Here is a 57,671-nt window from a genome sequence, read left to right as displayed (position 1 = left end):
TTTGGGCATCGGTTGGGCTAATACTCATGTCTTACTCCTAATAAATCAATAAACAGTCAATGTCTGTAGTATAGCAAATTTTGCCACAAAAATACCAAAAGCCATCATTTATCATGCTGATAACTGATAGTTTTTTCACGATTATTTTTAAATCTTGATCTATTTATCATAAAAATCAATATAGGTATAAAAAAATCAAATATAATCTAGATTTTTGATCAAAAAAAGTATAACATAGCCAGGGTCGGATATTCGCCTTGATGAATTTGCAAGATTTTGCCTTGTGAACAGCTAAATAAATCCCGACGCCATTGACCGATACGGCACATAATAATGACTGTACAAGCCCATCGATCGCACTAGCCATTTCCCCAAGCTTTGCTTGGCAATTTATAAAAGGATAAGCCATGTCAATGATCAGTACTACCAGCCATTTGGCGACCCCGCATGATTTTTCGGATAACTGTGGTTTTGGTTTGATTGCCCATGTCGAGGGTATGCCAAGCCACGATCTCGTCAAAACTGCCATTCATTCTCTTAGCTGCATGACACACCGTGGTGGTGTCGCTGCCGATGGTCGTACTGGTGACGGCTGCGGTCTTTTGATTGCCAAGCCTGAAGCATTTTTTCAAGCAGTAGCCAAAGAAGCAGGGTTTAAACTGTCTGAAAATTTTGCCGTCGGTACGGTATTTGTCAATCTTGATAAAGACAAAGCTGAACGCAGTATGCAGCTATTTGATGAGTACATCACCGCCGAAGGGCTGGAAGTCGCAGGTTGGCGTGATGTGCCGGTCAATCTAGATATCGTCGGTGATATCGCTCGTGAAAGCCTGCCTGATTTTAAGCAAATCTTTGTCAATGCACCCAATGATCTGCCGCCTGAAGTCTTTAACCGCAAGCTGTTCGTCGCTCGCAAAAAAACCGAAAATGCACTGACAGATGATGAGCTGTTTTATGTCACAGCGCTCAACTGCCAAACTGTGATTTATAAAGGCCTTGTGATGCCTGCTGATTTGCCAAACTTCTTCTTGGACTTACAAGATGAACGCTTGGCATCGCACATCGTCGTCTTCCATCAACGCTTCTCAACCAATACCTTGCCAAAATGGCCACTGGCTCAGCCATTCCGCTATTTGGCACACAATGGTGAATTGAACACCATCACAGGTAACCGCAACTGGTCTGTGGCTCGCACACCGAAGCTTAAGACCGACAAACTGCCTAGCCTACAATCTTTGGCACCGCTTGTGAACACCACAGGTTCTGACTCATCAAGCCTAGACAATATGCTTGAAGTGCTGATGAATGGTGGCATGAGCCTATTTCATGCGATGAGCATCCTTGTACCACCCGCTTGGCAAAATGTCGATAACATGGACATGGATTTGCGTGCATTTTATGAATTTTATTCACAGCACATGGAAGCGTGGGATGGCCCAGCAGGCCTAGTCATCCAAGATGGTCGCTATGCAGTGTGTATGCTTGATCGCAACGGCCTACGCCCATCTCGCTGGGTGACCACCAAAAATGGCTACATCACAGTCGCATCAGAAGTCGGTACATGGGATTATGCCCCCGAGGATGTCACTGGCAAAGGTCGTATCGGCCCAGGTCAGATGCTCGTGATCGACACCCACAGTGGTCAAATCATGGACACCAAGACCATCTCGACCATCCTAAAAAAAGCGCACCCCTACCGCAAATGGCTGCGTGAAAATGCCATGCGTATCCGTGATGTCGAAGCCATCGAAAAAGCCCAAATCAACGATGCCAAAGATGCCGACACACTCGCCACCTTACAAAAAATGTTCCACATCACCAGTGAAGAGCGCGGTGAGATCATCCGCCCTGCTGCCGAAAATGCCCAAGAAGCGGTCGGCTCAATGGGTGATGATACGCCAATGGCAGTGCTATCTCGTCAGATTCGCCATGTGGCAGACTTTTTCCGTCAGCAGTTCGCTCAGGTCACCAACCCGCCAATCGATCCGCTGCGTGAATCGATCGTGATGAGCCTGCAGACTTGCTTGGGTGCTGAGACCAATGTCTTTAAGCCATCGCCAAAAGATGCTCACCGCATCGTGCTATCATCACCGATTCTCTCAGCCAGTAAGATGGCACAGCTTGAAGCCACTCAAGATCCTGCGTTTTTGAGCCATCGCATTGATCTGAACTACGATGAAACGCTGGATTTAAAAACCGCCATCGAAAACATCTGTGATGAAGTCAAAACCGCCATCGAAAAAGGCTACACACTGATTATCCTATCGGATAAAGCCATCAAAAAAGGTAAAGTCCCTGCCAATGCTGTGCTGGTCACAGGTGCGGTGCATCATTATCTGATCAAAGAAGGCCTGCGCGCTGATGCCAACTTAATCATCGAAACTGGTCTTGTGCGTGATCCACACCACGCAGCGGTACTGATTGGCTTTGGTGCAACCTGTATTTATCCATATCTGGCCTATGATGTGATTGATCATTTGGTAGCCACTGGCGAAATCCAAATCGATGCATCGACTGCACGAGCCAATTTCCGTAAGAGTCTAGATAAGGGTCTATTAAAAATCCTATCAAAAATGGGTATCTCAACCATCGTCTCTTATCGTGGTGCTCAGCTGTTTGAAGCGGTCGGCTTATCCGAAGAGATTGTGGATTTGTGCTTTGTCGGTGTGTCAAGCCGTATCAAGGGTGCAACTTTTGATGATCTTGCCAAAGACCAAGCCATCCTTGCCAAAAATGCCTTTAACCGTCGCACACCGATTGACAAAGGCGGCTTGATTAAGTTTGTCTTTGACAAAGAGTATCACGCATTCAACCCTGATGTCGTGCGCGCACTACACGCTGCAGTGCGTTCAGGTGATTATAGCGAATACCAAAAATACGCCGACATCGTCAATAACCGCCCTGTCGCCACCATCCGTGACCTACTTGCACTGAAGACCGATGGTGAGATTAGCCTAGATGAAGTCGAAGGCATTGAGCATATCTTGCCACGCTTTGACTCAGCAGGGATGTCACTGGGTGCATTATCGCCAGAAGCACATGAATCGATTGCCATGGCGATGAATACCATCGGTGGTCGCTCAAACTCAGGCGAAGGCGGTGAAGATCCTGCTCGCTACGGCACGCTTAAGAACTCAAAAATCAAGCAAATCGCTTCAGGTCGCTTTGGTGTCACGCCTGCTTATCTGCGCAGTGCCGAAGTCCTACAGATCAAAATCGCCCAAGGTGCAAAACCTGGTGAAGGTGGTCAGCTACCAGGTGGCAAGGTCAATGGGCTGATTGCTCGCCTACGCTACTCAGTACCAGGGGTGACACTGATTTCACCACCGCCACATCATGACATCTATTCGATCGAAGATTTGGCACAGTTAATTTTTGACTTAAAACAAGTCAATCCAAACGCCCTAGTCTCAGTCAAGCTCGTCTCTCGTCCTGGTGTAGGTACGATTGCCACGGGTGTTGCCAAGGCTTATGCCGATCTCATCACTATCTCAGGCTATGATGGCGGTACCGCAGCATCACCGCTATCATCAATCCACTACGCAGGCTCACCTTGGGAGCTAGGACTTGCCGAGGCGCATCAGTCACTGCGTGTCAATGGTCTGCGTGATAAAGTGCGTATCCAAACAGACGGCGGTCTAAAAACTGGCCTAGATGTGGTCAAGGCTGCCATCTTGGGTGCTGAAAGCTTCGGCTTTGGTACAGCGCCGATGCTGGCTGTCGGCTGTAAATACCTACGCATCTGCCACCTAAACAACTGCCCAACCGGTGTCGCCACTCAGCGTATCGATTTGCGTGAAGAGCATTATATCGGTGAAGTGGATATGCTGATTAACTTCTTTAAATTCGTGGCGATGGAGACGCGTCATTGGATGGCGAAACTGGGTGTGCGTACCCTTGAAGAGCTGGTTGGTCGCACAGACTTACTTGACATTCTAGAAGGCGAAACCAGTAAGCAAAACCATCTGGATTTGACACCGCTACTATACAGCCATCCGCGTGCCGAAGGTGCACCGCATACTTGCCAAGTAGCGAACAATGAGCCATTTGACAAAGGTGTACTGGCTGAGCGTATGGTCAGCGATATGAATATCAATATCAAAAAAGGCTACGGTGGCGAATACAGCTATCGCATCAGCAACTGCGACCGTTCTATCGGTGCTCGTATCTCAGGTGAGATTGCTGCCACTTGGGGCAATACTGGCATGAGCGACAAGCCAATCAAGCTGCACTTGACAGGTACAGCAGGTCAGTCACTGGGCGTATGGAACGCAGGCGGTCTGCATATCGAGCTAGAAGGTGATGCTAATGACTATGTCGGCAAAGGCATGGCGGGCGGCGAAATCGTCATCTACCCACCACGCACCGCCCACATCAAGACCAGCGAATCTGCCATCATCGGCAACACCTGTCTATATGGTGCAACCGGTGGTGCACTGTATGCAGCGGGTACTGCAGGCGAGCGTTTTGCGGTGCGTAACTCAGGCAGTCATGCTGTCGTCGAAGGCACAGGCGATCACTGCTGTGAATACATGACTGGCGGTGTCGTGACTGTACTTGGTCCAACAGGTCTAAACTTCGGTGCTGGTATGACAGGTGGCTTTGCCTATGTGCTTGATACTCAAGGTGATTTCTTTGACCGCTGTAACCATGAGCTCATCGATTTGCACCGCATTTCAAGCGAACAAACCGAAGAACATCGCATCTATCTGCGTAAAATCATCGAAACGCACGTCGAAAAAACGGGCAGCGTCTGGGGTCAGACCATCCTAAGCGACTTTGAACATTATGTTCGTAAGTTCTACTTGGTAAAACCAAAAGCGGCAAATATCGCCACTTTGGTCAAATCTACGATGGCAGACCCACAATAACCCACTTTTTCAGATAGTTGGCGCAGGCAGGCATCCCCACCTGCGCCCCATAGGAGAATAATGATGACAGCTCGTTTACATAATGATTTTCAGTTTTTGGACACACCACGCACCGATCCAAGCAAAAAATCGATCGAAACTCGCAAAACGCAGTTTATCGAAATCTACAAGCCATTTGACCAAAAATCCGCCACCGAACAGGCACATCGCTGCCTAGAATGTGGCAACCCATACTGTGAATGGAAATGCCCTGTGCATAACTACATTCCAAACTGGCTCAAGCTTGCCACCGAAGGCTTGATCGAACAAGCTGCTGAGCTTAGCCACATGACCAACACCTTGCCTGAAGTCTGTGGCCGTGTCTGCCCCCAAGACCGCCTATGCGAAGGTGCTTGTACTCTCAATGACGGCTATGGTGCGGTGACCATCGGTAATATCGAAAAATACATCAACGACACCGCCTTTGAGCGCGGCTGGCGTCCTGATATGAGTAATGTCGTCTGGACGGATAAGCGTGTGGCGGTCATCGGTGCAGGCCCAGCAGGTCTTGGCTGTGCTGATATCTTGGTGCGAAATGGCGTACGCCCTGTGGTCTTTGATAAGCGTCCTGAAATCGGCGGTCTGCTCACTTTCGGCATTCCTGAATTTAAGATGGAAAAAGAGGTGATGGTGCGTCGCCGTGAAATCTTCACCGACATGGGCATCGAGTTTCGCCTAAATACCGAAATCGGCAAAGACATCAGCATCGATGAGCTACTAGAGCAATATGATGCGGTATTTATGGGTATGGGGACTTATACCTATATGCGTGGTGGCTTTGCTGGTGAAGACCTTGATGGCGTGTATGATGCACTGGATTTCTTGATTGGTAATGTCAATCACTGTCACGGCTGGCAAAGCGATGCCGAGCCATTTGTCGATATGCAAGGTAAACACGTCGTCGTACTCGGCGGTGGTGATACCGCCATGGACTGCAACCGCACAAGCATCCGCCAACAAGCCGCATCCGTCACCTGTGCCTATCGTCGTGACGAAGACAGTATGCCAGGCTCAAAGCGTGAAGTGACCAATGCTCGTGAAGAAGGCGTGAATTTCCTATTCAACCGCCAACCTGTCGAAATCGTCGGCAAAGACGGTAAAGTCACTGGCGTCAAAGTCGTCACCACAACACTGGGCGAGCCTGATGCCAATGGTCGCCGTAGTGCGGTGATTGTCGAAGGTTCAGAAGAGATTCTACCTGCTGATGCCGTGGTGCTTGCCTTTGGTTTTCGCCCAAGCCCTGCCGAGTGGTTTACTGACCAAGGCATCGAGATGCACAAAGATGGCCGTGTCATCGCCCCCGAAAAACAGCCTTACAAGTTCCAAACCACCAACCCAAAAATCTTCGCCGGTGGTGATATGGTGCGCGGCTCAGATCTCGTCGTGACTGCGATTTGGGAAGGTCGTGAAGCCGCCAAAGGCATCTTGGATTATCTGGAAGTCTAAGAAATCAGGCATAAACCAAAATAAGCATATCGATAAATATCGGTATGCTTATTTGTTTGCATATCCAAAATGGATAAATCAAATCATCGAATTAATCCAAACACCCACCCCATGACAAGACCAATCAACATCAGCCACCACAGATACTTTGCCCATCGGTTCATCTTGGTGAGCGTAACATCACCCCATTGATGCGCATATCGACCAAGCACGGCATCCACCACCCTACCTGCCAACCATACCACAAGCCCCACTGCCAAAAACTGCCCCCAAGTCATCCACGCGCCCTGTCGGTCAAATCCATAGTGCTGTGCAATCATCTGATTTCCATAGATAAACAAGAGCAGACAGATACCGTTAGGCAAGGCATAAATCCATCGATATTGGGTAAAAAATTGCTTTCGACGCTCTTTGGTGAGTTTCATTGTTATCTCCCTGAATATTTTTCTTGATATTTTAAAATCATAATTAAGTGCATCAAGCACACACCGTGCACCATTGATTAATTATCTTTTTTGATAGGACACGGTATGCACCTACTGGACTAATCATATCAGCCAACAAACACCCACCCCATGACCAACCATCATCAGCCACCACAGATATTTTGCCCATCGGTTCATCTTGGTGAGTGTAACTCCGCCCCACTGATGCTCATATCGACTAAGCATGGCATCCACGACACGATTCGACAGGAATACCACTAGAGCCACCCCCAAAAGCTGCCCCCACACCATCCATGTACTCAGTGAGTCGAGCTCATAGCGCAATCTTATCCGCCACTGCCCATAGAAATACAACATCAGACAAAGACCGCTAGGTAGTGCATACAACCATTTATATTGAGTAAAAAATTGCTTTCGACGCTCTTTGGTGAGTTTCATTGTTATCTCCCTGAATATTTTTCTTGATATTTTATATCAAATAATAATAATTATCAATATCTTTGCGAATTGAGAATGCTTTTAAATCTAAGACATGCTATGCGAAGACTGCACACCGTGCACTGTTGATAGACGGGTTTTTGATGGTGTGTGGTATGTGCCCTGTTGGGCTTTTAATCCAATCCAAACAACCTTTTTAATTCAGCAAAAAAAGGTTTGAGCTCGGAAAAAAGAAATTGAACTACCTTAAATAAAACAAATATAAACACTATACTGAAAAGGTAATACATGAAATTTGGCACCTGAGCCAAACCATAATACTCAATATTTAACATAGCCATAAGCCAAACCCACATAGCAAAAGCCAGCATGAACATTTTAACATGTCGTTTCTGATTATTTATTGGCATTCGCTCACCCCTTTTCTACATACCAAAATGCCGTACCTGCTCAAAAATGTACCAGTACAAAATCGCCATCCATAGCAGTTGGTCTGGATTTCCCAAAGCTTTTGGGTGGCATTGTTGTGATTATAATACAAATCCAAACTTTTGTTCAGATAAATTCAATAATATCAGCCAATATTTTGACATTGCCATGTATTTAGTAAGTCATCACGCCATCGCAAGTCTTGCTGCAAATCCCAGGAAGATCAGCCCTGCACCTGCTTGACCTAGACGATTGAGCCAAGCAAACTGATTTAGCTTTTGACCAATCAAGCCTGAACATTTGGTTAAAATCAGTAAAAACATCAAGCTGCAACATTGAAAAATCATACCCAACGCCAACAAACTGATCATTGGGCTGGTCGTCTCTGTCGCCACAAACTGAATCATCACCGCAGGGAAAAACACCAAGCCTTTGGGGTTTAATAGTGCGATGAGCAGCGCTTTTTTAAACAGCGTGATTGGGCGTGCTGATGCGTGTGCCTGTATCGCTTTAGCTGCATCAGCGGCTGGGTTTGGTGTGGGATTGATGTTTGTATGCTGAGACTTTGGCTTACGACGCTTTAGCAGATTCATCAAAAGACGAGCGCCCAAATAAGTCAAATACACTGCCCCTGCCATCTTGATCGCACCGAATAAAAATGGATAACGGCTAAGTAGCGCCCCTGCACCCAATGCCGATGCCACAATCAGCGTACCATTGCCCAAAAAAGTCCCCATGATGGCAAATCTTGCCTTGGCAAAACCATGTGCCAACGCCGTGCCAAAACAAAACATCGAATTTGGCCCTGGCAAAGCAATCAGCACCAACACCGTCAATACATAAGCCATCAAATCCGTGATACCAAACATCGTCACTCCCCATCCAAATAAATAAGATGCAGGTAGTGTACAAGCTTTATTTTTATAGGTAAAATATATTTAAAAGCTATCATCCATAGGCAAAAACTATGTTTAATTTTCGGCTCATTCGCCACCTATACCTATTCACCATCGTCGCCCAAGAAGGCAGCATCGGTCGTGCCGCCGAGCGACTGGGTATGTCGCAGCCGCCATTGACTGAGCATATCAAGACGCTTGAGAGCAATCTGGGCACTGTGCTATTTCACCGATCCAAATCAGGCGTACAGCTGACCAGTACAGGCCAGCGGATATTGCCCAAAGCACAGCTGTTCGTGCAGCAGATGATGACGCTACAACAAGAAATCGATGATGTGCTAAAAGGCGTCAATCACACCATCCGTGTCGGTGCGATTACCCAGTCGATGACACAGATGCTACCACGACTCATGGATGAATTTGGCAAACGCTATCCTGACACCAAAATCATCGTCCAAGAGATCAATAGTGCAGGGGCAACCGCCCTACTTGCTGATGGTCATATCGATGTGGCACTGGTGCGCGCACCGCTTGATGACCATCAAGCTGTCGGGATTCGTAGCATCCCCATCAAAAATGACACACTGTGTGCCGTCCTACCAAAATCCCATCCGCTCGCCAAGGCAGATACGCTCAAGCTATCGACACTGGCACAAGAAAGCTTTGTGATGCATAAGCGTTCGGTCAGTCCAAAATCCTTTGATGAAGTCATCGGTGCGTGTAAATCCGTCGGCTTTGAGCCAAAAATCTATGCCGAAACCACATCAGCCGTCGCCCAAATCGCCATGGTCAGCTGTAGTGAGCTTGTGGCACTCGTGCCTGAAAGCTTGGCACATTTTGCTGGTGATAGTGGCTTTATCCCCCTGACTGATGATGATGGCAAGCCAATTATCATCACCGCCATCGTGCTACTGTCACGACAGGATGATGCTGCTGTACAGGCATTTTGTCAGATGGTGCTTGATGGCAGGCAAGGTGATTGAGTTGGCACACCAAAAAAAGCGCGTGGTCTGATAATGATCGTGCAGTTATTTGATTGACTGGCCAAGTGATTGTGCTAAACTGTGTCGGTTTTTGTATTAGTAGGTTATTATGCCCCATCATCGCCCCAAACACCCCATCATGCCACACATCGATCAGCAGCTAAGTCAACTGATCCAATTTAATCGCCCTGCGCGTGCTTGGCACATGCCTGTGATGGCAGGCATCGCTGCCAGTCTGCCGATCTTTTTGGCGGCGTCGATCGGCCGATGGCAGGATGGACTGATCGCCTCACTGGGAGCGATGGTGTTTTTGAATTTGCCATATCAAGGTTCGTTTTTATTTCGTATGGTGCAGCTATTGGCTTGCAGTTTTGGCTTTGTGGCGTGTTTTTCTTTGGGATTCATCGCCCAAGTCGTACCTGTAATGACTTTGCCATTGTTGGGCTTTATTGGTTTTTGGGTGGCTATATTTGGGCGCTATTTTCGCTTAGCGCCGCCTGCGGGTGTGTTTATGATCATCAGTGCAGCTTTGGGCATGTTTTTGCCTTCACAGGTGCATCAGATGCCATATTTCATAGGTGTGTTAAGTCTTGGCTGCTTAGTATCTGGAATGATCGCTTGTGTTTATACTCTGGTGCTGATGTACCAACAGCGCGACCATAGCAGCGCGCCATCTTTTGGTTATGCAGATGATATGATCGTCAATAGCAGTATTGTGGCTGTAGCCATCGTGCTTTCGGTGGCCATTGCGTTGATGCTGGATCTGCCACGGCCATACTGGGCTGCAGCAAGCTGCTTTGTGATCATCACTGGCATTAGTTTTCAAAGCATCTGGATTAAGCAGCTACAGCGACTGATCGGCACAGCCTTAGGCATGCTCGTCGCCTGGTGGATATTAAGCTTAAATCTCAGCGCTTGGGGTGTGGGGCTGGCGGTGATGGCTCTGGTGATGATCATTGAGACTTTGGTGGTGCGCAATTATGCCTTGGCGATCGTGTTTGTTACCCCGATGACCTTATTGATCGCCGAAAATGGGCAAATCCTAGAGACTGATCACATGCAGATCATTTTGGCGCGCTTTTGGGATACGCTGATTGGCTGCTTGGTTGGGCTGGTGGGCGGTTTTTTGATTCACAGCCCTCGTCTGCGCCCGAAGCTTAGCGCCATCGATCACAGCATCCGCCGTCGATTACACATCTTATGATCAGCTAGCTTACAGCCGCTTAACCCTTGACTGCCAATTTATGACACATATCCAGCAGCCGATTGGCGTATCCCCATTCGTTATCATACCACGCATAAATCTTAATCAGCTCGCCTGCTGCCATCAGCTGCTGGCCATCAATGATCAATGAATGATCATTACCAATAAAATCACTGGACACCAATGGCTCATCCGTATAATCCATGATGCCTGACAGCTGATGTTGGCTGGCGTCGATCAATGCGCTGCGGATCTCATCAAGGGATTTTGGAGTGCAAAATTGAATCGTCATATCGATGGCTGCCACATTGATGGTCGGTACTCGAATCGAATGGCCATTGATTTTACCGCGCATCGATGGCAGTACGCGTTCGGTGGCGTTGATGCTGCTTGAGGTCGTTGGGATGATGTTATGCCCACTGGCACGCGCCCGACGATAATCACGATGCGCCTGATCCAGTACGCTTTGATCTGCGGTCACAGCATGTATCTCAGTCATCATTACGCTATCGATCCCAAAATCTCGATCCAGCACAGATAATAACGGCACCAAAGCCTGAGTCGTACACGACACGCCTGATATGATCGGCAGATCGCGCGTCAGCTCATCATCATTCACACCGATGACGATGCTGGCATCCACCTCATCAAAAGGCGCAGCGCCGATGATCACCTGATGCGCACCTGCCTCACGATGGCGCATGGCATCAGCATACGAGCGAAACTGACCCGTGCATTCTAGCACCACATCAATATCCAGCGCACGCCAAGGCAGATCATTGGGCGATGGATGATTTAGTAGTAATATATCAAAGGCAGTCTCATTGATTTTGACATGCAATGCCGTGTGCTGATCGTCCTTTTTTAGGCTGACGGCGATGCCATCACACAACCGATCAAACCGCCCATGCGTGCTGTCGTATTTTAATAAATGCAGCAGCATATTAGGATCAGCGATGTCATTGATGGCAACGATTTCGATGGCATCAAACAGCTGTCTGTGACCAAGATAAGCGCGCAGCACATTGCGCCCAATCCGCCCAAAACCATTGATGGCCAGTCGTAAAGGTTTAGTTGGAGTGGCTGTCGGCATCGGATGTCTCATTTGAGTTTTTGGTGTATTGGTCGGTATCAATGAATCCCAGCGCCAAGCGAATTTCGCTAAAGCTGTATTTTTCGCGCAGTTCATCACGGATGGCGGTAAGCTTGATGCCGTCTTGTAATTCGCCTTGGGCATCCAGCGTTTCGATGGCCTGACGAACTTCCTGTAAGACCGCATCCTCTGGGCGATATACCTTGACCGCATCCTCCCCCAAAGTCTTGGCAATGTCAGCGACATGCCCCATGATGGTGGACAGCGCAAGACTGCGTGCAGTCGCGATCTCATCCAAGGACTTATCTTGCTTGATCAGCTCATAGGTCTCATTGACGGTTTGGGTCAGGCCATTGGCGGCGATACGCCCTGCTTTAGCTTTGGTGTCAGACTTTTGTTTTTGGGTCAAGGCGTATTGTTTTTTGGCATCGAGGTATTTTTGATTGATGGCGATTTGTTCAGGATCGCTGATGCCGCCACACGCATCGATGAATGCCTTATGTATCACAGCCAGCATCTCATCATCAAGCTGAGAAAACTGCTCAGCATGCTCATCAGATAAAGCCAAGAGTCGCTGATCAATGCGCTGCACCCACTCATCAAGCAGCAGACTTTTGATATTAAAACCCAATAGCTTTAGGCCATCCAAAGTACGCAGACGCGACAGCGCCACATAGCCCTGACCCATCTCAAAGGTCTTGGACAAATCGATCTCAGCCGCATCCAATGTCATGCCTTGAGATTTATGCACTGTGATCGCCCAAGCCAAGCACAAAGGCACTTGGCCAAAGCTTGCCAACACCGTGCCATCTTTATCCTCAACAGTCCACTCTTCAGGCTCAGCCACCAGCTCACCGCCAGTATTGAGCCGCACCAGTGGATAAGCAAGCTCAGGGATGGCAGCTTGGGCATCTTTGTAGGTTTTGCCTGATGTACCAACAAAACCGATCACCTCGCCCATCGTGCCATTAAACACCCCTAACAGTGGTAAATTCTTGACAAACATGACTTTTGCGCCGATGGCCAAAGTCAGCTCAGTGGGTGCACGCACGCTTTTTGACAATGATTCTTGCAGCGGCTTATCGCCCATCAATGAGGCTTGGTAGGTAATCGGAATGCCGCCGAGCGCTTGCAGCTGCTTTTGGTTGATGGCATCCACATCTAAATTATGCGTATATAAACGCGTGCGATTAAGATCAATCGTATGATCTTGGGTGGCTGTCAAAATATCGATGGCTGCCTGAGTTACTGTCTGGCTGCGTATTTGATTTAAAATGTCGTTCAAAGACAAGCCAAAGCGTGCTTTTTCGTCGCCACCCGTTTGGCGATGCTGCTCGGTCAAATAGCAAATCTGAAAGCGGCACTCAAGCCACGCTTGTGACATAAAGGCATATTTTTCTTTGGCGGTTTCGCCTTTTTCGCCGATCGGTGGCAGCTGAAAAAAGTCGCCCGAAAAAATCACCTGCACCCCACCAAAAGGCAGTTCGCTTTTACGAAAATGCTTCATCACCGCATTGATGGTATCTACCTGCTTGGCATGCAGCATCGATATTTCATCAATGATCAGCACTTTGGTATTTTTGATGCGATCAAGGTATTCGTCGCGCATCGCCAGCTTTTGCAGATTGACTTTATCAATGCTGTTTTGGATACCGATCCCAGACCATGCATGGATGGTCGTGCCATTCATGTGCGTCGAGGCGATGCCTGTGCTGGCAGTCACCGCCACCGCGATGTTTCGGGCGCGCAGATAATCGATGTACTGATTAAGCACATAGGTTTTGCCGGCACCTGCTTGACCTGTCAAAAACACATTTTGACCAGTTTTTAAAATCGCTAAAGCGGTGGCTTGTTCCATTATGGTCACTTGATTAATTTATAATTAAAAATATTTAGAGCAATAAGCCCCAAATCCATCAATAATAGCCACTTAGGCAGACTGGATCAATCCGCCTAAGGCATCAGCACATCACTCGGGCTTAAAGCTGTCTTTTAGCCCAACGATTTGGTTAAATACTGGCAAATCAGCATGATGCTCGATGGCATCAGCGATAAAGTAACTCTCACGCTCAAACTGGAAACGCTCGCCTGCCGCAGCTTTTGCCAAATCAGGCTCAACCACCGCTTGACAGATGGTGAGTGAATTTGGGTTCAGATGCTGCTTGATCCACAGCGTATCGGCATCGGTATCAGCATCGATGATTTCTTTTTCGTGTAAGCTGACATCGCTGATCTCATCATCTTCGAGCAGTAGATGCTCATACAGACGCACCACCGCATCGACACCATGACTGGCTGATACCCAGTGGATGACGCCTTTGACCTTGCGGCCTTCTGGGTTGTTGCCTAGCGTATTTTCATCAATGGTAGCAATCAGCTCAACCACTTGCCCTGCATCATCCACCTTGTGCTCATTGACCTTTAGGACATAGCTATTACGCAGGCGGATTTCAGGATTTTCTGGCGATAGACGCTTGTAGCCTGCTGGTGGCACGACTTCAAAGTCGGTTTGGTCGATATAGATGGTCTTGGTAAATGGAATACGGCGTTCGCCCACTTCCAAGGATGGATGCTTTGGCTGGGTAAGCCATAGTACTTCACCATCAAAGTCAGCCACAGTTTTTGGGTTTTTGAGTTCGTCAAATTTTGCCACCGCTTCATCAAAGTTGGTGATGGTCACCTTCAAGGGACGCAATACCGCCATGCCACGAGCGGTCGTGTCTTCGAGCGATTTACGCACGCTAAACTCAAGCATACGATGATCCACCACGCCATCAGATTTGGTGATGCCCACACGCTCACAAAAATCACGCAAGCCCTCAGGCGTATAGCCACGGCGACGCATACCAGCCACGGTCGGCATACGCGGATCATCCCAACCTGACACCACGCCCATATCCACCAGACGCTTCAGCTTACGCTTACTGGTCAAGGTATGATCGATGTTTAGACGGCTAAATTCGTACTGATTCGGTGGATTATCAAAGCCCACTTTCTCAATCACCCAATCATAAAATGGGCGATGATCTTCAAACTCTAGCGTACACAGCGAGTGCGTAATGCCCTCAAGCGCATCAGACAAAGGATGGGCAAAGTCATACATCGGATAGATGCACCAATCATCACCTGTCTGATGGTGATGAGCATGCATCACTCGATAGATGACAGGGTCACGCATATTCATGTTCGGGTGTGCCATATCAATCTTGGCACGCAGTACCGCACCGCCATCAGGATATTTGCCGTTTTTCATGTCATCAAAACGAGCCAAATTCACTTCCACACTCTCTTCACGCTGCGGTGATGGCTTGCCCACTTCGGTGAATGAGCCACGATTGGCGCGGATTTCATCGATGCTTTGTAGATCGACATAAGCATCACCTTGCTTGATGAGTTGTACCGCCCAAGCGTGCAGCTGGTCAAAGTAGCTCGATGCATAACGCACATCGCCCGCCCAGTCAAAGCCAAGCCATTTGACATCTTCTTTGATGCCATCGACATAGTCTTGTTTTTCGGCGGTTGGGTTGGTGTCGTCAAAGCGTAAGTTGCACGCACCATCAAACTCGCCTGCCACACCGAAGTTTAGGCAAATCGACTTGACATGGCCGATGTGCAAATAGCCATTTGGCTCAGGTGGAAAACGGGTCAAAATGCTCTCATGCTTGCCTGACTGCAGGTCATCACGGATGATGATACGGATAAAATCGTTTTTTTCGGGTAGCTCGTTAGCAGTGGTCATATCTTTGTCCAAATTATTATCAATCAATACAAAATAAACCTTGATACTTTAGCATAATTGGCATGATTTTTCATCTGTTTAATCAGCAATTTCTTGGCGGATTTATCCTTGAAATCCTTTGAAATCGATAAAATCATCCCCATATTTCTCCAACAACTGTGCTATAATAGCCAAAATTTCACTCACTTGATTAGGATTTATTATGGATATGCCCATTGTAGAATTTGACACCACTTATGGTAACATCGTCATCGAGCTAAACGCCGAAAAAGCACCTGTAACAGTCGCCAACTTTATCGACTATGTCGAGTCTGGTCATTATGACGGCTTGATTTTTCACCGTGTGATTGATGGCTTTATGATCCAAGGCGGTGGCATGGATAGCGAAATGAACGAAAAACGCACCGGCACACCAATCAAAAACGAAGCGGACAACGGCCTAAAAAACACTACAGGCACCATCGCCATGGCTCGCACTTCTGATCCACATTCGGCGACAGCACAGTTTTTCATCAATGTGCGTGACAACGATTTTCTAAACTACTCAAGCCCAACGCCACAAGGCTGGGGCTATGCAGTATTCGGTCAAGTTATCGAAGGTATGGATGTTGTGAACCAAATCAAAGGTGTGCCAACTGGTCGCTTTGGCTATCACGCTGATGTACCGACAACACCAATCGTCATCAACAGTGCCAAAGTCGTTAAGAAATAATGCACTCGACTGAGTATTTTTTTACCAAACAGCCGTCTGAGATTCAGGCGGTTTTTGTTAGCGATTTGCACTTGTCAGCACATACACCTCACCTATGCCGTGCATTCATTCGGCTGATTGATGATTTGTGCGTCTTACCCAATCTTGGTAGCCTATATATTTTGGGTGATTGGCTAGATGCGTGGATTGGTGATGATGTGTATTTAAGCTTGGATAAACAAAATCAAGCCAATCACTGGCTGACACCCATTCTTATCAGCCTAAAAAAACTGGCAGATAAACAGGTGCAAATCCTAGTCATGCACGGCAATCGTGATTTTGCCCTGTCCAATAAACTCACCAAACTCTTTGGCGGTGCAATCATCGCAGAGCCTTATTATCTCACGACATCCACGCATCGCATCCGCCTAGAGCATGGCGATGCCCTTTGCACAGATGATGTCAAATACCAGCAATATCGCGCCATCATCCGCCATCCTGTGGTGCGATGGCTGCTGCTGGCTACGCCATTATCTTTTCGCTCAAAGCTTGGTAAAGATATTAAAGATAAATCACACAATGATAAACGCCAAAAGCCTGCTACCATCATGGATGTCAATCATGATGCAGTTCAAAAGGCATTAACAGACTGTGATATATTACTACATGGTCATACCCACCGCCCTGCTGTGCATCTATTGGATAACAAAACTCGGCTAGTGCTTGGTGACTGGCGCTATGATGACAGACAGGTGACGGCAGAAATCGGGCTGCTCATTGGGGATGAAGTTGCATTGGCGAATTTTAGTGTATAAAAAAACACTGCCAATCAGCAGTGTTTTTTTGAGCGTATCGCTTTGATTATTGCTTGGGTAGCCATTTGTTGATGACTTTATCCAAATTGCCCGACAGCTTTTCTAGGTGGAAAAACTGATCCACATAAGCCTTGAAGCGAAAATCATTATTAGGAATCAACCAGCCATTTTCGGCAGGTTTGAGCGGCTTATCAGGATTCACGCCACATAGCACGCCTTTGTGCTCATGCGTCTTGACGATGGCTTCAGCCGCTTCGGTGACAAATACATCCGCACGACCTTCAGCCACTTCATCAAAAATCGTGAGATTTTCAGGATGCATCGTAAGCTTTGCCTTGGTCAAGACAGTGCGAGCAAAGTTCTCATTACTGCCGCCAGGATTGGCTACGATGCGCACCGTTGGCTGATTGATCTGATCAATGGTTTGGTATTTTGAGACATCTTCACAGCGTACAAGTGGCGTCTTGCCATTGGTAAAATATGGTACGCTAAACAAGGCTTGCTGCTGTCGTGGCAAAGTAATCGAAATACCACCGACAGCCAAATCACACTTGCCCGCCGTAAAGTCACTCATCAAATTCGACCAGCTTGTCTTGACCATCACCACTTGAGCACCCATACTTTGGGCAAGCAGCTCAACCAAATCATTGTCCACGCCCTCAAACTTACCCTGATGATCAAAGCTGAACGGCTTATAATCCCCTGGTGAACAGACTCTTAACTGTTTGGTGGCCATTACCTGCGCCAAAGTATCAGGATTGGCGCGAGTAACAGTCGTTGTCACTCCGTTGGCATTTGCTATGACAGGTTGGGCTGATAAGGCGACCGCCAATGCCGTGAACAGGCTGCGTTTTAGCATATCGATTACTCCATGTTTATAAGATCAGTCTTATCCTAACTGATTTTTTGCTATTTTTATAATAAATTAAATTTTTAACAAAGATAACTTTTTTATCATTGTAAAAAAAGCAGGCAAACAGCCCGCTTTATCATTGATAACGATCAATCAAGCAACTTAAAAAAATGCTCGCGATAATGGCGCAGTTCACGAATCGAATCACGAATATCATCCAGTGCCAGATGCGTGCCGCCTTTTTGGTAGCCACTCGCCACATCAGGACGCCAGCGATAGCACAGCTCTTTGATGCTTGAGACATCAAGGTTACGATAGTGGAAATATCGCTCAAGCGCTGGCATTTGGCGAGCCAAAAAGCGACGATCTTGGCAAATGGAGTTACCACACATCGGTGAGATGCCTGCATCCACCCATTTTGATAAAAATTCAATCGTCTGTGCTTCAGCATCTGCCAAAGTCACCTTACTGCGACGCACACGGTCAATCAACCCTGACTGTCCGTGCTGGTTTTTATTCCAGTCATCCATGCCGTTCAACACCACATCACTCACTTTGATGGCGAGCACCGGCCCTTCAGCCAAAATATTCAAATCATCATCGGTGACGATGGTCGCAATCTCAATAATCTCATCATTTTGAGTATCAAGCCCTGTCATCTCAAGGTCAATCCAAATCAAGGCTTTTTTGGCTTTGGCAGAAGGTTTTGGGTGATTGATTTTAATTTTGTCAGTCATATGATTTCCTTTGGTCAATCCATGCATTGTATCACAGCCAAGCACAATCACCAATACAAATCCATCAGCTACCCCAAAGTCGTATGCAACGCCCCAACCCATGCGGCAAGCAAGCCAATTATTACCAAAAAGCAACGCTTGGCGGTCGTTTTATGGCAAAAATTTTGTTATAATTGGTACTTTATCTATTTTGCCAACCACCCATGCCAAAAAAGAAGATCAAAGCCTGGCTGCCGACGCCCGAAAAGCTGCGTGAAAATCGCTTGATAGCGATGTTTGCGCCATTTTTGGCAGATCCACGCCTATGGCAGATGAATCGCAATTCTTTGGGTCGTGCGGTCTATGTTGGTGTCTTGGCGGCGTTTTTTCCTTTGCCAGGGCAAATGCCGCTTGCCATTATCGGTGCATTGATTGCTCGTGCCAATATTCCGATGGCGGTGGCTTTGACTTGGATTACCAATCCTTTGACCGCCATTCCTGTGTTTTGGCTGGCGTATTCGCTTGGCGCGCTCTTGATTGGTGAGCCGCTCATCGGACTGCGGGCGATCGGTATGATTTTGACCGATTTTACTTTATGGATCACCGCCGATGGCATCAACCCACTGCATGCGCATCGTCACATTTTTTCTTGGCAAGCGATGCTCATCGGCTTGATACTCTCTGCGATCATCACAAGCATCGTCTTAGGCTTGGCGTTTCGTCTATTTTGGCATTATCGCACAGTGCGAGATTGGCAATCACGACATGGCTACAACGCCAAAGCCCCCAAATTCAGCCGTCAAAAAGGCCATAAAAAACGCGAACAAGCCATCCTTGATAGCACCAAAGCTGTCAATAAAGACGATAACTTTTCGATTTGATCAAATTTAAATTGCAATTTCATTGATGGTCATTTTACTCCCTGATCACTGTTTTGTCGCTTGATGCAGTTTATACATCAGTATATGAATTTTTTTCATTAGTAATCACGCTGCTTTTACAGTATAATTTTCCGCCAAATACTCTGCAAGTTTTCTCATCATCTGTCGTGCGGACGGGTATTTATTCTGTCAAGCCTAAAAAAGCCACCAGAATCGCACAATTTTTTATATTTTTTATTAAGTGAAATCTTATGAACTACTCAGTATTTACTTCAGAATCTGTCAGTGAAGGTCATCCAGATAAGATGGCTGACCAAATCTCTGATGCCTTGCTTGATGCCATCTTGACCCAAGACAAAGACGCTCGTGTGGCGTGCGAAACCTTGGTAAAAACAGGGGCAGTGGTATTGGCAGGTGAAATCAGCACCCATGCCAACATCGATGTCGAGGGCATCGTGCGTGATACCGTCAATAAAATCGGCTACAATCACTCTGATCTTGGTTTTGATGGCTCAACGTGTGCCGTCATCAATATGATTGGCAAACAATCGCCAGAGATCGCTCAAGGCGTCGATCGCTCACGCCCAGAAGATCAAGGCGCAGGTGACCAAGGTTTGATGTTTGGCTATGCCACGAACGAAACTGATGTGCTGATGCCAGCACCGATTCAGCTTTCGCATCGCCTGATGGAGCGTCAAGCAGAGCTACGCAAAAACGGCACATTGCCATGGCTACGCCCTGATGCCAAAGCACAGCTGACCATGCATTATGATGCCAATCACAAGCCATTTGCAGTTGATGCGGTGGTATTATCTACTCAGCACAGCCCTGAGATCAGTCAAGCTGACCTACACGAAGCAGTGATGGAAGAAATCATCAAAAAAGTCATTCCTGCTGAGCTGCTACACAAAGACACACTGTATCACATCAACCCAACAGGCAAATTCGTCATCGGCGGCCCTGTTGGTGATGCTGGTCTGACAGGTCGCAAAATCATCGTCGATACCTACGGCGGCATGGCTCGTCATGGCGGCGGTGCATTCAGCGGTAAAGATCCATCAAAAGTGGATCGCTCTGCTGCCTATGCTGGCCGCTATGTCGCCAAAAACATCGTCGCAGCAGGCCTAGCTGATCGCTGTGAAGTACAAGTCAGCTATGCCATCGGTGTCGCTGAGCCGACGTCGATTTCGGTGAATACCTTTAATACAGGTAAAATCAGCGATAACGACATCGTAAAACTGATTCGTGCACACTTTGACCTACGCCCTTATGGCATCACACGTATGCTTGATCTACTACAGCCTATGTACGAAATCACCGCAAGCTATGGTCACTTTGGTCGTACCGGCTCAGACAATGCCTTTACTTGGGAGCGTACCGACAAGGCCGAGCTACTACGCAATGCAATTTAATCACTAAGACTTGCTTAGCATAGATAAAAGCCTTAGAATATCAAGTTCTAAGGCTTTTTTTATGGGACAATATCATGAGTGACAAACCAGAATTTAACGAAGAAGAATTTCAAGCGCAGATGAATGCGTTTTTTGAGCGTGCTGATGCCATCATCAACCTTGCCAACAGCCAGCTGAGTCCACAATCACACGCAGGGCAAGTCGCCGCCAGTCTAAACTACGCCGCTGCTCGCTTTGCGGTATCGGCTGCAACCATCGGCTTTGTCAAAGGCAGTGATTTGGCAAAAGAAAAAGATGATATCATCAAATTCTACACCGAAAAATACCAACAAATGCTCGCTGAGAACCTCGAGCAATACATCGAAAACTTTGACAAATACACCACGCTTGCCAAGGCAGACAGCTAAGTCAAGCACGCAGACGAAAGCTGTTCGATATGAACAGCTTTTTTGTTAAGCATAGACTCATCGATTCGCCCATCCAAGCCTAACCCACTTGCCGCAGCAAATCATCGCTTTAATCATCCATACCACGACATTCCAAAGCATCAATTGATTACCATGTCATATCGCAAAACCACCTAGCCTAAGAGGGTTTGTCTTAGCAAATATGGGTTAAAAATAACACCCAAAAAAATTACTTCGACCAGTCATCGATTTTCACTTTAAAATTTTCTAAAACTCGTGTAAGATGCAAAAGACTGTCACACATCAAACATATCAATTATTAATATCATCTTTATGATCTTTTGGGAGCTTTGTCACATGGTCAGCAATCCATCAGCCAAAAATGTCGCACATTTTTTGGATCAAGAAAAAGACTCGCCTCTCATCGCCGATACTGAGCTGTTAAGCCAAGTGCTGCTCGATGTACTCGAAGAACAGACCTCACCGATCGTCGCTGAGACCATCCATCAGCTGATCGAAGGCAGCGATGCAGAGTTAACCATCAAAAAAGCCCTACCTAGACTCAACAGCCGCCAAATCGAAAATCTAATCCGTGCTTGCAGCCTATTCGCCCAAGTGCTTAATATCGCTGAAGACCATCACCATGCACGCCGCCGCCAAATCCACGAACAGCTAGAAAGTACACCCAGCCCATCGAGCTTTGCAGGTGTGCTGCATCAGATCGAAGACAGCGGCATCACCCCAAGCCAGCTGCAGTCACAGCTCAATAAAATCAGCATCAGTGCCGTGATGACCGCCCACCCCACCGAAGTGCAGCGTCAAAGTGTGCTAAAGCTACATCGTCAGATTCGTGGGCTGCTCAGCGATTATCAATACGCTGTCGGCTACCAAAAACAGCAGCTGACCAACCAAATCAAAACTGTGCTATTGTCACTGTGGCAAACCAATGAGACTCGTCCATTTAAGCTGAAAGTGAGTGATGAGATTGTCAATGGTGTGGCGTATTTTGACCTAAGTTTTTTCCAAGCCATTCCAAAACTCTACGCTCGTCTGAGCCATCAGCTCAATGATGCCTATCCACAGACACAGCTGCCTGATGTGATTCGCATTGGTGGCTGGATCGGTGGCGACCGTGATGGCAATCCATTTGTGGATGCTGATACCTTGCGTCATGCGTTCAATCGCCAAAGTGCGGCGCTGTTTTATTATTATCGAGATCAATTAGGCGAGCTATACCAAGAACTACCGCTATCGATTCGCCGTGTCAAGGTCAATGAAGATGTACTACAGATGGCAGAGAACTCCCCTGAGAAGCTGATCTCTCGCGCCGAAGAGCCGTATCGACTAGCAGTAGCACTGATTTCTGCTCGTATCGTGGCGACCAGTAATGGCTTTGGGCTGGATTATGGTTGTCGCTTTGGCAAGGCTGAGCCGTATGAGAGCAGCCAAGCATTTTTGGATGATTTGACCAAATTACATCGATCTTTGAGCGATAATGGCAGTGAGTATCTGGCACAAGGTCGCTTGCAGGATTTGATGCGTGCGGTGAGTGTCTTTGGTTTTTATTTGATGCCACTGGATTTGCGTCAGCACGCACAAGTGCACGCTGAGACGGTGCATGATTTGTTCAAACACGCTGATTTGGAAGATTATCTAAGCTTATCAGAGCCTGCTCGTCAACGTGTACTACTGCGTGAACTTGCTACCGCTCGCCCATTGTACAACCACTATGTACAGTACGATGAGCAGACCACCAAAGAGCTGAATATTTTCTTGGCGGCGGCAGATATCAAACACCGCTATGGCGAAACCGCCATTTCCCAAAGCATCATCTCAAACTGCGAAACCATCAGCGATATGCTGGCTCTAGCGCTGATTATGAAAGAGACTGGGCTGCTACACATCGAAAACGGTACGCCAAAATCACGGCTGAACATCGTGCCACTGTTTGAGACCATCGAAGCACTGCAAAACTGTATCGGCGTGATGGATGAGCTACTGGGCAAGCCGTGGTATCAAAGCCTGCTCAAAAGCCGTGACAATACCCAAGAAATCATGCTTGGCTACTCAGACAGCAACAAAGATGGTGGCTATGTCACCAGTCAGTGGTCACTGTATCAAGCCGAAGAAAAACTGGTGCAAATCTTTGCCAAGCATCAAGTACAGATGCGTCTATTCCACGGTCGTGGCGGTAGTGTCGGCCGTGGTGGTGGCCCATCATTCGAAGCTATTTTGGCACAGCCAGCAGGCTCGGTGGCAGGTCAAATCCGCATCACCGAACAAGGCGAAGTCATCACAGCCAAATATGCCGAAGCCAATAATGCTGAGCATAACCTAGAAGTACTCGTCGCAGCGACACTAAAGGCGACCATGCTGCCAAATGCGACGATGACGCCTGATTTTGAGCTGATGTCTGACCTATCAGACCATGCATTCCGCCATTATCGAGCGTTGATTGAGCATCCTGCGTTTATTGATTATTTCTTACAAACCAGCCCAATCACCGAGATTGCCACCTTGAACATCGGCTCCCGCCCTGCCAGTCGCAAGACATTGGCACGCATTCAGGATCTGCGGGCGATTCCGTGGGTATTCTCATGGATGCAAAACCGCCTAATGCTACCTGCCTGGTATGGCTTTGGTACAGCGATTGAGAAGCTGATCCAAGCTGATGATGGCAATCTTGCCAAGCTAAAAACCCATGCCAAAGACAGTGCCTTTGTATATGCCATGCTGTCAAACATGGAGCAAGTACTTGCCAAGACCGACCTTGGCATCGCCAAGACTTATGTCGAGCTTGCCGAAGACAAGGCATCTGCCCAAGCCATCTATGCGATGATCGAAGCAGAATACACACGCAGTAAAAACGCCCTACTTCAGCTGACCGGTCACGAAGTCTTGCTTGAAAATAACCGCTCACTGGCTCGCTCACTGGCACTGCGCCTACCCTATCTAAATGCACTCAACTGGCTACAGGTACTACTGCTCAAAGAACGCCGCGGTGATGAGTCGCTGGATCGAACGGACGGCTTTGATGATGATCGCCTATTGCAGCTGATTCACCTGACCATCAATGGCGTGGCGCAAGGTTTGCGTAATACCGGCTGAGCCATTCATCGGCGAAACTTATGGTTTCACCTTTTTTATTTTATAAACCAAAAAAAGAGTATCCTATGTGCGAAACTTTATTAGATCACTTATCTACCGATTCAAATGCCACTAACAATAACAAACCCACCGTACCACAGATCAATGATGAACAGCGTACAGCATTGACACTGCTGTGTGATTTAATCAAAATTGACAGCCAAAACGATCATGAAGCCAAAGTCGCTCTGCATTTACAACAATTTTTGGCGTCTTATGGTATCTCATCAAAGCTGGTTGAATTTTGTGAAGGTCGGTCAAGCTTGGTCGCTGAGATTCATCATGGCGATGGTAAGACGCTTGCCATCTCAGGGCATCTGGATGTGGTGAGTGCTGGCGATGTTAGTCTTTGGACGCATCCGCCATTTTCGGCGCACATTGATGACGATGGTGTGCTGTGGGGCCGGGGTGCATCGGATATGAAATCAGGTCTTGCTGCACTGGTAATGGCGATGATTCATCTGAATGAGACCAAAAACTTCACTGGCACAATTCGCCTGATGGCAACCGTCGGCGAAGAAGTTGGCGAATACGGCTCACAGCAGCTGACCAAGCTTGGTTATATGGATGATGTCGATGGCTTACTGATTGCTGAGCCTTGCAATGTCGGCATCATCCATGCCCACAAAGGCTCGCTGAATTATAAAGTCATCGCCAAAGGGATGGCCGCACACTCATCCATGCCTGAGCTTGGCAATAACGCCATCGAGCAGCTGAACGACGCCATGACGCAGATCACTGCCGATATTCGCACCAAGGCTGATGCCATCACTAATCCACTACTTGGCAATACCCTGCATAATATCACGCTCATCCAAGGCGGCACGCAGGTAAATTCCATTCCAGATCATGCCGAATTTGAAGCCAATGCCCGCACGGTGCCTGAGTATGATAACCAAACGGTCATCCATGACATCCAAGCCATTATCGATACATTGAACACCCAAGATGGCTATGAGCTAAGTCTAATCATCACCGCCGATCAGCCGCCTGTATACGCCGCACCAGATTCACCATTGATTCACAGCATCATCAATAGCACCCAAGATCTGCCAAGATTACAAGTGCCTTATCTGCTAGATAGCATGGGTCAAGTACTGAACCAAGACTTAAGCAGCCTTGCCCAAAAGTTCCCCAAGGGACTTGCGCCGATCACAGCATCAGGCACCACCGATGCGGCACAGTTTTTGCGCCATCAAAATGATGTAGATTTAGCGGTTTATGGGCCAGGTATCCCGATGCTGAACCATAAGATTGATGAGCGGATCAATATCGGACAGTATTTTGATTTTATTGATGCATATCAAGCAATCATTGCCAATTATTTAAATAGCAAATCATGATCTTGGTCATGCACATTGATCTGATTGATTTTGCCATCAGATGTGCATATCCATATCAAATCCATATCAAAATGCGACCGATGGCTGTTGCTAATAAAGGGTGTGCTATCTGCACCCCTTGGCAATAGATCAAAATAGCGCTATCAGCTTATCGCTGACTCCAGCCGGGATAATCGCTGCGAATTTTGAGCTCTTCTGTGATGATGCTGGTGCGTTTTTGGCCAGCTTCATCGATGTACTGCGCTGTATAGGTCGTATCGCCTGGATATCTTTGGATGTCAGTGTAGGCGGTGTATTGGATGATGAATTGGCCATGTTGGTCGATGATGGCATATTGGTCTGCAGGATGGCTGGCACCCTCTTCACGATAAATCTGCGCATCCTTGGCATAATTTATCACCGCGGCATGACCATTAAAGAATGCGCGGCTTGACAGATGATCCTTATTGGTATGGCCAAATCTAAAAGGAATCGCCACACGCCCATCGGCAAATAAATACCCTGATCGATAGGTATCATCGCGCGGATCTTTGATCACCGCATAGATCAGGCCATCAGATTCTTCACCCAGATAGTCATAAATGCGAGTATCAAAGCCATATTTGGCTTGGTCGGCAGGCGTGACAGGCTTATTATCAACTGGGATATAAGGTCTTCTAGGGTCTTCGATGTATTTGCGTGCCGAATCAGTACCGATGAGCCATTCAAGTTTTTTAAAATTACTCAGCTGTTTATCGTATGCTTGTTCGGGTGTTAGGTCTGCTGTTGTGGTAGCGCAAGCGCCAAGCAGTGAGGCTGATAGTATCAGTGCCAGAATTTTTGTCATCATTTCATCCTTTTTAATTTGACTTGGTGAGTGCATCCAGATACAGCGGTCGCACAGATGATTGTAGCGCCTGTAGCTCCTTGATGCGGTTGGTGGAGGTCGGATGTGTACTCAAAAATCCGATGCGCAGATCTTGGCTACTTGCCTCCATGGCCTGCATCTTTTGCCATAAGCTGACCGCCGCCTGTGGATCAAAACCTGCACGAGCCATGATCTCAAGACCGATGCGATCCGCCTCAGATTCTTGAGAGCGAGAATGCGGTAACATCAAGCCCAAGGTACCCGCCAAGCCCAAAGCCTGCATACCACTGGTACCCAAACCCAAAGCTGCCGATGCAATGCCCAAAGAGGCACTGGTCGCCGTGCGATGGCTCATCTTTTCACGAGAATGCTCTCTGAGCGCATGTGCCATCTCATGACCCATGATGGCGGCGATCTCAGCATCGCTAAGCGACAGCTTATCAATGATACCACTATAAAAAATGATCTTGGCATTTGGCATCACATAGGCATTGACGGTATCTTCGCTGATGACATGCACTTTCCAAGACCAATTCGCCGCATCGGCTCGTAGCAGCGTGGTCTGTGGAATTAAGCGATCAGCGATGCGTCGGACACGATTAACCTGAGCAGCATTGACATCCAGCACGCCTTGGGTACGCGCCTTGGCCAATGTCTCACGATAATAGGTATCTGCCATACGCTGTAGCTCTGAATTAGAATAGATCATCAGCTGCTTACGATCAGGACTGATGGTGCCAGCTGTGGTGGAGCTAGCACAGCCTGTAATCACTAGCAGTGATGACAGCACAACGCCCATGACTTGATGAGACATATCCCCTCCGATTTTAATGAGTGCATTAAGTATGCAAGACTGTTTTACACTTTTGAATTTGAAAATTATTATAACACAATTATAAATACAGTATATAAAAAAATAAAAAAGCAGAAACTGATGATTTCTGCTTTTGGCTAAGGACTGATGAGCTATACCCATTGACCGCTTTTCATCTCAAGTATCTGATCAGCACGGGCGGCCAGCTGTCTGTCATGCGTCACCATCAGTAGCGCCATGCCGATGGATGATTGTAATTCGGTCAGTAGCTCAAACACCGCGGTGGCATTTTCATCATCCAAATTACCCGTTGGCTCATCTGCCAAGACCAGTGCAGGTTCAGTGACCAAAGCACGAGCGATCGCTACTCTTTGACGCTCACCACCAGACAGCTCGCTTGGGCGATGATGCAGTCGATGACCCAGCCCCACACGCTCAAGCAGTGCATTGGCGCGGCGTTCGGCCTCTTTGATGCTGACATCAGCACGCATCAGTAGGGGCATCGCGACATTTTCGGTGGCATTAAACTCAGCGAGCAGATGGTGAAATTGGTAAATAAACCCCAAGTGCCGATTGCGCAGCTCACCACGACGCGTCTCATTCAGCTGATTTAGGCAAGCGCCTTTTAGCCATACCTCACCTGTAGTCGGCGTATCTAAGCCGCCGAGCAGATGCAGCAGTGTTGATTTGCCCGAGCCGCTACTGCCGACGATGGCGATGCGCTCGCCTGCATGAACGGTGAGATCCAGCCCTGATAGCACGGTGGTTTTGATTTTGCCCTCATCATAGACTTTGCTGATGTTTTTGGCTTGTAAAATGATACTCATCACACACCCCTTATTCGTATCGCAAAGTCTGCGCAGGCTCGATGCGCGATGCTCTGAGCGCAGGATAAATCGTCATCAAAAAGCTCAATAAAAATGATGCTGTGGTAATCATCAGCACATCACTGACTTTCACCTCAGATGGCAAAAAGTCCACTGGATACACACTGCCATCGAATAAGCTCACCCCAAACACGCTACTGATCCCCACCACGATGTCATTGACCGAATACGCCAAAGCCACACCCAGTACGGTACCAACAACAGTGCCGATCACCCCGATGATCATCCCTTGCACCATAAACACTTGCATCACAAGCTTGGGTGATGCACCAAAAGTCTTTAGGATAGCGATGTCAGATTTTTTGTCGGTGACGAGCATCACAAGACTTGAGACGATATTAAACGCTGCCACGACGACGATGAGAAATAGCAACAAGCCAATCATCGCCTTTTCCATTTGGATGGCGCTAAACAGATTGCCATGCGTCGTCGTCCAGTCGCTTGGGTATAAGCGCGCAGGCTCCAGACTCGCTGCATTATTGGCTACTTGAGGCGCCTTAAAGATGTCATCAAGCTTCATGCGCAGACCTTGAGCGCCCTCAGGCAGTCTTAGCATGACACCGGCATCACGCATCTGCACAAAGCCCATCATGCCATCAATCTCGCTGCTGATGTGATACACCCCGACCAAAGTAAAGCGCTTAAATCTCGGAATCACGCCTGCTGCTGATGGCGTCGCCTCAGGCAACACCAAAGTCACCTGATCGCCCAGCTGCAGCCCCATATTCATCGCCATCGACTCGCCCAAGACGATGCCAAATTCCCCCGCTCTTAGCGCATCCAAACTGCCTGCCGTCATATGTTCATCAATGATCGAGACTTGTTTTTCATAGTCAGGTTCGATGCCTGAGATCATGATGCCTGCGACCTGACCTTCGGCGGTGAGCATGCCTTGTAGCTGTATGAATGGCGCCACCGCTTGCACTTCTTTATTTTGATCTTGAATGCTCTTGGCCAATGGCTGCCAGTCAGAGATGATCTCAGTGGAGCTTACTGCCGCCTGAGGCACTGTACCCAAAATCCGTGATTTGATTTCGCGATCAAAGCCATTCATCACCGACAACACCGTGATCAGCACCGCCACGCCGAGCGTCAGACCGATTGTCGAGATGAAAGAAATGAAAGAAATAAAGCCATTTTTACGCTTGGCTTTGGTATATCGCAGTCCGATAAATAATGCCAAAGGACGAAACATAAATTTTATCTCAAGTAAATTCAGCGCTATAGTTTAGCACTATTTACCCCAAATACCAACGAAAATACCAATCAATTTGATGGCAAGATCAGCCACTAGGATCGGTTTTTTATTGGTCAAATCCACATAAAATCTCAGTATTTTATCATCGGCTGCTTGATATTTTCAAACCACATCCCCATCAATGGCTCATCGATTACTTGAGAAACCATCATGAGTCATCAAACTTTACATTACCAATACACCCACGAATTACCGCCTGCCAAGATCGACCTGCCCTGTGACAAAAACGCCAGTCACGGCGATCATTGGGCGATTTTGACCCAAAACATCGGCGAAGATGTGCCGCATTGGCTACAGCAAATGCTCGATCATGCCACCTTGCCCGAAGGTCTATCCGCCCAAGACAGCAGCAATAATGCCAAGCTGTTACTTGGCATGAATCAGCCATGTCACATTAAGCAAATCCTCACCGTCCAAGATGGCACACCCCAAGCGTTCATCAATGCCTTTCCTGCGGTGAATAGCCCTTATGGTCTGACTTGCAGCATTGAGCGCATCATCCGCTGTGACTCGACCTCCGATGCCATCTTGTGCCTAAAGAGCACGGACGGTGCGCTGATCTATGCGTTCGATCAGCTGTATGCCGTCAATCGCGCTGATTATCGTTCGCCAAAGAAATATTTTGTCAATTTCTCAGCTTGGGCATACCACATCGAACCCAGCCGTCAAGATGAGACCATCTTAATCGAAGATCAAGAAGCCATCCGTCATCATCGCGCCTTTAATGACATCGTCGCGAAGCATGATGGCAATATTCCTGATGACATTGATGATCAAATTCGCAATTGGCAGCCCACAGACCATCCTGCTGGCGTGCCATTTGCACCCGTCGAGATCAACTTAGGTCACATGTGCGCTTATCTGTACGGAGAGACTTTCGGTCAAGAAGATGAGGCATGGTGCCAAGGCCAAGTGCTGGGCAAATCTCAGACCGAGTTTTTTGGTCAGAGCATTACTTTGTTTGATGTGGTGATTTTGCGCGAGCCTGATGCTGATCCGTTTGTGGTGCGCATCGCGGCTGTTAGTAATGAACAGACCGAGGCGATCGCGGTCAATGACTATATTCAAGCCAACATCTGGCTGCAAGCTGCAATCTACGCCGCCAACCAAAAATAAGCCATCTGTCATCAACAGATGGCATGGATAATGGATGATTTGGTCATGACCGATTCACGATGGCTGCCGATAGCCATCAAAATCGGCGATCAGATATATCCGTCGCCGTCAGGCAGCAAATTGATTTTGCTGCTTTTTTTAGCCAGTGATCAATCGCTAAAAATGTCCATATTTTTTATGGCGGGGTTTGAATATGTTGAGTGTTATTCTTTTGTCCAACTTAGAGGTTAAGCTAATCAATTAAGAACCCACTGTTCTTCACCGCTTTCATCAGTATATCGATGGACAATGTTATAGGGGCATAGTACTACAAACCACCAATCAACATACTGATTTTCTTCATCAAGCTTATTTATAGCCTCTTCACCTATCCAAACATCTTTTAGCAGTTGGCAAGCCTGTTTAGCATCCATCTTAGCCAATGCCTTATTAATCTCTTTATTGCCGTCATTGGTTATTAAACGACAATAATTATGAACAAGTAGGTATTCTAGCGCAAGAAAAAATGCCGTTTCGTTATCATAAATAATTTCTTCACATGGCTGTATACGTCCCTCGCCAACTACGCAAACAACATCCCAAAGAAAGAAGAGTTCTGAGGCGAAATGTTCATTTATGAAAGTATGAGTAATTAATGCAATCTGTTTCATTCAAACTTCAACTCCAGTTTATTAGCCCTAGTCATCCCAGGTGGCTTTTGAGTCTCGATGGTAAAGTACCTGTCTAACATTATTAGATGCTGCGTAATTTCTCAGCAATACCGCCAAAGATGACAAAAATTTGACCCAGTTGATCGCCAATGCCATCATTGATTAAGACTTGGAAAATGAAGACTTGAAAAATTGATTAAGACTTGGCAAATAACTCATTTATCCATTCACCAATCGCTTTGATCTGCGCAAGGCAGACTTGATGCGCCATCGGATAGGTAGTATGAGTTGGGTTTAGCCCCAAGTTTTGTAGTGTTTCTTTGGCTTTTACGCCCAGTACAGGTGGTACGATGTCATCAAAGTCGCCATGATCGATTTTGACAGCGATGTCTTGGTTGACGCCAACGCTTGGCACTTCGCTGGCTGTCGCAAAATAAGTCGATAAGGCCAGCAGTCCGCCAAGCTTACGAGTATTGGTCAAGACAGTGTGATACGCTACCGCACCCCCTTGTGAGAAGCCTGCAATGATGATGTTCTGGCTTGGTATGCCTGCGCTGATTTGTTCATCGATCAGTTCATTGATGGCAGCAGCAGATGCAGCGATTTGGGTAACATCCACCTTGCGATCAAGCGTCATCTCAAGGATGTCATACCATGCTGGCATAATGTAGCCCCCATTGATTGTCACTGGTATCTGAGGCGCATGCGGAAAAATAAAGCGCACACCCACATCATCTGACAAGCCAAGCTCAGGCACGATCGGCTCAAAATCATGGCCACTTGCCCCAAGGCCATGCAGCCAAATGACAGCATGGGTGATGGGTAGATTTTTTGGGTTGTGTTCGGTGATGACGGTTTTTAGCATGATAAATCCTTTGGTTTTAAATTAACTCAATCTTACGCGCAATACACCAAAAATGCAAGCAAGCCATTGCCGCGCCATCACCCAACTGCAAAAAAAATAACTTTGTAAAATATCGTAACCTATCCCCCATTTATCGACATCGTTTTGTATAATAAGCGATATTTACCAACTCAAAGGATCATTCTATGCAATGGCGTGGACGCAGACAAAGCAGCAATATCGAAGACAGACGCGGCGGCGGTGGCAAAAAAGTCGGCGGTGTCAGTATCATTGGTTTAATCATTGCTTTCGTTCTATGGCAAGTCTTTGGCATCAGCCCAGAGACGACGATGGGCGTAACCCAACAAATTCAGACCCAAACCCAGTCCTCTGCCCCTGCGACCGAGACTGCCGATATGGCCGAGTCTCGTGAATTTGTCGCGACAGTGCTTGCTGATACCGAAGATGTCTGGACGCCGATTTTTGCGCAGGCAGGTCAGCGTTATCAGCCGCCAAGTCTGGTGCTGTTTAGCGGTGCAGTGCAGTCAGCGTGCGGTTCGGCGACTTCTGCCAGTGGGCCATTTTATTGCCCTGCTGATCAAAAAGTGTATTTGGACACGCAGTTTTTCCGTGATATGCGTACGCAAATGAACATCGGTGGCGAACAAAATAGCACCGAGCTGACACGCACCGACCAAGCAGGCGACTTCGCTCAAGCTTATGTCATCGCCCATGAAGTCGGCCATCATGTGCAAACTTTGCTAGGTATCTCACAACAAGTCCGCCAAGCCCAAGCACAGTCCAGCACCGCTGCCGCCAATAACTTATCCGTCCGCCAAGAGCTACAAGCCGACTGCTTCGCTGGCATGTGGGCGCGCCACAATCACGAACGCACGCAGTTTTTGCAGCCAGGTGACATCGAAGAAGCGCTGGATGCCGCCGAAAAAATCGGTGATGATTATCTACAACGCCAAGCGCGCGGTCATGCCGTTCCTGATAGCTTTACACATGGCACGAGCGCTCAGCGCAAACGCTGGTTCTATCGCGGCTTTGAGACAGGTGATGTGAATCAATGCGATACTTTCGCCACGCGTGAACTGTGATCGCACTGCCGCCACAGCCTGATTTAAGGCGGATTTGTTGAATCATGATCAAATATTGGGGTACAATGACGTATCCCAATTTTTTTAAGGATACTTCATGACCGCCTTGCCAAATGAGCTCATCGCCCTACTCACCCAGTATCTCACCGAACGCACCGCACAGCCGATCACCATCGATGCTGATGTACTTGCCTATCGCTGGGTAGGTGGTCTGCATGGCAAGCTTGTACCGATTGATGTCAGCTTCGGGGGTGATTTGGCAGACCTACTGGGTATTGATGTCCAAAAGGATAAGCTGATTACCAATACTGAGCAGTTTTTGCAGGGTTTACCTGCCAATCATGTGCTGATGACAGGTGCTCGTGGTGCAGGTAAATCATCGCTGATTCGTGCGCTACTCAAGGCTTATCACACCCAAGGGCTTCGCATCATCGAAGTGGCACGAGATGAGTTATTACACCTAGACACCATCCGCCATGCCATCAAAACCGCTGCACACAATGGCAATACCAACCGCTATATCATCTACTGCGATGACTTAGCTTTCAACGCCCAAGATGAGAATTATCGCACCCTAAAAAGCGTACTCGATGGCGCACTCGACAGCGAACAAAATAACCTACTCGTCTATGCCACCAGTAACCGCCGTCATCTGCTACCACAGCTGATGAAAGACAATGTCAATATTTATAATGGTCAAACCGATGAAGTCAATCCTTATGAGACCATCGATGAGACAGTGTCGCTATCAGATCGCTTTGGGATTTGGCTGTCGTTTTATCCGATGAATCAAGCACTGTATCTGGACATCGTCAAGCATCTACTTGTCAAGCATGGCATCAATTATGATGACACCATCGAAGCTGAAGCGCTCAAATGGGCAAGCACTCGGGGCGGCCGCTCGGGGCGTGTGGCGTATCAATTTAGCCAACATTGGGCAGGGATGACTGGGCTAAACCAAATGATGGATAACTAATATATGCTATTTGCACCGCCATTTTTTCTGATATTTGTTCTGCTGTTGGTGATGGGTATCGGCGTCTTATTGGCGATTGTCGTTGATATTCGACTGCTTTTGCGTATTAAAAAAACCAAATCACACGGTGATCATTATCAGATAACTCGAGCCGAAAAGCTGTGGCTGATGATCGCAAATATACCAGCTCTGCTAATTTTAATCGGTTTTGGCATCATCGATTATCAGGGTAATCAATCAAAGCAGCGATATCAAATTCAAGACTTATATCGTTATGCAACCTTGAGCAGTGAGAAGCCTTATGGTGACATCACCCTGCCGATCGGCACTCATGTAGAATATGATGTGCCTTATAGCGGTGATGTCCAAAATAACGCCAATGCCAACATTCTATCAGCCAAATTGCCCGCACCCATGCTCATCAATGGCATATCGGTCATCTATATCAATACAAGCTGGCAAATCACTGTCATCAATACCGAACCATTTACACCAAGCGAACTGTTTGTAGATGCATACGATCGCAGTGATTATGATACCATTACCTGCCCTGCATATTCATGGGTAAGATTTGATATCGGCTTTGAGCAAGCACAGAAAAATAAAGGCACACTGACTTTAGATGGTTGGGAATTTGAAAGTTGTGGCAAACCTTATGGCTTTGTGGATAAAGATAGTTATGTCGCCGTGCCTTATTGGAAAGATGGCAAATTGATAAGAAATTGGTAAAAAACCGCCACCGAATGACAGTGGCGGTTTGGTGTAATGTCAGAAAATTAATCTACTTTTTGTAGCATCTTTTTCAACATCGGTGAAATCAGCAAAAATACCACGCCTGCACCAATGCCCAAATAAATCATCATATAATAATAATCAATCGGATTGGCTTCATTAAAATATTCACCAAATAAAATCCCACCAAAAGTCATGCCAATCGACAATGCCAAAAAGTTCAATGCCACCATCTGTGTCTTAAAAAAGTCAGGGGCAATCTTGGTCGCAAATGACAGTGAAATCGGTGAAATGAGCAGCTCCGCCACTGTCATCGCCGCCAGCGAAAACAGATACACCAAAATTGGCATCGCATCGCCTGATTTGAGATAAGGCAAATAAAAGGCAAAGGTAATGGCAGTAATCAGCAGTGATAAGCTGAATTTGACTGGCGTGCTCGGTGATTTATTGCCAAGCTTCGCCCACAGTGCCGACATCACGCCAGCCAAGGCAATCACCCAAAAGCTCTGCATCGATGGCTGCCAGCCCACAGGAAATTCAAAGCCGCCCAGCATACGATCAACTTGGGTATCAAAAAACACCACAAGCAAAGTATAGTTTTGGAAAAATAACGCCCAAAACACACAGATACACACAAACAGCGGAATGTATGCCAAAATGTGGCGTTTTTGGTCACCAGTGACACGGCTATCGCTCAATAGACGAATAAAATAAATCGTCGCAATGACAATCACCGCACCAAACAGCATCATCTTAAAGTTTGACAATGTCAACACATCAGAAACCACTAGTGCCGAGACAGCCACCACACCAATCACAAGACCAATCAGTGCTTTGGTCTTATCTGATGCAGTCAGTGGATTTGGCGGGGTTTTTTGACCCAAATCCTTACGCCCAAAGCTATACAGCACCAAGCCCAATGCCATGCCGACAGCCGCCGCACCAAAGCCATAGTGAAAGCCGACACGACTTTGTAGATAGCCGACCAGTAGTGGGCCCAATAGACCGCCGATATTAATCGCAATATAAAAAATCGAAAAACCAGCATCACGCAGCGAACGGTATTTGTCATTTTCATACAATGAACCAACCATCGCACTCACTGGTGCCTTGACGCCACCAGAACCCAATGCCACGAACACCAAGCCCAAAATCAAGCCCTGTAGCCCTGGCACAATCGCAAGCAAAATATGACCAATCATGATCACGATGCCTGAATAAAATAGCGTTCGCTCTGCACCAAGTACCCGATCGGCAAACCATCCGCCAATCAGCGTTGATAAATACACGCTACCACTATAAGCACCCACGATACCGCCTGCGACGCCTTTATCAATACCCAAGCCACCTTCGGTCAGCGAGTAGTACAGATAAATCATCAAAATTGCTTGCATACCGTAGTATGAGAACCGCTCCCACAGCTCTAGATGAAACAGACTGCCAAGCTGTTTGGGATGTCCAAAAAACTGCTTTTCTTGCATAAAAATCCTTAATGCAGTGCGCGTACTTGGGCTTTATTCATCAGCAAATCGGTTGATGGGATATAGGTATGGTTGATTGATGGTTATAAAAAATTCACATCACAATCAATCAACAATCCAAACGCTACAACGATACAGCTCAATTTGCCCATAACACCCAAGTACCAATAAGATTAAGCCAAACTTAATCCACCAAATTGCAATTATATCGCAAATGAGAATAATTGTGAAATAAATTCCACCAGCCAATAAATCAGCTAAGTTTGTACACCTTTGCTCAAGACTACATCAAGGCTACATCATGGATACAGTACCCTCTTTTGTGGCGGTACTCACCACCATCAAATCACTTGCCAATATCAATTCACCCTCATAACTAGACTCAGCCTCATAGCGTATATGCCCCATGTTTGGCGTGCTATCATCAGGGTCGTCAAACAGCATAAACCGCGCGCTAAAATGCGTCAGCACAAGACAAGGCACACCTGCATCACGAGCAAACTTAGCCACCATCTTGGCACTTGAATGCTTGGGATCAAACACACCTTTGGCAAGTATCTTATCCATCACTGCCTGCGTATAGGTCGCTTCATGCACCAGCATCACGGCACCTTTGACGGCATCAGTCAGCAGGCTTGGCGTATCATTATCACCTGCGATGACGATTTTTTGGGAAGTTTCGTTCAGGTGTAGATAATCAGCCACCAGCACAGTGCGTCCATCCACACTAAGACTTGGCGTATCAGATTTTAAAATACTGCCCCAGTGGCGTGTGGCAATATGATCATGCGAGAGTTTGTTGGTATTTAGCTTTTTTTGGCGGTGGATTTGGGTCAGTCCAAACCCAAAACTATCACAGCGGTGGCTAAGTGGGTGAATATCGATTTCTAAGGATAATTCATCAGACAACTCAAGCACAAGCCCTGTATCTAGCACGCTATGAATATCAATAAAATCAATCTCATAGCTCAAATTCATCTCAGTTAGGCGGATAAATGCATCCAAAAGCTCCCCCAAAGCAGGCGGTGCGATGATCGGTAGCGGACTTGTGCGACCATGCATGGCTAGGCTTGCCAGTAGCCCCATCAAGCCATAGCAATGATCACCATGCATATGAGTAATCAAAATCGCTTGTAGCATACTAGGCTTATGTGGCGTGCGCAATAGCTGATGCTGCGTGGCTTCACCACAGTCGATGAGTATCCACGGTGTTGATTTGCCCGTCTCATGGCTTTTGGCAAGTAGCGATACCGCAAGTCCAGAGACATTGCGACGCAAAGTCGGTACACCGCTTGATGTGCCCAAAAATGTCAATTCAAACATATATTTACTCTTTATTTTCGGTGATGAGATAGCGTACAATAACTGCTGTTATTTTGCATCATTTTTCTTTTGTGCATTTTTGGAATCTTATGACAAAGTCCGCTGTCGCCATCTGGTCACTGGTCGCCATCGCTGCGACGATTCTACTCATCACCACTGGCATTCGCTTGTCATTAGGCTTATTCATTCAGCCGATTACCGCTGAGACGACGGTCAATATCGTACAAATCAGCTTTGCCTTGGCAATGACACAGCTGATGTGGGGTGTATCACAGCCAATCACAGGGGCGATTGCCGATCGCTTCGGTGCAAGATGGGTGCTATTTATTGGTACGCTGGTGTTGATGCTCGGCTGTGCTATGGTGCCGCATCTATTGTCCGCTTGGGGGCTGACTTTGACTTTGGGCGTGCTGATTGCCTTTGGCGCAGGTGCAGGCAGCTTCTCGGTACTTATGGGACAAGTCGCCAATCAAGTACCTGAGCACGCTCGGGGTACGGCATCTGGCATCATCAATGCCGGCTCAAGCTTTGGGCAGTTTTTGTTCGCACCGATGCTACAGCTACTCATCAGCTTACCGCTCATCGGCTGGTCAAAGGCATTTTATGTCTTGGCAGCCATCAGCCTGCTATGCCTGCCTTTGGCATGGTATCTGACACGCCATCAGTCAGCACCCAAAGCCATCGCACCCACTGAACCGACACAGACGCTCTCACAGGCTGTCAAGTCCGCCATGGCTGATCGCAATTATCTATTGATTCACTTGGCATTTTTTACCTGCGGTTTTCATATCGCCTTTTTGGTGACGCATCTGCCAACCGAAGTAACACTGGCAGGGCTTAGCTCATCGGTGGCATCATGGTCACTGGCATTGATTGGGCTATCTAATGTCGTGGGCAGTCTATTTGTCGGATGGTCGGTGGGTCATTGGCGGTGCAAATATATCTTATTTTGGATGTATTTAAGCCGTGTGATTTTGGTGGCGATTTATTTGATGGCACCACAGACTCCGATGACTTTTTATATCTTTGCCATCGGTCTTGGTCTGACTTGGCTTGCGACCGTGCCACCGACTGCAGGGGCGATTGGTAAGCTGTTTGGCGTGCGATATTTGGCAACTTTGTTTGGTCTCACCTTGCTTAGCCATCAAATCGGCGGTTTTCTTGGGGCATATTTTGGCGGACTTGCCATTGATAGCTTTGGCAATTATGCCTATATGTGGTATGCTGATATGGCTTTGGCATTTTTGGCGGCGGTGAGTAATTTACCCATCAAAGAACCCAAAGTTGTGCGTACCACCACCGCTTAAATGAACGATACCATGACCATTCAATTATTCATCTTTTTTGCCATCAGCACCCTACTGGTCTCTGCCACCCCAGGCTCAAATATGCTGTTCGCCTTTCAATGCGGTCTCAACCACGGACTGCGTCGTACACTGTGGGCGATGTCAGGTCTGATGCTTGGACTGATGATATTGCTTGGTGCATCACTGTTTGGCCTAAGCATCATCAGCCGATACCCTGTGGTATTGGACAGCGTCAAGGTTCTGGGTGCAATATATTTGTGCTATCTTGGCGTACAGTCATGGCGAAGTGATGGCGGCAGTTTTGGCAGTGATATCGAGGCAAATGGCTCACAGTGGGCATTGTTTCGCACAGGCATTTGGGTATCGTTATCCAATCCCAAAGCCATCTTGTTTTTTGCGGCATTTTTCCCAAAATTTATCAACTTCTCAGCACCACTACTGCCCCAATATGTAATTTTGGTGATTGGCTTTTATGTCATTGAGACCTTTTGGCAGTTTATGTATGCCATCAGTGGTCAAAAGCTTGCCAACTGGCTAGGACAAGGCAACCGCTTATTATGGCTCAATCGCTTATGCGGTACGGTGTTTATCGCCATTGCTGTGGCGCTTATTTGGGAAGTTGTGGCATAAAAGAAGCCTGCACATACTCATGCAGGCTTCATATTTTATCAAATCGAACAAGTGCTATATTCAGCACCAAACCCATTTGACATAGTAATTCCAGTATATTCATTATTAAAATTACTAAAATCTTTAGTGATAAAATAATCTCTCATAATACCACCACCGGCCGTCCCTGCCGCATCACCCATTTCAAAGACATACAATGGCTCATACCCTGCTTTTTTCCAAACATAAAATTTTTGATAAAGATGAATAAAATCATCTAATTCTTCAGGAATCGTGCAGTTTGATTTAACTTCTTTAAGTTCTTTTTTGTCAAATAACTGGTTAATTTTATAAACATCCTTGCCATTTTCACTTTCACGATACAATTGAGATGAAGAAATATGAATCATTTCAGGCATTGAGCGACTACCATACGCTGTCAGAGTTCCGTATTTAGAAATACTGCCTGTAATTTCATACATGCCGCTATAATTTTTTTTGGGTGTTTTATTTTGCCATTTGACTTTTGGGGTTTTCGCCAAATTCGCCCAAGTCCAGTTTTGATTTTTCTTAAGCGCAAAATGATTAACCTGCGCTGCATATTTTGGTGCCGCCATCGCCATCATTGGCAATGTACACAACGCTACCGTGCATATCAGCTTTTTCATCTCTATCCTCCATAACAAAAGCCTAACTTAATTATATCAAGCTAGGCTTTTGTTTGTAAATCTGTTTTTATAAAATTTAAAACAGATAATTAAGCTGCGTCAAAGTTTTCTTGAGCTTTATCCCAGTTAACAACATTCCAGAATGCTTTGATGTAGTCTGGGCGTTTGTTTTGGTATTTTAGGTAGTAGGCATGCTCCCATACATCCAAACCAATGATTGGCGTACCTTCACAGCCTGCAACTGCTTTACCCATCAATGGGCTGTCTTGGTTGGCAGTTGAAACGACAGCAAGCTTATCGCCTTGCTTAACTAGCCATGCCCAGCCTGAACCAAAACGCGTTTGGGCTGCTTTTTCAAACTCTTCTTTGAATGCGTCTACCGAACCAAAATCACGCTCGATGGCTTCTTTAAGTGAGCCGCCAAGCTCAGTGCCAGTTTTTAGGATTGTCCAAAATAGGCTGTGGTTGGCATGACCGCCAGCGTTATTGCGTACAGCAGTTTGCTTATCGCTTGGGATTTTGTCTAGGTTTGCGATCACTTCTTCGGCTGACTTGTCCGCCCACTCAGTGCCTTCTAGCGCAGCGTTAGCATTATTGACATACGCTTGATGGTGCTTTGAGTGGTGGATTTCCATGGTTTCTTTGTCAAAATGTGGCTCTAGTGCATCGTAGCTGTAGCCTAGCTCAGGTAGAGTAAATGCCATTGCGGTATTCCTTCTTTGTTGATTGTTGATAAATTTGCGAACATTGCCAAATGCCTTGTCCGTACTTTCACTATATAGCCATTAGATGACAATTTCAAGAAAAAACTGCAAAAAAGCCAAAAGAACTTCATCTATCTGCTGTCGGATTGATGGCGGATATGTCATGCCAAGTGATGAATTTTTATGATCAAATAATTGATTTTATTGTATTTTTTAAATTTTATTTGGCTTGATTTTGGCTTTTTTCGTGATATAATTTTTCATTTTATCATGCCGACATCCACCAGACGCCCCCTTGACCATATCGCCATCAGTACGATGGTGGTATGCTGTTTGTTTCTTGGATTGAGCAATGTCGCCATCAAGCTTAGCCACCACGAAATCTCGCCAGTGATGCAGCTGTCGATGCGTTCGCTGTTTGGTTTGCTGATTTTGCTTGGCTTTATGGTGTATCAAAAAGAACTGCGGTTCAATCCCAAGCAAATCAAGCTTGGGCTATTTGTCGGTGCATTGTTCGCCTTTGAGTCACTTTTGGCAGGCGAGTCGCTACGCTATACCAGTGCATCTCGCAGTGTGGTGTTCTTATATACATCGCCCCTATTTTCGGCGTTGTTTTTGCATTTTTTGGTCAAAGATGAGCGGCTATCTTGGGTGCAGTGGCTTGGCATGGGGCTTGCTTTTGGTGGGATTGCGGTGGCGTTTTTGCTGTCATCACAGGCGGATGGCTCGCTACTGGGTGATGGCTTGGCACTGGCGGCGGGCTTGTCGTGGGGCTTGACGACGGTGATTATCCGTATGACAAGCCTAGGTACACTGCCTGCCAAACAGGTGCTTGCCTATCAGCTGTTTGCCATTGGCGTGCTACTGTGGCTATATGCGATAGCGACCGATCAAGCGGTGATGAATTGGCAAACTGCCAGCGTGCTTAGCGTCGGATTTCAAGCGGTGTTTGTGGCGTTTTTGGCGACAGTGGCATGGTTTTGGCTATTGACTCGCTATCGCTCAGCAGATATTGGGGCATTGATTTTGATGACACCGATTTTTGGGGTGGTGCTGGGCGCGTGGATTTTGGGCGATGAGATGACCACAAGCTTTATCATCGGAGCGGTGATGGTGCTGGTTGGGATTGTATTGGTGGGCAAGCGGTCAAAGGCTTAGAGCCTTGGTGATATTGGACAGATATGGATTGATCCCTTATTTGTTGTTATTGCATCAAGATGCAAATGCTGTCATACGCGCGCAGATCTGCTATAATACTTTATCCAATCCCTAAAGACACCATGTCACGGCAGTTCACATGTCACAAATCCAAACTCTGGTAAATCTTATCCATCATTATCAGTCACTGCCCCATCATCGCGATGCATCTATGCGCCAAGCACTTGGGCAGATCCAAGCATGGCAACGCGATCGTATTCATCGCACCCATCGCGCGTTGTTTGATGATCCTAAGACTGCACCACTGGCCAACTATTTGATCCATCGCATTTATGACTACAGCACTTTTGATGCCATCGCAAGCCAGCTACTGACCGCAGGACAAAACGCCCTAAACGGCTCAGGCAAGCTTGAAAAACTGGTGCCAAAAAATGCACTTGCCACAGGACTATTGAGCATCCGTGCTGCCATCACAGCCATTGAGCTGGATCTGGCCTTGGCTGAGCATTATTTGGCTCACCATCCAGATGCCATCATCGATGAGGCATTGATGATTCAGATGTATCAAGCGGTCAACGCCAAAGACCAACGCATCGCTCAGATTCATCAGGTCGGTGAAGTCTGCCAAGCTTGCTATCAAAGCTTCAATTCTTATTTATTATACCAAGCATTCAAACTTGCCAAATCAACCGCGCACGCCAATGGCTATCAACCTTTGTATGATTTTATTCACGATGGCCTTGTGGCGATTCGTGCCATCGATCACATCAAGCGCTTTAGCCAACCATTTACCCGTGCCGAGCTTGCGGTTATTCATGGCATCCATGATGGTATGGGCATAGACGACGACCTCAAGGGCATTTGATGAGTTTTGCGATGACTTGTAAAATTTATCAAAAGATCAGTAAATTCTCCCAATTCACCTGAAAAATAGTGTATCATTAAAGGTTGAAATTTTTATTCAAAATTAGGCTTACAATCATGAGCGAAAACCACAACGACACCCAATTTAGCAACCCAAACATCCTACCGACTGGCACACCACAAGGTCAAAGCGAACTGCAACGCCCACAAGGCAGTGAGCCTGTCAGTGAAGAGACCACGCATTTTGGCTATCAAACCGTGCGTAAATCAGAAAAACAAGCCAAAGTCGCCGAAGTATTCACTTCTGTAGCTCGCAAGTATGATGTGATGAATGACTTGATGAGCTTTGGTATTCATCGCTTGTGGAAACGCTTTGCCATCAGTCTGACAGGTGTGCGTAGCGGTCAGCACGTACTTGATATCGCAGGCGGTACAGGTGATCTTGCCAAGGTATTTAGCCGTGAAGTAGGTCGCTCAGGCCGAGTGGTGCTGTCCGACATTAATGAGGCGATGCTGGAAGTGGGTCGCACTCGTCTGATCAATGCTGGCTGTAATAATGTCGATTTTGTCCTTGCCAATGCTGAGACGCTTGAGCCATTTGCGGATAATTCGTTTGATCTGGTGACCATCAGCTTTGGCCTGCGTAATGTCACGGACAAAGACAAAGCCCTTGCTGCCATGCACCGTGTGCTAAAACCAGGCGGACGCCTATTGGTACTTGAATTTAGTAAGCCTGTGTTTGAGCCACTGTCCAAAGCATACGACTTGTACTCATTCACCGCCCTACCAATCATGGGTAAGCTGGTCGCAGGCGATGCCGAAAGCTATCAATATCTGGCTGAGTCTATCCGTATGCATCCTGACCAAGCCACACTCAAAGGCATGATGGAAAATGCAGGCTTTGTCAACTGCGATTATCACAACCTAACCGGCGGTATCGTCGCTGTGCATCGTGGCTTTAAGGCACGCTGATGAGTATGCTTGGTGTACTGACCCTAGCGATGTGCGAAAAGCTACTCAACAGCGTCATCGCCACAGATAACTATACCCAAGAAGGGTTGTCTGCCCTATCAGGCAAAACTTTACGCATCAATATGCACGCACCCGCCATCAGTATCGATGTGCTGTTTGGCGATGGGCGTGTGCGATTTGAGCCTGTTGCGTCAGCGATTTTTGAGCCACAAGGCGGTATCAGCACGGTACCTGATTGCACCTTGAGCGTGGATAATTTGGCGCATCTGTTAAGCCTAATCCAACATCCTGTGGGCAATCTGCCAATCCGTGGCGATCATCAGGTACTCCTGCAAGCCAAGTCCTTATTTGAAGGCTTTGAGCCAGATATCTGGTATCAACTTGAACAAATCATCGGCACCGATGTCACAAGCCATCTGTATCTGCTTGGCAAAGAAATCAGCCCTGTGCTATCGCCGATTGGTGAGCTGATCAAGCAATCAGCCACGCAGCTACTTTCATCACGCACGCCATCGGCACGCAGTATCGATGATGAATTACTAGACCTACAAATCCAAGATAAAAAACAAGAATTACTTCGCTTGCAAGCAGATATCGAACGCAGTCAAGCACGCTTAGCACAGCTTCAAAGCTCGCTTGATGACCAAACCAACGCCTAATTTGACAGACCGCCATGCTCATCACTCATCGCAAACGCCTATTGACACTGTATCGTATCGCTGCCAAATATCGGCTCGATACGCACTTTGCTGATGTGCCTGAACTTGCGCCCATCGCTCGACTGATTCGCCTACATCCTGCATCAGTTGGCAAATCCCATCAAGCACTTGGTGTGAAACTGGCGCTCGAAGAGATGGGGACGCTGTTTTTAAAGCTTGGTCAGCTGCTCTCTACTCGTTCGGACCTGTTACCGCCTGAGATTATCGCTCAGCTAGCACTACTACAAGATAAAGTTGCCCCTTTTGATGTCACCACCGCCAAATCGGTCATTGAAGATAGCAAATTTGGCTTGGGTCAGCCGATTGATACGCTGTTTGCTCGCTTTGATGATGTGCCATTGGCTGCTGCCAGTATCGCACAGGTACATACCGCCGCACTGCCTGATGGCCGTGAAGTGGTGGTCAAAGTGGTGCGTCCTGATATTCGTGATGGCATCATTGATGACTTTGAGTTACTGCGGCAGATGGCAGCATGGGCATCAGCTCGCATCGAAGCAGCTCGAGCCATTCATCTGATTGATATCGTCGAAGACTATCGCCAAATCATGCTCAATGAGCTGGATTTGACACTCGAAGCCGCCAACAGCACCAAGATGCGTCATAATTTCACCGGCTCACGACTCATCTATGTGCCACAAGTCTATGCCGCCGCCAAGCAAGTGATGGTCGCTGAGCGTGTGTTTGGCGTGCCGATCTCACACACCCAAGTCTTTGATCAGCTCAATTATGACCGTGCAACCCTTGCCGAAAAAGGCTTGACCATCTTTTTTACCCAAGTTTTTCGGGATAATTTTTTCCATGCTGATATGCACCCTGGCAATATCTTTGTGGAAACCATGCCAGATGGCAGTGCTGTCGCTGAGCCACGCTATATCGGACTTGACTGTGCCATCATGGGCGAGCTATCCAAGGCAGATCAGCTGATTGTCGCTCGCCTGCTATTATCGGTGATGAATGGCAATTATACCGCACTCGTCGATATCATCGCCGCTGCTGGCTGGATTCCGCCATCTGCTGATAAGCACGCCTTGATCCGTGATATGAGCCGTACGGTAAGCCCGATGGTAACCAAGCCAATTGATGAGATTGACTTTGCTGGCGTGCTGTTTGAGATCTTATCCATCGCACGACGCCACCGCATGAGCATCCCACCACAGTTGATGCTACTGCTCAAAACGCTCGTTCATGTCGAAGGGCTTGGTCGTGAGCTGTATCCCGAGCTGGATATTTGGTCGCTTGCCAAGCCGATTTTGACCGCTTGGGTCAAAGATCAGCTGGATCCTGTCAAAAATCTACAGGACATCAAAGCTGAGCTGCCCGAGATTTTATTATCCACCACCGATTTGCCAAAGCTACTAAGCCAAAGCATCCAAAGCCTTGCCACGCTTGGCGCCAGTCAAGATGCCACCATCCGTGAGCTGCAAGCCATGCGAGCAGATGCACTCAACGAACGACGCCATGACTGGATTGCAGGTGGCGGCTTTCTGCTGATGATCGCCTTGGCATGGTGGTCGGCAGTTGCCATTCATCTGTATTTTGCACCCGTGTTTTTTGTGCTTGCCGTGGGCTTTGTGATTTGGCGCGTGCTGCTATAATCTTGAAGGAAGTTTATAAATGACACATCCATTATGGGAACATATCCGCACTGTGCCTGATTTCCCAAAATCAGGTATCGAATTTTATGACATCACGCCACTACTGAACGGCCATCATAATAAGCTCATCGATGCGATGATTGCTGCTGTGCCTGCTGATGTGATGGCTGACACGGATGCCATCGTCGGTATCGAGTCGCGTGGCTTTGTACTGGCAAGCCTACTGGCTGTCCGCCTGCACAAAAAACTCATCCTAATGCGTAAAGCAGGCAAGCTACCACCACCTGTACATGCCCAAAGCTATGGGCTAGAATACGGTCAAGACACTCTAGAAATCAGTGCCGAGCTTGAGCCTGCCAAAGTACTCATCATCGATGATGTGCTTGCCACTGGTGGTACGCTCAAGGCCGCTCATTCACTATGTATCAAGGCAAACCTAACGCCACTTGGCTCATTGGTATTGCTGGATTTGCCGGCATTACACGGGGATCTTGGGCTGAGCTATTGGGCTGTGCTTGAAAAATAAACCCTGCCAAAAGCGTCTGCAACTTTGCAAACGCTTTTTTGTTGGTTGTGATGGTGTGTTATGCCATACCACTAAAAAATAAGTGTTGTTTCTTGCAATCCCAAAGGTCATTATTAATGAATATTTACTATGTTACATATTGCCTATCAAGGGCTTGCTTGGGTGAAATTAGTGAGAATTTTTCCAGAATTTATTGGTCTTTTGATAAATATAAAAATATTACTGTTTATTTTTATTTAATTTCTGAAATAGAAGAAGATGTGAATATAATTTTGGAAGAAATCCTGCCCATGTTAGAATTTTATATTAAAGAAGATTTAAAAATGATGGGGGAATACAGTTTGAATCATAAAATATTTTACGATGATTGTTATATTAATTGTGATGATTATTATTTCTGTATGGAATTTTTTAGAAAAAATAAATAGTACGTAGGGTGCAAACCATGCACCATTGATTGAATGGAATTTAATGGTGTATGGTACGCGCACTACACACTTTAGAAATTCAGTCACAACCAAGAAAAATTGAGATTAGATATAAATACAAATTAGGTGCCTAATATGAATTTATGGCAAGACATTAGCCCTTTATTTGATGTTAAATTTAGAAATCTTGAAAGTCTAGAAGTTCGAGATGATGTTTTGTATATCAAAATAAATAGCGATTCACAAAGTACAGTGGTGATTTTTAGAGAGTTTTTAAGCCACCGATTTATTTTTGAGAGTTGTGCTTTAAACATATTGGGTGAGCATGATTTAAATGGAAAATCTTGGATTTTTAAATCAGACAAAGATGAGTTTTGTGATTGGTTTAATAAACAGAACTATGGCATTTATAGCGATAATTTACACATCTATCGCTTAATATTTTTGCATCATATTATTGATGTATTAAGTCCCACGCCACCCGAATTTTATAATACTGCCCTTTAGAATTTGATGGTGCGTGGTACGCACCCTACTGCTGTTTATCAGCCTGCATATTTAGGATTTTCTAGAAAAAAAATCATTATAGTCCAGATAATTATGATCATTCCATAGTATATTAATTATCAAATCCAATCTATCACGATAATACAATGTAGATTCAAAATCTAGATTTTCTATTTCAAAAAAGTCATTCTCAGAAAGCGAACATTGTATTGAACTTTGAATAGAATGAGATAAATAATATAAATCTCTAGCTAACTTTTTAGAAATCATATCTTTATTATACAAGTCTTTTATAATATTAATAAGTTCTTTTTCTAAATTCCAATATTTTTCTGCATTCCATACACACTCTTCTACCAGCTCATATTGAAAAGAATTTCTGTCAAAAAAGAAATTAAAAAACTCATCATTATTCATTCTATTTTAATCTCCAATTTATTAAAATTGGTGCATGATTCACCAACACAACCCCCAACCCACAAAAAAAAGCGTTTGCATGATACAGTTGCAAACGCTTATCAGCCATCAGTGCTTAAACTTCACCACTTGCTCGGCATTTGGGTAATGATGGTCATGCTCGACATCACACTCTTCGCCGATGGTGTTGCCTTGCTTATCTTTGGGCTTATAGATATAGCCTGTGCGTTCGGTAACTGGCAGATACTCATGCTCCCATACCATCACCGCTTGCATACAGGTGGTACGCTGAGCGTCGGTGAGTTTTTCGCCATTTTCCCAGCGTCCGATTTCGATGGCGGTGCGGAATTTTTCGACGATTTCAGGCGTTAGGCTGTCTAGGATATCTTGTTTATTCATTGTGTGATTCCTTGTCTGTCGTTTGTTATTTATCTAGGGAAAATTCTTCGCTATATAAGTTCCAGTTCAGCTTGGTGCGACACGCTTCATAAAAACTATAACTCTCTGGATGCAGAAGTAGCAAGGTCTTATCATGCTTGGCAATCAGCAGCGTCTGATCATTTTCAAGTGGTGCAGATGCTTTGCCGTCTGCGCCCACCATCGGCTGTGTGCGGTTGTCCTTATGGATATTGATGGCAATCTGACAGCTGCCTGCCACCACCAAAGGACGGCTAGACAGTGTGTGCGGATGCATCGGCACCAAGCAAATCGCATCGAGCGTCGGATGGATAATCGGCCCACCTGCTGAGAGCGCATAGGCTGTCGAGCCAGTTGGCGTCGCCACGATCAGCCCATCAGCGTGCTGACGATAGACATCATGCTGATTAATTTTTAGTTTAAAATCAATGGTATGCACTGATTTGCCTGCGTGTAGTACAATGTCATTGAGCGCCACATCTTCATGGATGACTTCATCGGTTGGATTGCCTTGTTCGTCATTTTGGACGATGCGAAATTTTAATAAAAACCGCTCAACCAACCAATATTGCCCATCGAGCACCTGACCGACTTTTTCGGTCAGCTCATCAGGATTGACATCTGCCAAAAAGCCCAATCGACCACGGTTGATGCCCAATACAGGCACATCTGTCCCTGCCATCACGGACGCTGCTTGGAGCATCGAGCCATCACCGCCAACGACGATGACCAGATCACAATGCTCGCCCATCTTTTGGCGCGGCACGATTTTTAGGCGGACGCCATCAATCTGATCAAAATCAATCGACATACCCTCGATGGCAGCGGTCTCAGTATCGATGATGATGGACAAATCACGCCCTTTGAGCAAGGTGATCAGCTCATTGAGCGTCTCAACGATACTTGCTTTGCCTGCACGCCCCATGACGCCGATACGGCGAAACGGTGGGCGTTTTGGGTGATTGTTAATAAAATTTGACATGAAATGACACTTAGCGACAAATTAAAGGTGTATGATACCCAAATTCGCCCATCAACACAATAAAACTCACACTTTGGGCATAAAATTTATACCATCTTGACAAATGCCCTTGCATTTTGTATTGTTAAACACATATATAGCTATCAATACATTGAATAAATTGGTAATCAAAACTCGTTAAGGAACTTGATTTTATGGCAAATCCGATCATCAGTCGCACCACACTCATGACCAGCAGTGTCGCCATGCGAACCCAACGCGTCGTCGCCAAAAGTGCATTTTTATTAAGCTTGGCTGCCGTGTCAGGCTTTGGTGTGTTCTTTTATGGCTTGGCAACCGCCCTATCATCAGGCATTCTGTATGCCATGGCAATCGTTACGGTATTTGCCGGTATGGGACTGGGTTTGGCAAGCTCATTTAAGCCACATCTGGCCAAGTCGCTTGCCATACCTTATGCACTGACCGAAGGTGTGCTGCTCGGTGCGTTTAGCTTGATCATGTATCGGATGTACCCAAGCGTACCACTGTCTGCTTTATCAGCGACTTTCATCACCGCCGCTGTGATGCTGACACTGTATGTCACAGGCATGGTCAAGGTCACCGAAAAATTCCGCTCTATCATCACTTCAGCCATCATTGCCATCGGTATCTTATACCTTGTACAGCTTGGCTTTAGATTGTTTGGCTCAAGCCTGCCGCTACTATTTGATGGTGGCTTGGTGGCGATTGGCTTTAGCGTGTTTGTCACTTTGATTGCGTCATTTAGCCTATTACTAGACTTTGATAATGTCGAAAAAGGCGTACAATATGGCGTCGCTCGCGAGTACGAATGGGTATTTAGTATCGGTATTTTATCAACGCTGGTATGGATGTACATTGAGTTCTTGCGTTTGATCGGCTATCTACAAAGCGAATAATGATAAAAACGCTTAAATATAAAAACGCTTGTCTGATGGCAAGCGTTTTTTGATGCTTATGCGCGCTTAATCCGCATGGCATTGGCGACCACAGCTAGACTTGATAGACTCATGCCGATGGCAGCCAGCCAAGGCGGTACATAGCCAAAGGCAGCAGGCAATAGCACGGATGAATTATAAATCAATGCCCAACGCAGGTTTTGGCGGATGATGGTTTGGGTTTTGATCGACAGTCCGATGGCACGGTCAATCGCCAATAACTTACCACCCAGCAGTACGCTATCGCTTGAGACTTGGGCAAGGTCTGCAGCACCTGCGATGGATGTCGAAACATTGGCGGCAGCTAGTACAGGTGCATCATTGATACCATCGCCGACCATCAGCACAGTTTCGCCATTGGCCTGTAGTCGCTTGATATGATTGACTTTATCCTCAGGGCTAAGTCCATAGTAAGCTTCGCTGATGCCCAAGTCGGTAGCGACTGCGAGTGCATTTGGGTTCGGGTCGCCTGTCAGCATCAATGGCGTGATACCACGAGCTTTTAGCCCATCAATCATCGCTTTGGCATCGGCTCGCAGCGAATCATTAAAATAAAAACGCGCCACAATTTGCCAAGCATCACCCTGCCATCTTGACATCAACACCGACATATTGGCTTGATATTCGCTTAAGTTTTCGGCAAATTGCCCCAATGATGGGTCATCACCGTCGATGGCAGAATCACTGACAAAACGCAGATGCCCGATGCGATAACGCACGCCATCCATCACCCCTTCGATACCACCTGCGGTATGATGCACGACATCCGTCACGACAGGCAGATGCAAGCCATGCGCCGCCGTCAATAATGCCTTTGCCACAGGATGACGACTGCCAATCTCGAGCGCCGCTGCTTTGGCAAGTAGTTCATCCTTGTCCGCATCGCCAATCACCGCCAATAAATTCGCCTGCCCCGTCGTCAGCGTCCCAGTCTTATCAAACGCCACTTGCGTCACTGTCGAGAGTGTCTGTACCGTATGCCCTCGTGTGGTCAAAAATCCAAAACTCGCCAAGCGGTTGGTCGCCACCGTCAATGCAATCGGCGTCGCCAGTGACAATGCACACGGACAAGTCGCCACCAGTACCGCCACCGTCGCCCATAGTGCTTCATGTTTATCAATAAACCACCACACAGCGAACACCAACAGTGACAGCACCAGCACTCGTGCGACGAACCAGCGTGCCATGCGGTCGGCATCTTGAGCGATTTTGGGTTTTTCGCTCATCGCTCGGTTCATCAAGCGGTCAATGAGCGCGATTTGGCTATTATCCACATCGGCAGTGACCAGCATCACAAAGGGCTGTGAGTCATTTTGAGCACCGCCCACCATCACATCACCACGAGTCTTGACAATCAAATCACTCTCGCCAGTCAATAGGCTCTGTGACACGGTCGCCGTCTCGGATAACAGCACCCCATCAGCGACAATCTGACTGCCTGCATCGATGGCGATGACATCCCCCACTTTGACGCTTTGGGCAAGGATTTTGTCCGTGCCATCAAGCGCAGATTTGGACAACTGTTGTCCGACATCCTGCCACCATGACTCGATAACAGATGCATCCAAAGCACCTGCCTGCATTTGTGTGATGAGCGGACTATTTTCGTCCAATCGCTTGACCAAAGTCGGCTCAATCACCACCAAATCCGATGCCATGTTTGATGCTTTTAGGCGAGCATTTTGTTCAATAAATCGCCCAGCAAGCAAAAAGAAAATAAACATCGCCACCGAATCAAAATAAGTCTCACCACCGCCGATGACGGTTGCATACAGACTTGCGGTAAATGTGGTAATCAGTGCAATCGACACTGGCACATCCATGTTTACTTGGCGAGCTTTGATGGCATAAAATGCCGATACAAAAAACGGCACAGCCGCATAAAAAAACACTGGAATACTGACAAATAATGAGACATAACGCAAAAAATCTCGATGCTCAATCAGCATCCCGCTATACTCACCAAAATACATCCCAATAGAGAACATCATCGCCTGCATCGCCCCAAGTGCAGCAATCCCTAGGCGAATGAGCATTTTTTTGTTTTGGCGTTTGAGCATCGCTTCGTGCGTGTCTTGGCGATACGGCTTGGCATCATAACCCACCGAATGCACCGCCTTTAAGATCTCACTGATGGGCAAGATGGTATCATCCCAATTCACCCGCATCCGCTGCTGAGTCAAATTGACTTGACAATCCTTGACCCCTGCCATCGAACGCAGACGCGTCTCGATCAGCCAAGTGCACGCCGAGCATTTGAGATTGGCGACGGATAATTCAGCCGTGCTACCGCCATTTTCGGCATAGACGAACTGCCCTTTGATATCCGCATGATCATAAGCACTAAAATTGATGGCATCAGGCAGGCTTGCCGTTGGACTGATTTCACGGCGATCCAGATAATATTGGCTAAGATTGGCTTCAACGATACTTTGGCTCGCCAGCTGACAACCCAAGCAGCACATCGCCCGTGGCTGTTCAAATATCACAGTATAAAACGGCTCTTTGGGCAGCACTTCACCACAGTGAAAACAGCTACCCTCAGGCGGCAAAATCAAGCTTTGTTCTAGGGTGTCAGTATCGGTCTGATAATCAGTCGAACTCTTTGCGGTCATGATGGTCATCAAATGGTGGTAAATAAGATATTATAGCACATTCGCTATACAAGTTATCTCAAATCAGGCCATGCTTTTATACACCAAACGATATCTATTTTTTTATTAAACCCCAATTTTTGATGGTATTTAATATTTTCAACAAAAATCCTACAATCAAGCAAATCTTAGCCAATTTTCTACGCGGATTTGGCTTGAAAATTGAACAAATTTGGGCGATAGTATGACTTTTGATTTTTCGAGGTTTTGCGGTGTTAAAATCGGCTTCATCAACAAAACATCCCCACAAATCACAGCCTTATCAATATGGCTTTGTGATGAGTTTGTTGGCATTATTGATGATGGCTGCGGTTGCGGCTATGGTTTTTTATGTGGTACATCTCAATGCCACGGTCGTCAGCAAATTTGAAGCACGCAAATGGGACATTCCTGCTACCTTGTATTCACGGCCGCTGACTTTATATCAAGGTGCAGCGCTGTCGGCATCAGAGCTTGAGTCTTGGCTGAAGTTGTTGCGCTATAGCCAAGATGCCACCACCCAAACTGGCCGCTATCAAAAAAATGCTAACACCTACACCATTTACAGCCGCGGCTTTCATTATGGTGACAGCGACAGTGAAGCGGCGCAGCTCATCGAAGTGCAGTTTGATGACAACGCCATCACCAGCCTAAAAAGCACCGTCCCAAATAACCGCGGCATGGTGCGCATCGAACCCATCAAGATCGGCAGCATCTATCCAGACAATAACGAAGACCGCCTACTAATCGATGATAAGCAAATCCCGCAGCCGCTCATTGATGCACTCATCGCCACCGAAGATCGCGGCTACTATGATCATTATGGCATCTCGATCCGCGGCATCAGTCGCGCCATCGTCGCCAATGTCACTGGTCAGCCGATGCAAGGCGGCTCTACCATCACTCAGCAGCTGATCAAAAATTTTTATTTAAATTCTGATCGCACATTAAAGCGCAAGGTCAATGAAGCACTGATGGCGATGCTCTTAGAATTGCATTATGACAAACAAGAAATCTTATTGGCTTATTTAAATGAAATTAATTTGGGTCAAAATGGCAATCACTCGGTGAATGGTTTTGGCATCGCCTCACAATTTTATTTTGATAAGCCATTAAATGAATTGACTTTGGATCAATATGCATTGTTGGTCGGACTTGCCAAAGGGCCAAGCCATTATAATCCGCGCAATCATCCTGATCGTGCGCTGTTACGGCGTAATGTTGTCCTAAAAAACATGCTCACCACTGGCAAAATCGATGACGCTACCTATCAAGATGCCATCAAAAAACCACTGGGCGTGGTCAAAACACCTGCCATCGCCAAGCCCAGATTCCCCGATTTTTTGGATGCTGTTAGCCGAGAAATTAAGCAGTATTATCGCAAAGAAGATCTGCAAAATCGCGGATTAAAAATCATCTCAACGCTTGATCCCATCGCCCAACAAGCCGCCGATACCGCAATGGCCAATAGGCTTGGCGAACTGCGCAAAAAAGGTGGCGCCACCAAAGATCTGCAAGGCGCACTGGTCAGCGCGCACCCTACCACAGGGGAGCTTGTGGCACTGGTTGGCTCAGGCAGCGAGTTTACTGGCTTTAACCGAGCCATCGACGCCAAACGCCAAGTCGGCTCACTGCTTAAGCCTGTGATTTATCTGACCGCTTTTCAGTCTGGCCGCTATCATCTGACCACGCCGGTCAATGATCAGCCAGTCAGCTATACGGTCGGCACTGAGCGCTGGACGCCCAAAAACTACGGTGGCGCGTCGCATGGCCAAGTGCCTTTGATGACAGCTTTGGCCAATTCTTATAACCAAGCAGCGGTGAATGTCGGCCTGTCTTTAGGGATGAACGCCTTTAAGGCACAGATGGCAAATTTATCCATCACCACTGAGATTCCGCCTTATCCATCGGTGATGCTCGGTGCTATCGACTTATCGCCAATGCAAATGCTTGGGATGTATCAGATTTTTGCCAATGGTGGTGCTTATACACCCATTCATACCGTGCGTACGGTGATCGATGATCAAGGCCGAGTATTGCAGCGCAGTCAAACGCATCAGCAATTTCGCGCACCACCTGAGGCGGTGTATCTACTCAATCGCGGTTTACAAGAAGTCATCCGCTCAGGCACCGCCAAAGCTGCCAATGGCATCAATAAAGATCTGGGACTGGCTGGCAAAACTGGCACCACCAATGACAATAAAGATGCGTGGTTCGCTGGTTACAGCGGCAACTATGTCAGTGTGGTATGGGTCGGTCGTGATGATAACAAGCCAATCGGGCTGACTGGCGGTACAGGCGCGCTGCCCATCTGGACGGATTATATGCGCAGACTTACCCTAAGCCCTGTCAATCTGCCCGTACCATCAGGCGTGACTTGGCAATGGATGGATGGCTATGATGGCACGCTATCCGCCCAAGGCTGTACTGGTGCGCTGTGGCTGCCTGTGATTGATGCGTATCGTCCATCACAGATGAGCTCATGTGCTGCCGATATACTGTATCAACAACAGCTCCAAGCGCAGATTCAGTCGCTCGGCGATAATCTCGTGGATACGGGTGGTTACTATATCGAAGGCGAACCATTATACACACCTGAGCCTGAGATTCCACCAACTGACGACTACATCATCGATGACTATATCGAACAATCAATGCCAAATAGCCAAGATGGGTATTGATTGTTACTCATCATGGTGATTGGCTTTACAAGTTAGCACTTAAATTCGCTTAATTTCACCAAAGTTTAATGATTAATTTAAGCCATTAGATAGCATGATGCTCTAAAAACTGCGCCAGTACCATCTTTTGGTCATCGATGTGCGTGGTATTGATGCCAAATGTCCGAGTTAATAACTCAAACAGCTCATCGACCGTGCCTATGTCATAGCTTTGGCTTGGCTGTCCGATCTGGTGGCGACGATAGCGGGTATTGAGCAGGCTGTGTCGCACGCCCTGTGGCTCGATGCGTGATACCATCAGCCGTGTGCGAAATGGCGATGATGGATGCGTAGATACGAACCAATTACCCATCTCAAGCAGTGGCTGATCAGCTGGCGTCAAATCAAAAGCATACAGCATCTGCCATTGTCCCTTGATCTGTACCGACAGCACCCATTGATCCCCAAAAGCTGTGAGCCAATACTCGCCGTGTGGCGTCGTCTGTATGGTGTCAAATTCCAGCTTCAAAGGCGCGGTCGGCACCTGCCCACCAAAGCCCACATCCACCAGATAAGCCACCCCATCTACCATCACCTTTAATAAAGTATGTGTGCGTGCTTTTGGGGTGGCAGGATTGTTCTCATGTACGATATAGCCTGTCAGTGTTACTGCCTCGAAGCCTAGTGCCACGAGTGCCTGACGCAGCAGTTCATTTTGTTCATAGCAATAGCCGCCACGGCGCTCGATCACCAATTTTTGATAGATGGCGGCAGGGTCGATGTCCACTGTCTCATGCAGCACCGTCGATAGGCTTTGAAAGGGATAACGGCACAGATGCATCAGTTGCAGGCGTGACAGCGTTGTCATGCTTGCCCCATTTTTTTGAATGTCTGATGGCGTGATGTCCAGTGTTGTTAGATAATGATCCAGCTGTGATTTAGTTAGCATAGTTACTCCTTGTTTTGATTCATTTGTCTGATGAGATCATATTCACATCAATTATAACCAGTCATCTACCCATCACTCAAGTGCAGACTGCGGCCGCTGCGGTCATTGATATTCATAAGTCTGCATCATTTATTAAGCTTGCGAACTTTGTTATAATACATATTAATTCATTTATTTTTTAGGATCTGCTATGTCTTGGCAACAACTTCATCTACAATGCCCAAAATCCGCCGTCGAGCTTGCCGAAGCTTTATTTTATGAAGCTGGTGCTGTCTCGATTTTGCTCGAAGATGCTGGCGATGAGCCACTGTTTGAGCCGATGCCTGGTGAAGAGCCACTGTGGAGCGATGTGGTGATGACGGCGATTTTTGATACCAATAGCGATGACAGTTTTGCTGGTACGGATTTTGAAGGTCTTGCCAGCGAGATGGCCACCGAAGTGGATGCGACTCGTTTTTGGCTCACTCGCTTGGATGATAAGGACTGGACGCGTGAGTGGATGACTTACTATAAACCGATCAAATGCGCAGGCAATCTGTGGATTGTCCCTGAATGGCTAGAAGCACCTGATCCAGATGCCACCAACCTAATCCTAGACCCTGGCCTTGCCTTTGGTACAGGCTATCATGCCACCACTCGCCTATGCTTAGATTGGCTGTCTGAGCAGGATTTGACCGATAAACTGGTCATCGACTATGGCTGCGGCTCAGGTATTTTAGG

The 57,671-nt window shown here is 47.0% G+C and carries 53 protein-coding genes (2 of these 53 running past the window's edge); 29 read left to right on the top strand and 24 right to left on the bottom strand.

Annotated elements, in window-relative coordinates; genetic code table 11:
* Positions 1-28, bottom strand: the start of a protein-coding gene (locus B0681_RS00855; protein WP_078316859.1) for an FAD assembly factor SdhE. It extends 236 nt beyond the left edge of the window; the window shows 28 of its 264 coding nt (coding positions 1-28); it begins with the start codon at positions 26-28; its stop codon lies off the left edge, out of view.
* A 379-nt stretch (positions 29-407) separates the two neighbouring features.
* On the opposite strand from B0681_RS00855, the gene gltB reads away from it, so the two are divergent.
* Together gltB and B0681_RS00840 are read left to right on the top strand one after the other, a co-directional pair.
* Positions 408-4,871: a glutamate synthase large subunit gene (gene gltB, locus B0681_RS00845; protein ID WP_078316857.1), complete on the top strand. Its 4,464-nt coding sequence runs from the start codon at positions 408-410 to the stop codon at positions 4,869-4,871.
* Between the two features lie 63 nt (positions 4,872-4,934).
* Complete coding sequence (locus B0681_RS00840) at positions 4,935-6,356, top strand: FAD-dependent oxidoreductase (RefSeq protein ID WP_078317203.1); 1,422 nt, start codon at positions 4,935-4,937, stop codon at positions 6,354-6,356.
* 83 nt (positions 6,357-6,439) lie between these two features.
* Here B0681_RS00840 and B0681_RS00835 read toward each other — a convergent pair whose 3' ends face one another.
* The 3 genes from B0681_RS00835 to B0681_RS00820 form a co-directional block, all read right to left on the bottom strand.
* The gene (locus B0681_RS00835) at positions 6,440-6,781 is read right to left on the bottom strand and encodes a hypothetical protein (protein WP_078316856.1); all 342 of its coding nucleotides are present in this window, start codon (positions 6,779-6,781) and stop codon (positions 6,440-6,442) included.
* Between the two features lie 123 nt (positions 6,782-6,904).
* A complete protein-coding gene (locus B0681_RS00830; protein WP_078316855.1) occupies positions 6,905-7,240 on the bottom strand; it encodes a hypothetical protein in 336 nt (111 codons plus the stop codon).
* A 614-nt stretch (positions 7,241-7,854) separates the two neighbouring features.
* Positions 7,855-8,538, bottom strand: coding sequence for a LysE family transporter (locus B0681_RS00820; RefSeq protein ID WP_078316853.1), 684 nt, complete (start codon positions 8,536-8,538; stop codon positions 7,855-7,857).
* Positions 8,539-8,636: 98 nt separating this feature from the next.
* Here B0681_RS00820 and B0681_RS00815 point away from each other — a divergent pair, with 98 nt between their 5' ends.
* Both B0681_RS00815 and B0681_RS00810 read left to right on the top strand, forming a co-directional pair.
* A complete protein-coding gene (locus tag B0681_RS00815) occupies positions 8,637-9,548 on the top strand; it encodes a LysR family transcriptional regulator (protein ID WP_078316852.1) in 912 nt (303 codons plus the stop codon).
* A 109-nt stretch (positions 9,549-9,657) separates the two neighbouring features.
* Positions 9,658-10,752, top strand: a complete 1,095-nt coding sequence (locus tag B0681_RS00810; protein ID WP_078316851.1) for an FUSC family protein — start codon at positions 9,658-9,660, stop codon at positions 10,750-10,752.
* Between the two features lie 19 nt (positions 10,753-10,771).
* On the opposite strand, the gene B0681_RS00805 is transcribed toward B0681_RS00810, so the two are convergent.
* The 3 genes from B0681_RS00805 to B0681_RS00795 all read right to left on the bottom strand — a co-directional run bounded on the left by B0681_RS00805 (position 10,772) and on the right by B0681_RS00795 (position 15,584).
* Entirely contained in the window at positions 10,772-11,845 is a 1,074-nt protein-coding gene (locus tag B0681_RS00805; RefSeq protein WP_228143816.1) for a type I glyceraldehyde-3-phosphate dehydrogenase, read from the bottom strand.
* Complete coding sequence (locus B0681_RS00800) at positions 11,823-13,706, bottom strand: helix-turn-helix domain-containing protein (RefSeq protein ID WP_265734159.1); 1,884 nt, start codon at positions 13,704-13,706, stop codon at positions 11,823-11,825. The genes B0681_RS00805 and B0681_RS00800 overlap by 23 nt, the downstream gene beginning before the upstream one ends.
* Positions 13,707-13,814: 108 nt before the next feature.
* Complete coding sequence (locus B0681_RS00795; protein ID WP_078317202.1) at positions 13,815-15,584, bottom strand: glutamine--tRNA ligase/YqeY domain fusion protein; 1,770 nt, start codon at positions 15,582-15,584, stop codon at positions 13,815-13,817.
* A gap of 202 nt (positions 15,585-15,786) precedes the next feature.
* Here B0681_RS00795 and B0681_RS00790 point away from each other — a divergent pair, with 202 nt between their 5' ends.
* Both B0681_RS00790 and B0681_RS00785 read left to right on the top strand, forming a co-directional pair.
* Positions 15,787-16,296: a peptidylprolyl isomerase gene (locus tag B0681_RS00790; RefSeq protein ID WP_078316848.1), complete on the top strand. Its 510-nt coding sequence runs from the start codon at positions 15,787-15,789 to the stop codon at positions 16,294-16,296.
* Positions 16,296-17,090 carry a UDP-2,3-diacylglucosamine diphosphatase gene (locus B0681_RS00785; protein WP_078316847.1) on the top strand — a complete coding sequence of 265 codons (795 nt, stop codon included), beginning with the start codon at positions 16,296-16,298 and terminating at the stop codon, positions 17,088-17,090. The genes B0681_RS00790 and B0681_RS00785 overlap by 1 nt, the downstream gene beginning before the upstream one ends.
* Positions 17,091-17,136: 46 nt before the next feature.
* Here B0681_RS00785 and B0681_RS00780 read toward each other — a convergent pair whose 3' ends face one another.
* On the bottom strand, positions 17,137-17,949 hold the full coding sequence (locus tag B0681_RS00780) for a transporter substrate-binding domain-containing protein (RefSeq protein ID WP_078316846.1): 813 nt from the start codon (positions 17,947-17,949) through the stop codon (positions 17,137-17,139).
* A gap of 143 nt (positions 17,950-18,092) precedes the next feature.
* Positions 18,093-18,680 (bottom strand): oligoribonuclease, encoded by a 588-nt coding sequence (gene orn, locus B0681_RS00775; protein WP_078317201.1) that lies wholly within the window; start codon positions 18,678-18,680, stop codon positions 18,093-18,095.
* 203 nt (positions 18,681-18,883) lie between these two features.
* Between orn and B0681_RS00770 the strand changes: the two genes are divergently transcribed.
* The 5 genes from B0681_RS00770 (at position 18,884) to B0681_RS00750 (ending at position 25,849) form a co-directional block, all read left to right on the top strand.
* The gene (locus tag B0681_RS00770) at positions 18,884-19,540 is read left to right on the top strand and encodes a DUF2062 domain-containing protein (RefSeq protein ID WP_078316845.1); all 657 of its coding nucleotides are present in this window, start codon (positions 18,884-18,886) and stop codon (positions 19,538-19,540) included.
* Between the two features lie 251 nt (positions 19,541-19,791).
* Positions 19,792-20,952, top strand: a complete 1,161-nt coding sequence (metK, locus tag B0681_RS00765) for a methionine adenosyltransferase (protein WP_078316844.1) — start codon at positions 19,792-19,794, stop codon at positions 20,950-20,952.
* Between the two features lie 74 nt (positions 20,953-21,026).
* The gene (locus B0681_RS00760; RefSeq protein WP_078316843.1) at positions 21,027-21,359 is read left to right on the top strand and encodes a DUF3144 domain-containing protein; all 333 of its coding nucleotides are present in this window, start codon (positions 21,027-21,029) and stop codon (positions 21,357-21,359) included.
* A gap of 357 nt (positions 21,360-21,716) precedes the next feature.
* Positions 21,717-24,467 carry a phosphoenolpyruvate carboxylase gene (ppc, locus tag B0681_RS00755; RefSeq protein ID WP_078317200.1) on the top strand — a complete coding sequence of 917 codons (2,751 nt, stop codon included), beginning with the start codon at positions 21,717-21,719 and terminating at the stop codon, positions 24,465-24,467.
* Between the two features lie 65 nt (positions 24,468-24,532).
* Positions 24,533-25,849, top strand: a complete 1,317-nt coding sequence (locus tag B0681_RS00750) for an ArgE/DapE family deacylase (protein ID WP_078316842.1) — start codon at positions 24,533-24,535, stop codon at positions 25,847-25,849.
* Positions 25,850-25,997: 148 nt separating this feature from the next.
* Here the strand turns inward: B0681_RS00750 and B0681_RS00745 are convergent, their stop codons facing one another.
* From B0681_RS00745 to B0681_RS00730, 4 genes are all read right to left on the bottom strand, one after another.
* Complete coding sequence (locus B0681_RS00745; RefSeq protein ID WP_078316841.1) at positions 25,998-26,675, bottom strand: hypothetical protein; 678 nt, start codon at positions 26,673-26,675, stop codon at positions 25,998-26,000.
* Positions 26,676-26,688: 13 nt separating this feature from the next.
* Positions 26,689-27,522, bottom strand: a complete 834-nt coding sequence (locus B0681_RS00740; RefSeq protein ID WP_407661943.1) for a M48 family metallopeptidase — start codon at positions 27,520-27,522, stop codon at positions 26,689-26,691.
* 140 nt (positions 27,523-27,662) lie between these two features.
* The gene (gene lolD, locus B0681_RS00735; protein ID WP_078316839.1) at positions 27,663-28,337 is read right to left on the bottom strand and encodes a lipoprotein-releasing ABC transporter ATP-binding protein LolD; all 675 of its coding nucleotides are present in this window, start codon (positions 28,335-28,337) and stop codon (positions 27,663-27,665) included.
* Between the two features lie 10 nt (positions 28,338-28,347).
* Positions 28,348-29,592, bottom strand: a complete 1,245-nt coding sequence (locus B0681_RS00730) for a lipoprotein-releasing ABC transporter permease subunit (protein WP_078316838.1) — start codon at positions 29,590-29,592, stop codon at positions 28,348-28,350.
* A 213-nt stretch (positions 29,593-29,805) separates the two neighbouring features.
* Between B0681_RS00730 and B0681_RS00725 the strand changes: the two genes are divergently transcribed.
* Positions 29,806-30,771: a hypothetical protein gene (locus B0681_RS00725; RefSeq protein WP_078316837.1), complete on the top strand. Its 966-nt coding sequence runs from the start codon at positions 29,806-29,808 to the stop codon at positions 30,769-30,771.
* A 236-nt stretch (positions 30,772-31,007) separates the two neighbouring features.
* Here B0681_RS00725 and B0681_RS00715 read toward each other — a convergent pair whose 3' ends face one another.
* Complete coding sequence (locus tag B0681_RS00715) at positions 31,008-31,421, bottom strand: hypothetical protein (RefSeq protein ID WP_078316835.1); 414 nt, start codon at positions 31,419-31,421, stop codon at positions 31,008-31,010.
* A gap of 196 nt (positions 31,422-31,617) precedes the next feature.
* A complete protein-coding gene (locus tag B0681_RS00710; RefSeq protein ID WP_078316834.1) occupies positions 31,618-32,286 on the bottom strand; it encodes an alpha/beta hydrolase in 669 nt (222 codons plus the stop codon).
* 185 nt (positions 32,287-32,471) lie between these two features.
* Between B0681_RS00710 and ypfJ the strand changes: the two genes are divergently transcribed.
* The 3 genes from ypfJ (at position 32,472) to B0681_RS00695 (ending at position 35,073) form a co-directional block, all read left to right on the top strand.
* On the top strand, positions 32,472-33,368 hold the full coding sequence (gene ypfJ, locus B0681_RS00705; protein ID WP_078316833.1) for a KPN_02809 family neutral zinc metallopeptidase: 897 nt from the start codon (positions 32,472-32,474) through the stop codon (positions 33,366-33,368).
* 97 nt (positions 33,369-33,465) lie between these two features.
* Positions 33,466-34,344 carry an ATP-binding protein gene (locus B0681_RS00700; RefSeq protein ID WP_078316832.1) on the top strand — a complete coding sequence of 293 codons (879 nt, stop codon included), beginning with the start codon at positions 33,466-33,468 and terminating at the stop codon, positions 34,342-34,344.
* Between the two features lie 3 nt (positions 34,345-34,347).
* Positions 34,348-35,073: a hypothetical protein gene (locus tag B0681_RS00695; protein WP_078316831.1), complete on the top strand. Its 726-nt coding sequence runs from the start codon at positions 34,348-34,350 to the stop codon at positions 35,071-35,073.
* A 47-nt stretch (positions 35,074-35,120) separates the two neighbouring features.
* Here the strand turns inward: B0681_RS00695 and B0681_RS00690 are convergent, their stop codons facing one another.
* Both B0681_RS00690 and B0681_RS00685 read right to left on the bottom strand, forming a co-directional pair.
* A complete protein-coding gene (locus tag B0681_RS00690) occupies positions 35,121-36,557 on the bottom strand; it encodes a peptide MFS transporter (protein ID WP_078316830.1) in 1,437 nt (478 codons plus the stop codon).
* 294 nt (positions 36,558-36,851) lie between these two features.
* On the bottom strand, positions 36,852-37,880 hold the full coding sequence (locus B0681_RS00685) for a ribonuclease Z (protein WP_078316829.1): 1,029 nt from the start codon (positions 37,878-37,880) through the stop codon (positions 36,852-36,854).
* An 89-nt stretch (positions 37,881-37,969) separates the two neighbouring features.
* Between B0681_RS00685 and B0681_RS00680 the strand changes: the two genes are divergently transcribed.
* Both B0681_RS00680 and B0681_RS00675 read left to right on the top strand, forming a co-directional pair.
* Entirely contained in the window at positions 37,970-39,187 is a 1,218-nt protein-coding gene (locus tag B0681_RS00680) for an MFS transporter (RefSeq protein WP_078316828.1), read from the top strand.
* Positions 39,188-39,199: 12 nt separating this feature from the next.
* Positions 39,200-39,817, top strand: a complete 618-nt coding sequence (locus B0681_RS00675; protein ID WP_078317199.1) for a LysE family translocator — start codon at positions 39,200-39,202, stop codon at positions 39,815-39,817.
* A 38-nt stretch (positions 39,818-39,855) separates the two neighbouring features.
* Here the strand turns inward: B0681_RS00675 and B0681_RS00670 are convergent, their stop codons facing one another.
* Complete coding sequence (locus B0681_RS00670; protein ID WP_078316827.1) at positions 39,856-40,464, bottom strand: hypothetical protein; 609 nt, start codon at positions 40,462-40,464, stop codon at positions 39,856-39,858.
* Between the two features lie 89 nt (positions 40,465-40,553).
* Positions 40,554-41,168, bottom strand: coding sequence for a superoxide dismutase [Mn] (sodA, locus tag B0681_RS00665; protein WP_078316826.1), 615 nt, complete (start codon positions 41,166-41,168; stop codon positions 40,554-40,556).
* A 270-nt stretch (positions 41,169-41,438) separates the two neighbouring features.
* Between sodA and B0681_RS00660 the strand changes: the two genes are divergently transcribed.
* The 8 genes from B0681_RS00660 (at position 41,439) to B0681_RS00625 (ending at position 47,937) form a co-directional block, all read left to right on the top strand.
* The gene (locus B0681_RS00660; RefSeq protein WP_143821208.1) at positions 41,439-42,326 is read left to right on the top strand and encodes a DMT family transporter; all 888 of its coding nucleotides are present in this window, start codon (positions 41,439-41,441) and stop codon (positions 42,324-42,326) included.
* 139 nt (positions 42,327-42,465) lie between these two features.
* Positions 42,466-43,191 carry an FFLEELY motif protein gene (locus tag B0681_RS00655; protein WP_078316824.1) on the top strand — a complete coding sequence of 242 codons (726 nt, stop codon included), beginning with the start codon at positions 42,466-42,468 and terminating at the stop codon, positions 43,189-43,191.
* A 116-nt stretch (positions 43,192-43,307) separates the two neighbouring features.
* Positions 43,308-44,162 carry a bifunctional demethylmenaquinone methyltransferase/2-methoxy-6-polyprenyl-1,4-benzoquinol methylase UbiE gene (ubiE, locus tag B0681_RS00650; protein ID WP_078316823.1) on the top strand — a complete coding sequence of 285 codons (855 nt, stop codon included), beginning with the start codon at positions 43,308-43,310 and terminating at the stop codon, positions 44,160-44,162.
* Positions 44,162-44,821, top strand: a complete 660-nt coding sequence (locus B0681_RS00645; protein ID WP_228143815.1) for a hypothetical protein — start codon at positions 44,162-44,164, stop codon at positions 44,819-44,821. Before ubiE ends, B0681_RS00645 begins: the two co-directional genes overlap by 1 nt.
* Before the next feature lie 14 nt (positions 44,822-44,835).
* Positions 44,836-46,476 carry an ABC1 kinase family protein gene (locus tag B0681_RS00640; RefSeq protein WP_078316822.1) on the top strand — a complete coding sequence of 547 codons (1,641 nt, stop codon included), beginning with the start codon at positions 44,836-44,838 and terminating at the stop codon, positions 46,474-46,476.
* A 19-nt stretch (positions 46,477-46,495) separates the two neighbouring features.
* The gene (locus tag B0681_RS00635; RefSeq protein WP_078316821.1) at positions 46,496-47,002 is read left to right on the top strand and encodes an adenine phosphoribosyltransferase; all 507 of its coding nucleotides are present in this window, start codon (positions 46,496-46,498) and stop codon (positions 47,000-47,002) included.
* A 116-nt stretch (positions 47,003-47,118) separates the two neighbouring features.
* Positions 47,119-47,430 carry a hypothetical protein gene (locus B0681_RS00630; RefSeq protein ID WP_078316820.1) on the top strand — a complete coding sequence of 104 codons (312 nt, stop codon included), beginning with the start codon at positions 47,119-47,121 and terminating at the stop codon, positions 47,428-47,430.
* A gap of 135 nt (positions 47,431-47,565) precedes the next feature.
* On the top strand, positions 47,566-47,937 hold the full coding sequence (locus B0681_RS00625; RefSeq protein ID WP_078316819.1) for a hypothetical protein: 372 nt from the start codon (positions 47,566-47,568) through the stop codon (positions 47,935-47,937).
* 51 nt (positions 47,938-47,988) lie between these two features.
* Here B0681_RS00625 and B0681_RS00620 read toward each other — a convergent pair whose 3' ends face one another.
* The 3 genes from B0681_RS00620 to B0681_RS00610 form a co-directional block, all read right to left on the bottom strand.
* Positions 47,989-48,354 carry an Imm41 family immunity protein gene (locus B0681_RS00620; RefSeq protein ID WP_078316818.1) on the bottom strand — a complete coding sequence of 122 codons (366 nt, stop codon included), beginning with the start codon at positions 48,352-48,354 and terminating at the stop codon, positions 47,989-47,991.
* 108 nt (positions 48,355-48,462) lie between these two features.
* Entirely contained in the window at positions 48,463-48,753 is a 291-nt protein-coding gene (locus tag B0681_RS00615) for a YeaC family protein (protein WP_078316817.1), read from the bottom strand.
* A gap of 25 nt (positions 48,754-48,778) precedes the next feature.
* Entirely contained in the window at positions 48,779-49,753 is a 975-nt protein-coding gene (locus tag B0681_RS00610) for an NAD(+) kinase (protein ID WP_078316816.1), read from the bottom strand.
* Between the two features lie 194 nt (positions 49,754-49,947).
* On the opposite strand from B0681_RS00610, the gene B0681_RS00605 reads away from it, so the two are divergent.
* Entirely contained in the window at positions 49,948-50,670 is a 723-nt protein-coding gene (locus tag B0681_RS00605) for a Bax inhibitor-1/YccA family protein (protein WP_078316815.1), read from the top strand.
* A 56-nt stretch (positions 50,671-50,726) separates the two neighbouring features.
* Here B0681_RS00605 and B0681_RS00600 read toward each other — a convergent pair whose 3' ends face one another.
* Positions 50,727-53,324, bottom strand: a complete 2,598-nt coding sequence (locus tag B0681_RS00600; protein ID WP_228143814.1) for a heavy metal translocating P-type ATPase — start codon at positions 53,322-53,324, stop codon at positions 50,727-50,729.
* A gap of 223 nt (positions 53,325-53,547) precedes the next feature.
* Between B0681_RS00600 and B0681_RS10450 the strand changes: the two genes are divergently transcribed.
* Together B0681_RS10450 and mrcB are read left to right on the top strand one after the other, a co-directional pair.
* Entirely contained in the window at positions 53,548-53,733 is a 186-nt protein-coding gene (locus tag B0681_RS10450) for a hypothetical protein (RefSeq protein ID WP_211271495.1), read from the top strand.
* Positions 53,663-56,023, top strand: coding sequence for a penicillin-binding protein 1B (gene mrcB / locus B0681_RS00595; protein ID WP_228143836.1), 2,361 nt, complete (start codon positions 53,663-53,665; stop codon positions 56,021-56,023). Before B0681_RS10450 ends, mrcB begins: the two co-directional genes overlap by 71 nt.
* An 85-nt stretch (positions 56,024-56,108) precedes the next feature.
* On the opposite strand, the gene B0681_RS00590 is transcribed toward mrcB, so the two are convergent.
* Entirely contained in the window at positions 56,109-56,951 is an 843-nt protein-coding gene (locus B0681_RS00590; RefSeq protein ID WP_078316812.1) for an arylamine N-acetyltransferase family protein, read from the bottom strand.
* A gap of 190 nt (positions 56,952-57,141) precedes the next feature.
* Here B0681_RS00590 and prmA point away from each other — a divergent pair, with 190 nt between their 5' ends.
* On the top strand, positions 57,142-57,671 hold the 5' portion of the coding sequence (prmA, locus tag B0681_RS00585; RefSeq protein WP_078316811.1) for a 50S ribosomal protein L11 methyltransferase. Its footprint extends 400 nt past the window's final position; only the first 530 of its 930 coding nucleotides appear in the window; it begins with the start codon at positions 57,142-57,144; its stop codon lies off the right edge, out of view.

The sequence above is a fragment of the Moraxella porci DSM 25326 genome, from assembly GCF_002014855.1.
GTDB classification, from domain to species: Bacteria; Pseudomonadota; Gammaproteobacteria; order Pseudomonadales; family Moraxellaceae; genus Moraxella; species Moraxella porci.
The sequence above is the reverse complement of the archived record's forward strand: the minus strand, read 5'-3'. Positions and strand labels throughout refer to the sequence as shown.

Bases quoted from the DNA above. Each gene is read 5' to 3' on its own strand.
- B0681_RS00605 (WP_078316815.1), top strand. From the start codon at position 49,948: ATGGCAAATCCGATCATCAGTCGCACCACACTCATGACCAGCAGTGTC.
- B0681_RS00840 (WP_078317203.1), top strand. From the start codon at position 4,935: ATGACAGCTCGTTTACATAATGATTTTCAGTTTTTGGACACACCACGC.
- B0681_RS00830 (WP_078316855.1), bottom strand. From the start codon at position 7,240: ATGAAACTCACCAAAGAGCGTCGAAAGCAATTTTTTACTCAATATAAA.
- B0681_RS00660 (WP_143821208.1), top strand. From the start codon at position 41,439: ATGCCGACATCCACCAGACGCCCCCTTGACCATATCGCCATCAGTACG.
- B0681_RS00730 (WP_078316838.1), bottom strand. From the start codon at position 29,592: ATGTTTCGTCCTTTGGCATTATTTATCGGACTGCGATATACCAAAGCC.
- B0681_RS00590 (WP_078316812.1), bottom strand. From the start codon at position 56,951: ATGCTAACTAAATCACAGCTGGATCATTATCTAACAACACTGGACATC.
- gltB (WP_078316857.1), top strand. From the start codon at position 408: ATGTCAATGATCAGTACTACCAGCCATTTGGCGACCCCGCATGATTTT.
- B0681_RS00690 (WP_078316830.1), bottom strand. From the start codon at position 36,557: ATGCAAGAAAAGCAGTTTTTTGGACATCCCAAACAGCTTGGCAGTCTG.
- ubiE (WP_078316823.1), top strand. From the start codon at position 43,308: ATGAGCGAAAACCACAACGACACCCAATTTAGCAACCCAAACATCCTA.
- B0681_RS00700 (WP_078316832.1), top strand. From the start codon at position 33,466: ATGACCGCCTTGCCAAATGAGCTCATCGCCCTACTCACCCAGTATCTC.
- B0681_RS00810 (WP_078316851.1), top strand. From the start codon at position 9,658: ATGCCCCATCATCGCCCCAAACACCCCATCATGCCACACATCGATCAG.
- B0681_RS00805 (WP_228143816.1), bottom strand. From the start codon at position 11,845: ATGCCGACAGCCACTCCAACTAAACCTTTACGACTGGCCATCAATGGT.
- B0681_RS00695 (WP_078316831.1), top strand. From the start codon at position 34,348: ATGCTATTTGCACCGCCATTTTTTCTGATATTTGTTCTGCTGTTGGTG.
- B0681_RS00685 (WP_078316829.1), bottom strand. From the start codon at position 37,880: ATGTTTGAATTGACATTTTTGGGCACATCAAGCGGTGTACCGACTTTG.
- mrcB (WP_228143836.1), top strand. From the start codon at position 53,663: ATGATGGCTGCGGTTGCGGCTATGGTTTTTTATGTGGTACATCTCAAT.
- B0681_RS00770 (WP_078316845.1), top strand. From the start codon at position 18,884: ATGCCAAAAAAGAAGATCAAAGCCTGGCTGCCGACGCCCGAAAAGCTG.
- B0681_RS00710 (WP_078316834.1), bottom strand. From the start codon at position 32,286: ATGCTAAAAACCGTCATCACCGAACACAACCCAAAAAATCTACCCATC.
- lolD (WP_078316839.1), bottom strand. From the start codon at position 28,337: ATGAGTATCATTTTACAAGCCAAAAACATCAGCAAAGTCTATGATGAG.
- sodA (WP_078316826.1), bottom strand. From the start codon at position 41,168: ATGGCATTTACTCTACCTGAGCTAGGCTACAGCTACGATGCACTAGAG.
- B0681_RS00760 (WP_078316843.1), top strand. From the start codon at position 21,027: ATGAGTGACAAACCAGAATTTAACGAAGAAGAATTTCAAGCGCAGATG.
- ppc (WP_078317200.1), top strand. From the start codon at position 21,717: ATGGTCAGCAATCCATCAGCCAAAAATGTCGCACATTTTTTGGATCAA.
- B0681_RS00675 (WP_078317199.1), top strand. From the start codon at position 39,200: ATGACCATTCAATTATTCATCTTTTTTGCCATCAGCACCCTACTGGTC.
- B0681_RS00600 (WP_228143814.1), bottom strand. From the start codon at position 53,324: ATGACCGCAAAGAGTTCGACTGATTATCAGACCGATACTGACACCCTA.
- B0681_RS00745 (WP_078316841.1), bottom strand. From the start codon at position 26,675: ATGACAAAAATTCTGGCACTGATACTATCAGCCTCACTGCTTGGCGCT.
- B0681_RS00780 (WP_078316846.1), bottom strand. From the start codon at position 17,949: ATGCTAAAACGCAGCCTGTTCACGGCATTGGCGGTCGCCTTATCAGCC.
- metK (WP_078316844.1), top strand. From the start codon at position 19,792: ATGAACTACTCAGTATTTACTTCAGAATCTGTCAGTGAAGGTCATCCA.
- B0681_RS00835 (WP_078316856.1), bottom strand. From the start codon at position 6,781: ATGAAACTCACCAAAGAGCGTCGAAAGCAATTTTTTACCCAATATCGA.
- B0681_RS00815 (WP_078316852.1), top strand. From the start codon at position 8,637: ATGTTTAATTTTCGGCTCATTCGCCACCTATACCTATTCACCATCGTC.
- B0681_RS00820 (WP_078316853.1), bottom strand. From the start codon at position 8,538: ATGTTTGGTATCACGGATTTGATGGCTTATGTATTGACGGTGTTGGTG.
- B0681_RS00655 (WP_078316824.1), top strand. From the start codon at position 42,466: ATGTCACAAATCCAAACTCTGGTAAATCTTATCCATCATTATCAGTCA.
- B0681_RS00715 (WP_078316835.1), bottom strand. From the start codon at position 31,421: ATGAAACAGATTGCATTAATTACTCATACTTTCATAAATGAACATTTC.
- B0681_RS00790 (WP_078316848.1), top strand. From the start codon at position 15,787: ATGGATATGCCCATTGTAGAATTTGACACCACTTATGGTAACATCGTC.
- B0681_RS00785 (WP_078316847.1), top strand. From the start codon at position 16,296: ATGCACTCGACTGAGTATTTTTTTACCAAACAGCCGTCTGAGATTCAG.
- B0681_RS10450 (WP_211271495.1), top strand. From the start codon at position 53,548: ATGACTTTTGATTTTTCGAGGTTTTGCGGTGTTAAAATCGGCTTCATC.
- B0681_RS00795 (WP_078317202.1), bottom strand. From the start codon at position 15,584: ATGACCACTGCTAACGAGCTACCCGAAAAAAACGATTTTATCCGTATC.
- B0681_RS00625 (WP_078316819.1), top strand. From the start codon at position 47,566: ATGAATTTATGGCAAGACATTAGCCCTTTATTTGATGTTAAATTTAGA.
- orn (WP_078317201.1), bottom strand. From the start codon at position 18,680: ATGACTGACAAAATTAAAATCAATCACCCAAAACCTTCTGCCAAAGCC.
- B0681_RS00725 (WP_078316837.1), top strand. From the start codon at position 29,806: ATGAGTCATCAAACTTTACATTACCAATACACCCACGAATTACCGCCT.
- ypfJ (WP_078316833.1), top strand. From the start codon at position 32,472: ATGCAATGGCGTGGACGCAGACAAAGCAGCAATATCGAAGACAGACGC.
- B0681_RS00680 (WP_078316828.1), top strand. From the start codon at position 37,970: ATGACAAAGTCCGCTGTCGCCATCTGGTCACTGGTCGCCATCGCTGCG.
- B0681_RS00645 (WP_228143815.1), top strand. From the start codon at position 44,162: ATGAGTATGCTTGGTGTACTGACCCTAGCGATGTGCGAAAAGCTACTC.
- B0681_RS00615 (WP_078316817.1), bottom strand. From the start codon at position 48,753: ATGAATAAACAAGATATCCTAGACAGCCTAACGCCTGAAATCGTCGAA.
- B0681_RS00635 (WP_078316821.1), top strand. From the start codon at position 46,496: ATGACACATCCATTATGGGAACATATCCGCACTGTGCCTGATTTCCCA.
- B0681_RS00610 (WP_078316816.1), bottom strand. From the start codon at position 49,753: ATGTCAAATTTTATTAACAATCACCCAAAACGCCCACCGTTTCGCCGT.
- B0681_RS00670 (WP_078316827.1), bottom strand. From the start codon at position 40,464: ATGAAAAAGCTGATATGCACGGTAGCGTTGTGTACATTGCCAATGATG.
- B0681_RS00750 (WP_078316842.1), top strand. From the start codon at position 24,533: ATGTGCGAAACTTTATTAGATCACTTATCTACCGATTCAAATGCCACT.
- B0681_RS00630 (WP_078316820.1), top strand. From the start codon at position 47,119: ATGAATATTTACTATGTTACATATTGCCTATCAAGGGCTTGCTTGGGT.
- B0681_RS00620 (WP_078316818.1), bottom strand. From the start codon at position 48,354: ATGAATAATGATGAGTTTTTTAATTTCTTTTTTGACAGAAATTCTTTT.
- B0681_RS00640 (WP_078316822.1), top strand. From the start codon at position 44,836: ATGCTCATCACTCATCGCAAACGCCTATTGACACTGTATCGTATCGCT.